The following is a 55783-nucleotide window of genomic DNA, read 5'->3' as shown; positions in this document are numbered from 1 at the left end:
GCCCGCCGCCCAGGAGCCTGACCGGCCCTAATGGGCGGGCATGGGTGATGTCTGCGCAGCTGCCGTGCTCAGCCGGACTGCAGAAGAGGACGCGGCCGTCGCCGTCCGTGACAACCATGGTCCTGACCGCGTTCTGCTTGCTCTTGCCGGAGATGAACTGGTCCCGGTCCTTGCGCCCGGCGGCCGGGCGCCTGACGCGGATCTCGGTTCCGTCGATGATGCCGGTCTTCCCGCTGGTTCCGAGGTGGTCGACGACCTCGGCCAGTGTCCGCAGCCGCGCACCCGGGCTGATGGTGCACCCTCGCTCGGCGAGCAGTGGCCGCACCTCGCCGATGGCACGGGTGATGGTGGAGCGGTCCACACCGAACCAGCAGGCCAGCACGTCATGAGTGACGGCATGGCGCGGATGCACGAGCGTGGCCAGGAGCCGGTCGACGAACACCAGCCGGTGCTTCGCACCTGCGCCCACAGCCGCTTCCGCGGCCTGGACGCGAGCTCGGCCTGGTGCCGTGCGTGCCACAACGGCCCCACCTCGGCAACGGGTTCAGCGATCACGTCAGCCGACAGGCCCGTGATCCTCCGGTCGCTGACGATCACTGCACGAGACGCGTTCCCCACCACACGACCATGATCGACGATCGGGAGCCCGACGCCTCACCGCCTACCGTGCACGAGCTCGATAGGTCGTGTCCGCAAAGTCAGGGCAGCCGGAGCCGTAGGCAGGCGAGGGTGACCGACCAGGGCTTCGTAGTGGCGAGCGCGCGAACGAGAGCTGTCCAGAGACGTGGATCAGCTCGCCGGGCTTGATCGCCTGTGAGTAGCCGAAGTCGCGCCCGGGGCTGCGAACCCGGGCTCGACGACATCGTCCTGGTGTGTTCGCCGGGCGCCTTGGCCGCTCTGGACGGACCGCACGCGGGCTACCTGGAGCCGATCGTCCGCCGCTTCCGCGAACACCGCTGACGTCAGGCGCCGGTGAGGAAACCGTGTCCCCCGTTCGTCGAGCTCAGCGGTTGCGAAGGTCGCCCAGGTACTTCACGAACGTCGTGTGACGGCAGCGAGCGCACTGTCGAGGCAGCGCTCCGGGAGGTTCAGCGGTCATGTGGGCGGCCTCCTGGTCGCGGTCCGGTGGTCAGGTGAGGCCGGCGGTGGCGTTGTCCTCCCAGCCGTCGACCCGCTGGAAGTATCCGTTATTACCAGTGTGTGGTGGCATGCAGCCCATCGAGCAGTCCGGCCGCAGCCGGTACGCCGGTACGAATGGACACCACCCGCTGCTCCCGGGCTCGGGCCGTGACCGGCGCGTCGAGCACTGCTGACGGCAGTGGACCCGGCTGCGGCAGCCCGCGGGCCCCTTGCTCAGGGTGCCCGCCGCATTTATGCCGCACCCTCCTGGCCTGTGAAGCTCACGTCGTCGGTCGTGGTGAGGTGCCTGGTGGCGTCCAGGGTTTCCCGAATGTGCTGGGTGAGGGTGTGCTGGCCGGAGTCGTCGATCCAGCGTTCGAAGGCGACCTTGAACGCGGCGATCCCGATTTCGGCCGCGAGTGCTGCGACGGTCGCCTCCAGACCGCGTTCGCGAAGCGCGTGGGCAAGGGTGGAGACAAGTGAGGCCAGTTTGGCCAGTTCGCGTTCCTGCAGTTCGGGATTGGCGGCGATGACGGCCTGGCGCTGCCGCACCAGTTCGGCGCGTTCTTCGAAGACCGGAGCGGCTTCGGTCAGAGCGTGTGTGATCACCTCCAGCGGCGCCAGAGAGTTGGCGGCGGTGGCCGTGGCGTGCGCGAGGACGTCGGCCAGGGCGTTGGACTGGAAGAGGACTTCCCGTTTGTCGACGAAGTGCCGGTAGAAGGTGCGTTCGGTGACCTCGGCCCGGGCGGCGATCTCCGCCACGGTGGTGGCGTCGAAGCCCTGGCGATTGAAGAGCTCCAGCGCCGCCTTCTCCAGGCGGCCTCGTGCGTCGGGTTTCCATCGGCTCATGCTCCGATCCTACACGCGATGACAGAATCTGACATCAGGGTGATGACAGAGACTGACATGGGTGCTACGTTGATGTCACGAACTGACATCAGCTCTTCGCCCCTGGTGGGGAGCCCGCAGCAGGAAGGCACGCACCATGCGCGTATTCGTCACCGGAGCCTCCGGACACGTCGGCTCCGCCGTCGTTCCCGAACTTCTCGAAGCGGGACACCAGGTCATCGGCCTGGCCCGCTCGGACAAGTCGGCCGCCGCGTTGACGGCTGCCGGAGCCGAGGCGCGCCGAGGCGACCTCGACGATCTCGACGGCCTCGCCGCGGCCGCCGCCGCGGCCGACGGCGTCATCCACCTGGCCTTCAAGCACGACGCCATGTTCGCCGGCGACTTCGCCGGCGCGGTCGCAGCGGATCTGCGCGCCATCGAGGCGCTCGCAGACGCGCTCGCCGGCACCGGCAAGCCTCTGGTGGCCACGTCGGGAACCGTGCTGTTCGCCTTCGCGGGACTGCAGGGCGTCCTCACCGAGGGCGACGTGCTCGACGCGGGACCGCGGATCGAGGCCGAGAACGCGGTGGTTGCACTCGCCGAGCGCGGCATCCGGTCGTCCGTCGTCCGGCTCACTCCGACCGTGCACAGCTCTCTCGACCACAACGGCTTCATCCCGACCTTCATCTCCATCGCCCGCTCCAAGGGCGCCTCGGCTTACGTCGGCGACGGGGCCAACCGCTGGCCCGCCGTGCACACGCTGGATGCGGCACGCCTGTACCGACTGGCGCTGGAATCCGCGCCGGCGGGGTCACGGCTGCACGCCGTCGACGACGAGGGGATCGCCTTCCGCCAGATCGCCGAGGGCATCGGTCGCAGGCTGAACCTGCCTGTGGTCAGCATCGCGCCGACCGAGGCCGAGGCCCACTTCGGCTTCCTGAGCGCCCACGCACAGGCCGACAACCCGTCCTCGAGCACGCTGACCCAGGACCTCCTCGGCTGGAAGCCCGTCCAGCCCGGCCTCATCGACGACCTCGGCCAGGGCCACTACTTCGACGCCCCGGCCACCACCACACCCTGAACCCGCCCCATCTCCATCCCACCCCATCCAGGCCGGGGTGGCTGGTCCCCAGCCACCCCGGCCTGCTCGAAGACCTGGAGAGCGGCGACCACCTCGCCGCACCGACGGCCTGACCACCCTCCCGTGCCTTGACGCAGACCCCACCCCAGAAAGAGCAGAACCATGCCCCGCTCCCGTCCCGCGATCGACAGCGAACTGGCCGCAGCACTCCAGGCCATGCCGATCGGCCCGAACGGCGTCTTCGACCTGACCGACATCCCCGCCACCCGCGAGGCCGTCCGCGCGCTCGCCGAAACCATCGCCGCCACCATCCCCGACGAGCCCACCGTCACCGCCGACGAGATCCAGGTGCCGCGCGCCGAAGGCCCCGACGTCCCCATCGTCCTGCTGCGTCCGCAGAACGCGCCCGGACCACTGCCGGTCCTCGTGTGGTTCCACGGCGGTGGGCAGGTGCTCGGCTTCGCCGCCCAGGACACACCCTGGCTCAAGCCGCTGTCCGCGGCACTCGGCTGCGCCATTGTCTCCGTCGACTACCGGCTGGCCCCGGAAACCCCCGCGCCCGGCGCCGCCGAGGACGGATACACCGCCTACCGGTGGATCAGCGACAACGCCACCGACCTCGGCCTCGACCCCACCCGGATCGGTCTGGCCGGCCAGAGCGGAGGCGGAGGCATCGCCGCCGCCACCGCCCTTCTGATCCGCGACCGCGGCGCAGCAACCCCCCTGTTCCAGCTGCTGCAGTACCCGATGCTCGACGACCGCAACACCACCGACTCCAGCCACGAGATCACCGACATCGGCATCTGGGACCGCTCGACCAACATCCTGGCCTGGCAGGCGATCCTCGGCGACCGCGCCGGCACCGAGGACGTCAGCCCCTACGCCGCCGCCTCCCGGGCGACCGACCTCACCGGCCTGCCCCCGACCTTCATCGGCGTCGGCGAACTCGACCTCTTCCGCGACGAGAACCTCGACCACGCCGCGCGCCTGCGCGCCCACGGCGTCGACGTCGAGCTGCACCTCTACCCCGGCGCCTACCACGCCTTCGACCTGTTCGCCCCGCAGTCCCACCTCGCGGCGAGCTTCCACCACACCCTGAACGACTACCTCGTCCGGCACTTCACGAAGAACCCGGCAGCAACCGCGACTACCGCGTAACCCGCAGGTCTGACGCGTGCCGCCGACCGTAATCATCACCGGCGCCTGCGCGCCGATCGGTTCCAGTACTACCCTGCGCACGACACCGAGTCCACGGCCCACTTCCACTGCGGCCGGGTGGTGTCGTTTCCAGGGACGAGTCATCTGCTCCGCCGCCACGATGCGTTCCACTGCCGCCGTCACCAGTTGTTCACGCTCGGCTTCCGTGAATACGTCCGGCAGGGTGAGCTGCTCGACGAACAGCCAGTTCAGCGTCAGCATGAGCAACTTGACGGCCGTGGCCACGCGATCACCTGTGCCCACGTCGTCGCCACGGCGCTCGGCCTGGACGGCCGTAAGCCTCCCGTCGGCGCGCGCCTGTCCGTGGACCTGCCGCTGCAGTCCGCGGAGGGGGATCCGGCGACGCCAGCGCGCGAGCGCGCCGCGACCGTCACGGCCCGCATCGTGCAGTGGGGCCCGTCGCAGGCTCCTGACGGCAACGGCCCGGACAGCGCGGTGCTGCGGCTGGAGCGACAGGTGCCCGGGACCGGGCCGGTACGGTGCGTCGACCTCGAACCGGAGGAACTACGCGGGTACACCGCCGAGATCATCGGGTTTCCGACCGGCCGCAGACAGGGCGTCTGGCGCGAGGGTGTGCTGCGCGGGCCGCAGGCCGACGGCCAGGTACAGATCGACCGGGTCGGAGCCGGCTACCGCGTGCCCCCGGGCTTCAGTGGCAGTCCGGTGTGGTCCCGGGACCTCGGCGCCGTGGTCGGAATGACCGTCAGGGCCGAACGCGGCGAACCGGCGGCCGGGTTCATGATTCCAACCCGCCGGCTGATCGCTTCCTGGCGGCCGTTGGAAGCCCTGGCTCGCCCGGCCTCGCCGTTCCGCGGCCTCAAACCGTTCGAGGAGGTCCACGCCGCCGCGTTCTTCGGCCGGGACGCCGGCAGTGACCGCCTCGCGCGGATCGTTGGCCGGCAGCGGTGGACCACGCTGGTGGGCTCGTCGGGCTGCGGCAAGTCCTTCCTCGCGATGGCGGGAGCAGCACCACGGCGCCGTGCTCAGCAGGACACCGTGGCGGTCCTCCGCCCCGCCCACTACTCCACTGCCCTGGGGAGCATGGCCTCCGTCGTACTGGACCTGCTGGAGCCCGGCTGCCCGGAGGCGGAGCGGTTCGCACGGATCGCCGCGGTGGCGGAAGAGATCGGCAGCCACGGCCTGCGGGAGGTCGCCACACACGTCCTGCGGGTCCAGCGCCACCCGTGCGGGTCCAGCGCCACCCGGCTGCTGATCACCGTCGACCAGTTCGAGGAACTCCTCGACGAGGAGTCGTTCGCCCCTGGTGACATCGACGCCCTGGCCGACGCCTTCGGTCCGAAGACACCACCGACCGTCAGTGTGCTGGCCGTCCTGCGCGCGGACTTCCTCGGCCCCGTCCTGGCTCATCCCCGCCTCGGCCTGCTCGCCAAGAAGCGGATCGAGGTCCTGGAGCCGATGCGGCACGAACAGTTGCGGGACGTCATCAGCAAGTCCGTCGACGACCTGCCAGCCGTCGTCCACGAGGACACGCTCGTCCACCGCATCCCGGCCGATGTCGGCGACGCGCCAGGAATCCTGCCCCTGCTCAGCTTCACCCTCGCCCAGATACGGGAAGACCAGCGCGGCGGAAAGCTCACGCACGACGCCTACAACGCGCTCGGGGGCGTGCGAGGTGCCCTGGGCAGACACGCCAACGCGGTCCGGGAACAGTACGTCGACGAAGCGAACGCGGACGATGACACGAAGAGGGACCAGGACGAGGGGGGTAACGAGGACGGGGAGCGTGAGGTCGAGCGGCGCCGGCAGGTCAAAGACGCGGAGAAACTGCTGACACGGCTCGTCCGCACTCCCGTCGGGACGGAAACCCCCCTCAGGCGTCTCGTCACCCGGGAGGAGCTCACCGAGGGGGAATGGCAGATCGCCCAACGCCTGGCCAGTGCCCGGCTGCTGGTCATCAGTCGGGCGCGGAGCCGGGAGAACACCGGACCGGCGGAACCCGATCCCGCCAGCCGGCCGCCCACTGCCCAGGAGACCACCGAGCTTGCCCACGAGGCGCTCATCACCAGCTGGGACAGGCTCGGTTCGCGCGTCAAGGAGGACTGCGTCTTCCTCGACTGGCGCGAGAACCTCGAGTTCGACATGCACCGCTGGGAGAGGGCCGGACGGACCAAGGAGCTCCTGCCGACCCCTGTCGCCCTGGACGCCGCCGGGCGGTGGCTGCCCGCCCGCAGTGGTGAACTGGGCAAAGCGCAGCGGGAGTACATCGATCTGGGACGCGCGCACCGCCGGTACCTCACACGGCGGCGCCGCATGCTGTATGCCCTCTTCGGGGCCCTGCTGCTGGCCGTCAGCATCGCCACTGGTGTCGCGATCGACCGGGGCGGACGGTCATCCACCACATCGCCGGCATCTTCCTCTGGTCCGCCTGCTGACATAGGGAAGCTGTGTGGTGTCAGCTGACGTAGATCGGTACGCCCATTGTCAGACGCTGCTGGCAGCATTCCTGCCATGAACGCCATCTTTACCACCCCACCGCGACCGTTCGACATAACCGCGCTCTTCCCTCAGCTGGCTCCTCTGGCGCGGACGGCGACCCGGCTGCACCCGCGGCCCGGGTCGCCGACCGTGCACGACAGCTCCGTCGGCGGGCCGCTCCTGTGGCCCGCCGACGAGCCGTGGCCGTACTGCGACGAGCCGCACGACAGCCGCGCGGCGCCGGTGGTCCACTCCCCGGACGACGTCCGGCTCCTCCGCCACGACCGCGCCGCAGCGGCCGAGCGGCGACGCCTCGCCCCCGAGGCACCCCAGTGGACTCCCGGGGAACGGGCGACGTGGGAGCGGCTCGCGGACCGCCCGTGGTTCGACGGCCCGATCCCCCTCCTCCCCGTCGCCCAGCTCTACGCTCGCGACGTCTCCTTCCCGCGTCCGCCCGACGCAGACCTCCTCCAGGTCCTCTGGTGCCCCTTCGATCACGAGATGGGCCACCCCCGGACAGCCCTCTTCTGGCGCTCCTCCGCCACCGTCACCGACGTTCTCGACGCACCGCCCGAGCCGCCCATCGTCCAGCGGGACTGCTACCTCCCGGAGCCATGCCTGTTCTCACCGGAGCAGGTCACCGAATTCCCGCACCCCGGGGAGCTGAGCAAGGAGCTCCGGGACCAGCTGGACGACATGAGCCGCTGGGAGACGATCGACCCCGCGCGGTACAACACGTACGCGGACGACCCGGGCGAGCTCTACCTGAACAACCTCTCCACCGCCCCCGGCTGGAAGACCGGCGGCTGGAGCAGCTGGCCCCGCACCGACCCCAAGCCCCGCCCCTGCCCCGAGTGCGGCACCGAGCAGGTCCCGCTCCTCACCATCGCCTCCTCGGAATGGGACGGCGGCAGCGGAACCTGGATCGCCGAGGAGGAACCGACGAACCCGGCCCCGCCTCCCCTGGGCGCCCAGGACGGCAACTACACCTTGATCGACATCATCGGCGGCTACGACCTCCAGCTCCACGTCTGCCCGGCATCCCCGGACCATCCGCACATCGAACTGCTCCCGTGAGCCCTGCGGAAGTCCTCCGCACCGACGCATACGCCACTATCGGTACCGCGATCGAGTCTCCAGCCAGCAGCCTTGGCCAACCACCAGCCAGCCGCGTCACCAACCTGTCCGGACAGCACAGCTAGTCCAGTCCTGCTCGGCGGCCCAGTCGGTGAAGCTGTGCCAGCCGACTTCGGGATAGTCGCGGCGCAGTCCGGCGACGTCGACGTCGAGGCCCGAGGTGGAGAAGTAGTCGAACATGGCTGCCAGGTCGGCGGACCGGGTCCGCACATGGGCCAGAGGTACCTCCTGGTGGAGGATCGGACGGCCGGTGGCCGTCGCGAGGATCCGCGCCGTCTCGGCGGGGGTGCGCTCATCGGAGGCGATGTCGATGCGACGGCCGGCGAACTCGTCGCGGCGCTGGCGGACCAGCGCGGCGAACGCGCCCTGGCGCAGCCCTTCCAGGGTCCATCCGCTGGTGTAGTTGTCCATGAAAGCAGCCGGGGCGATCACCGTCCAGGGCACTCCGGACTCGCTCAGGTGCCGCTCGACCAGGTGCTTGCTCTCATAGTGCGGGACACCGGTGCCGCGGTCGGCGTGGGCGGCGGAGGTGAACACGACGTGTCCGAGACCGGCGGCTGCCGCTGCGTCGACGAGGGCCTCGCCCTGCCGGGTCTCGGTGGCGTTGTCGGTGCCGAACGGGGTGGTGACCGCGAAGAGCGAGTCCGCCCCGGCGAGGGCCGCGCCGAGGAACGTGCGGTCGTCGAAGTCGGCCCGGCGGACGTCGGCTCCGAGGCCGCGCAGGGCGTCGCCGGCGGGCGAATCGGGACGGCGGGTGAGCGCGCGCACCTGGTGTCCGGCAGCGAGCAGGGCGCGGGCGGTGGCCCCGCCATGGGCTCCGGTGGCTCCGGTGACGGCGACGTTGAGCATGGGTCCCCCCGGTGGGTAGAATCGCTGCGTTACACATTGACTGCGCCACGCAGCAGATTGGCCATAGACCGCTGCGCCGCGCAGCGATAAGGGGTGTGATCCGGGTGCCAGAGTCGCGGCGTGCACGGCTGTACGAGGAGTTGTCGATGGAGTCCCGCCGCTACATGGCGGCGTACGTGCTGTTCAATCAGGCCCTCGCCGACCATCTCGGGCTGCACCCGACCGATGTGCAGTGCCTGAGCTTGCTGACCGCCCAGCCGGGACCCCTCACCGTCCGGCAGATCGCGGACATGACGGGCCTGACCACCGGTTCGGCCACACGGCTGGTGGACCGTCTCGAACGACAGGAGTACGTGATCCGCACCCCGGATCGGCAGGACCGCCGGCGGGTGCTGGTCGCTCCGGTGCCGGAGCGCGTCGCCCGGGTCACCGCGGTGTGGGACGACCTCGGCCGGGCCTGGCAGACGCTGCTCGACGGTCACACCGAGGACGAGCTCGAGGTGATCACCCGTCACATGCGGCAGGCTCACGACCTCAGCCACACGCAGATGCGCCACCTGCGTGCCAAGCCCAAGCCGGACTGACCACGGGCGCCGCGGCCGGCGGCGATCGACGGGGATCCGCTGGGCGCCGGTGGGCATCGGCACCCAGCGGCACGGCGAGCGGAGCCCCCTCCCCCGGGAATCGGCCGAGGCGGCGGACCTGTCACGGGCGGGCGCCGGATTACCGGTGTGGCCGTCGTCTTCGGCAAGATGTGCGTATGACCGAGATCCGCACACCCCGCCTCCTCCTCCGCAGCTGGCGCGACGACGACCTCCTGCCGATGGCGGACATCAACGCGGACCCCCGGGTCATGCGCTGGGTCGACGACGGCTCGGTGCGCGACCTCGACCGCACGGCCGAGGACATCGAGCGGTGGGAGGAGGAGTGGGACGAGGAGGGCTTCGGGCTCTTCGCCGTCGAGCTGCTGGCCTCGGGCGAGCTGATCGGCTTCACGGGACTGTCCGTGCCCGAGTTCCTGCCGGAGGTGATGCCCGCCGTGGCGATCAGCTGGCGGATCGGGTCACCGTTCTGGGGCCAGGGATACGCCTCCGAAGCCGCCCACGCCACGCTGGAGTTCGCGCTCCAGGACCGCGGCCTGGACCGCGTCATCGGCATCCACCGGATGGGCGACGACGCCTCGGAGAACGTCATCCGCAAGCTCGGCATGGTGCCCGAGCGGGAGACGGTGCACCCGGTGCACGGGTACTCGCTGCAGGTACACGCCATCGATCTCACCGAGTTCCAGGCCTGAACCGGCCGAGCCGGTGTGCCCCGTCCGGCGGTGCGGGGCTGACGCCGGGCGAGGCGGGCGCGGTCATGTCGAGCGGGAGACGTTCCCGGTGCTCAGTCGAAGAGGTCCAGGGCGTCCGCCCAGGAGCCGCCGCCGTCGCCGTGGGAGCGGGCCCGCATCGGGCGCGGCTCCGGGTAGGCCGCCACCGCGGCCTTCGCGCGGACGGCATCCGGTCCGCCGCACGCCTCGACCGCGAAGGCGCCGAACACCCCGGCGAAGGCGGCCGGGTCGCGGAACTCCACGCCGAACGCCCGGCCGTCCCGCAGCGGCACCCACACCACCCGGTCGGAGCGTATCCACTCCGGCACCGGCTGGTCGTCCGCGGTGGAGCGCCCCTCCAGCCACAGGCGCGCCACGTGCAGCAGGTTCACCTCCTCCATCGGCAACCGCTTGCGCCGTACGCGCAGTTCACGCGTCGTCAGTGTGACCCGGTGGTCCTTCTTCGGGTACCAGGCGACACCGACCCCGAACGGCGCCCACAGCAGGATTCCGATCAGCGGCCAGACCAGGGCGTCGCCCCACGTCCGGACCACCCCGCCGTCCAGCAGGTACAGGACCCCGAAGACCAGGACCCACTTCGCCGTCATCCGCCAGAACCCGGTGCCCTGCCGGTACAGGACCCGCTGCTTCGTCGTCATGCCCCGCACGTTATCCGCCTCCCCGCAGCCCCTTCGCTCCCACCGCGGGTGGGTGGCACTGAGTCGAACCGGCCGGCCCGTCCCGCCTGTCCGCCCGCGGGGATCCGCCAAGGGGCCCTTGTCGAAGTGCATCCGTCCGGGTGAGCCTGCTCGGAGCGTGGTGGGGCAGGCGGTCCCGATGGGATTTCTGAGGACGAGCGAACGTTTCATGGAGCAGTGGACGACGAGCATGTGGCGTCACGTCCTGCCGGCCAGGCGGGAGCAGGGCGAAGCGTTGACCACGCTGCTGCGGCAGTGCGACGCCAACACGCTGATCGTCGGCCGGCGGCGCGTCGTCGCGCCCAACGCCTTCGTCATCGAACTGCTCCCGAGGATCCACGGGCTGATCGCGGCCAGCCCGCTGCCCGTGGCGTCCGCCCTCGCAGGCCAGGTGCGGCGCCACGCCGCCGAACAGGGGTACACCTTCGCCGGCCCTGTCGCCATCGTCCTGCGCCCCGCGCCGGACGACACGGGCGCCCGGTTCCGCGTCCACAGCCGCATCGCTCCGGCCACGGCACGCTGAGGCACGGCAGGCGCTCACGGAGTGCCGACGGCTGACTCATGGACCCGCAGGCCTTCCGCCGAGCATGTCCTTGCCCGCCGCCGGACGGCGACGGGAGGACATCGACGGCCCCTGCGTTCAGTCGGCCGCGTACGCGACGCCCCGTGCCGCGTCCTGGCGACGGGCCACGGCCACGCCGACGAGGCCGACGGCCAGCAGGACGGCGACGGTGCCGAGGGTGAACGTTTCGAACATGGCGCGCGAGACGCCCCAGACGTCGTGGAAGACGTAGTCGATGCCGACGAGTTGCTCCAGGACTCCGGGGAAGAGCGCCGCCCACGACCCGATGAGGATCCACGCGTAGACGAGTGCCGCGCACAGCAGGAAGCCGCGCGTGCCGAAGGGAACGCGGTAGGGCCGCGGGACGTCCGCCCGGCGGATCCGCAACGCGACCAGCGCGGGAATGACCACCAGGTACGACAGCAGCAGGGTGGTGACCGCGACGGTGAGCACCACGGCGAAGACGGCGCCGGCGTCGCCGTCCGCCACCCGCATGGCGACCAGCATGAAGACCGTGGCCACCGCGCCGGAGAGGAGGTTGGTGCGTACCGGCGTCCCGAGCCGGGGGTGGAAGGCGCCGAGTCCCCGGCTGAAGAAGCCCCCGTCGGCCGCGGCCATGGCCTGCATGCGGTCGCTGACGATCATCCAGGCGCTGCCCTGGGTGAGCAGGGCGAAGACGAACATGACGGCGGTGATCTTCAGTAGGGCGCCGGCCGCGCCGCCGTAGACGCCGAAGACGAGGCGGGCGCCTTCCATGAAGCCGCCGATGCCGGTGACCTGGTGGGCGGGGACGACGGCCAGGAGGGCGAGGACCGGCAGCAGATAGCAGCCGGCGGCGACGGCCGCGGAGCGTCCGAGCGCGGCGGGCACGTCGCGCTGGGGGTCGTGCATCTCCTCGCCGGCGGCGTTGGGGGCCTCGAAGCCGACATAGGCGAACAGCAGGATCGGCACGAGGGCGAGGAAGCCTGCGGTCGTCGGGGCGAAGCTGGTGCCGGTCAGGCCGTCGAAGCCGTGCCGTACCCCGTAGAAGACGGCGGTGAGGGTGAACACGGCGAGGGCCAGCACCTTCATCACGGCGCCCGCGGTGGTGATCCATTTGCCGCGGCGCAGGGACACGACGGCCGTGAGGATGGCGGTCCAGACGAACAGCAGCTTGAAGGTGTAGTCGGCCACCGTGCCCGAACCCAGGGGGAAGACGAAGCCGTCCCAGGTCTGTGCGGCGAGGAAGACCAGGGAGCCGCCCAGCCAGATGGGGTTGGTCACCCAGTACATGAGGGTCGTGAGTGCGGCGGTGGAGCGGCCGAAGGCGAGCTTCACCCACACGTACGGGCCGCCCTCCTGGGGGAACGCGGCGCCGGTCTCGGCGAAGAGCAGGGCGTAGGGGACGAGGAAGAGCAGGGCGATGACCGCCGTCCAGGTGGCGGCCTCGCCTCCGCCGGTGGCGATCTGGCCGACGGTGTCGAAGGAGATGACCGCCGCGATGGCCATGGCGGTGATGTCGTAACGCTTGAGGCTGCGCTGGAGCGGTGAGGTCGCCGCTCGGGTCGGTGGCGACGTGAGGTTGGAGGACACGGGCAGTTCCTAGGGGAAGGGGATGACTGCGGGTGGCGTGTGCGGGCGCCGGGGACGGCGTGGGGTCCGTGTCGGTTGCTGCCGGGTGGGAGGCCGGCGGTGTGCCGGCCTCCGCGGCGGGTGTCAGGCGGCCCGGATCTCACCGGTGGGTTCGGTGCGTTCCAGGACGCCGCGGAGAGCGGAGGCCACCTCCTTGGCCTCGGCCTCCGTCATGATGAGCGGCGGGGACAGCACCAGGCTGTGGGCGGAGTCGCGGACGATGACGCCGGTCTCACGGCGGATGACGTCGTGGGGCATCCGGTCGGGGTTCAGGGGCAGGGGTGCGCGGGTGGCGCGGTCCTGGACGAGTTCGACGGCGAGCATCATGCCGACGGAGCGGATCTCGCCGACGATCGGCAGGTCGCCGAGCTGGGCCTGCAGTTCGCCGTGGAGGAAGGCGCCCAGGCTCGTCGCGCGGTCGAGGAGGCCCTCCTTCTCGATGAGGTCGAGGTTCGCGGTGGCCACCGCGGTGGCGACGGGGTGGCCGTTGTAGGTGTAGCCCATGGGGAAGCCGTGCTCGCGCAGCAGGACCTCGGCGACGTGGTCGCCCACCAGGAGCGCGCCGAGGGGGACGTAGCCGGAGGTGATGCCCTTGGCGGTGACGATGATGTCGGGGGTGACGCCGAAGTGCTGGGCGGCGAACCACTTTCCGACACGGCCGTAGGCGGTGACGACCTCGTCGAGGACGAGCAGGATGCCGTGCCGGTCGAGGACCTCGCGCACCCGGGGCCAGTAGTCGTCCGGCGGGACGAGCATGCCGCCGACGCCCATGATGGGTTCGCCGATCATCGCGGCGATGTTCTCGGCGCCGATGTCCGCGATGCGCTCCTCCAGTTCGCGGATGAGGAAGTCGGTGACCTGGGCGGGGCTCAGCGGCCGGTCGCCGTACAGCTCTTGGCGGTAGGGCCAGGGCGGGGTGAGGTGGGAGACGTGCGGCATCATCGGGGCGAAGCCCTCGTGGTAGAGGGGGAAGCCGGTGGCCGAGCCGCCGCCGTAGCCGATGCCGTGGTAGGCCTTGCTGCGGGCGAGGATCCACGTGCGGCTGCTCTCGCCGCGCCGGTGGTGGTAGTAGCGGGCCATCTTGATGGCCGCCTCGTTGCCCTCGGAGCCGCCCGAGGTGAAGTAGACGTGGTTGAGGGGGTCGGGGGCGAGGGTGGCGAGGCGCGCGGCGAGTTCGATGGCGCGCTCGTTGGAGAACTCCCAGAAGCTGGTGAAGTACTCCAGTTTCCTCATCTGCTCGTGGGCGACGTCGGCGAGTTCCGTGCGGCCGTGGCCGACCTGGGCGAGCCAGAGGCCGCCGGTGGCGTCGAGGTAGCCGCGGCCCTCGCTGTCGGTGAGGCGGCAGCCGGAGCCGGAGGTCATGACGACGCGTTCGGCGGCGTCGCCCGGCAGGTAGGGGTGGATGATGTGCGCCCGGTCCAGCCGGGTGAGGTCTGCGGCGTCGAGGGTCATGAGCGCTGCGTCCTTTGTTCGGTGCCGGTGATGCGTGGTGGGGGCGGAGGCCGTGTCGTCGCCTGCGTGGTCAGCCGTGGCTGATCCAGGTCGTCTTCAGGCCGGTGTACTTGTCGAAGGAGTGCAGGGAGAGGTCGCGGCCGTGGCCGGACTGCTTGAATCCGCCGAAGGGGGTGAAGGGGCTGAGGGCGTCGACGGTGTTGACGGACACGGTGCCCGCGTGCAGGGCGTCGGCCACGCGGTGGGCCCGGCCGAGGTCGCGGGTCCACACGGACGCGGCCAGTCCGTAGGCGGAGTCGTTGGCGAGACGGACCGCCTCGGTCTCGTCGCGGAAGGGCAGCACGGCCAGTACGGGGCCGAACAGTTCCTCCCGGACGAGCGGGGCGTCGGGGCCGAGGCCGGTGACGACGGTGGGGTCGAGGTAGGCGCCGTCGCGGTCGGGCCGCGTGCCGCCGCACACGAGCGTGCCGTCCGACGACCGCAGGGCCTGGAGGATGCGTTCCACCTGGGCCTCGTCGACGAGCGGTCCCAGCCGGGTGGCGGGGTCGAGCGGGTCGCCGGGCAGCCAGGCGCGGGCGTGTTCGGCGACCCGGGCCGTGAACTCCTCGGCGACGGACGCCTCGACGAGCAGCCTGGTGTTGGCCGAGCACACCTGTCCGGCGTTGTAGACGAAGCCCCAGGCGGCGCGTTCCGCGGCGGCCTCCAGGTCGGCGTCGGCGAAGACCAGGTTGGGGCTCTTGCCGCCGGCCTCGGGCCAGACCTGCTTCATGTTCGACTCGGCCGCGTAGGCGAGGAAGCGGCGGGCCACGGCGGTGGACCCGGTGAAGACCAGGGTGTCCACGTCCGGGTGCAGGCCGAGGGCACGCCCGGTCGTCTCCCCGGGGCCGGGGACGACGTTGAGCACGCCGTCCGGCAGTCCCGCCTCGGCGGCCAGTTCGGCCAGCAGCAGCGCGGACAGCGGGGACTGCTCGGCCGGCTTCAGCACGACGCTGTTGCCCACGGCCAGGGCGGGGGCCAGCTTCCAGCTCGCGATGTCCAGGGGGAAGTTCCAGGGCACCACGGCGCCGACGACGCCGAGCGGTGCGCGCCGCACCAGGGCGAGATGGCCGGGCGGTGCGGGGGCGACCTCGTCGTAGAGCTTGTCGGCCGCCTCGGCGTACCAGGCGAAGACGCCGGCGGCGCCGGGCACGTCGGTGCCGTGGGACTCCGCGATGGGCTTGCCCATGTCGAGGGTGTCGCACAGGGCGAGTTCCTCGCCGTGCTCCTCGATGAGGCGGGCGAGGGCGAGCAGTACCCGCTTGCGCTCCGCGGGGGCGGTGCGCGACCAGCGGCCGTCCTCGAAGGAGGTGCGGGCCGCGGTCACGGCCCGGTCGACGTCGGCGGCCGAGCCGGCCGCCACGTGGGCGGTGGTCTTGCCGGTGGCGGGGTTCACGGTCGGGATCCACCGGTCGCCGGCGGGGTCGGCCCACGTCCCGTCGATGAACAGGCGCGTCCGTGGCGTGAGGTCGGCGGCGCGCTGGCGCCAGTGGGCGTACGTCTGCATGGTGTGGCCTTCGGTTGCGTCGTGGGCGTGGGCGAGCCGGTGACGTGGGCGAGCCGGTGCCCGTTCGGATCAGGTGCGGCGGGGGCCGTCTCGGAGCCCGCCGGCCGGGAACGGAGGCGCGACACGGGCGGGGCACTCCGCAGGGGAGGCCGCGCCGACTTCTTTGAGTCGAGATTCAAACAATGGGTGAACCAGCCGTCAATACTCCCGGCAAGGGCTTCTTGCCAAAGCTGATCCAGATCGCAGAGAATCACTCACCATGGGGAAAGCGGGCAGACCACGCAATCAGACGGCACGCAGGCAGGCCCTTGTCTCCGCCGCCGGGCAGGCCATCGCGGAACGCGGTCTGGAGGGCCTGCGCATCAAGGACATCGCGGACGCGGCGGGCGTCTCCCAGGGCTCGGTCCTGTACTACTACCCCGAGCTGGACGACCTCGTGCTGGAGGTGCACCGAGGAGCGGTCGAGGGCTACCTCGCCTCCCGGCAGCAGGCCTACGACCAGGCGCCGGCCGACAGTCCCGTGGCGCGGCTGCGCGCCCTGCTGGACAGCGGCCTGCCCGACGCGACGGACGACCCGGTCCACGGGCTGCTGTACGAACTGCACCGGCGCGCCGGCCGCAGCCCCGGCCACGCCGAGCTGATGACCTCGCTCTTCGCGCGGGAGGTCGCTCTCTACACGACGGCGCTCGAAGTCGGCGCCGCGACCGGTGCGTTCACCCTCACCGGGTCCGCGCACGACCAGGCGCACGGGCTCGTGGCCCTGGAAGACGGGTACGGCCTCCACATCGTCAGCCACAACGCGGCCCTGCACCCGGACAGAGCCCGTGAGCTGATCCTCGCCCATGCGCGGACGGTGACGGGCTGCGCCGATCTCTAGTGCCGCAACAGGCGACGCGCGTCCCGTCGCGACGCCCGGCACGCTCCCCCGGAGGGGGTGCCCCCACTCGCCGCACCGGCCGGAAGCCCGAACACGTCCGGTACGAGGGCTTCCGGCCGGGGGGACCCCCGGAGCACGCATCGGACGCCGCTCCTCACCGGGCGAACGTCGCCTGCCGCGGCACCAGCGACCGGCGGACACCGCAACGCACGTCCTCTGCCCGGGAACCGGCAGCCGGCCGGCTGCCGTCGGCCCGGCTCAGGCCGGACGGCGGGCCGCGATCTCCCGCAGCACCTCCATCACCGCCAGGGCGCGGGCGGTCTGGATCATGCCCTCCACCGTGGCGATCGTGACGTCGAGCGGGCTGCCGTCCCTGAGCTGCAGTTCCGCGATCTCGCCGCCGCCGTAGGTCTGACTCGTCGCCGGCCGCTGGTTGAGCACGGAGTAGCCCAGTCCCCTGGCCACCAGGGAGCGCACGGTCTCGTAACTCGTGGTCCGGTAGCGGACGTCGGGCGCGGTGCCGGTGGCGGCCACCAGCGAGCGGAAGTAGTCACGGCTGTGGGGCAGATCCAGCAGGACGAGCGGTTCCCCGGAGAGTTCCGCCAGCTCCACGCTGCCGCGACCGGCCAGGGGGTGACCGGCCGGGACGATGACGTAGGCCGGGGCGCGGGCGATCGTCTCGCTGGTCAGGGCCGGCTCGGCCGCCAGACCGAGGTCGTAGGTGAGGGCGAAGTCGACGCGCCCCTCCGCGAGGGCGCGCGCCAGCTGGTCCGCCTCCCCCTCCAGCACCTCGATCTCGATGCCGGGACAGCGGCTGGTGCATTCGCTGAACAGCGGCGGCAGGTAGTAGGGGGCCAGCGTGACGAAGCAGCCGACGGCCACCGGCCCGGAGAGGTCCTCGCCGTCCCCGCGCGCCTCCCGTTCCACCTCGCGGGCGCGGGCCAGCAGGTCCCGCGCCTGCTGCCGCAGCCTCTCCCCGGCAGGGGTGAGGGTCAGTCCCCGGCCCCGTCGGCGGATGAACAGCTGGGCCCGCAGGTCCCGTTCCAGGTTGTAGACGGCCGTGGACACGGCGGACTGCGCGATGTGCAGCTCCGCCGCGGCCTCGGTCATGGAGCCGCGTTCGGCGGCGACGAGGAAGTAGCGGAGCTGTACGAGGGTGAAACCCACTGGTGACGTCATGTGCGCCCCTTGCGCCCGGTGTTCCGTGTCGGTGCCGACCCTATGCGGCGCCGTCCGGCGGCCCGGTCAGGGAGAGCGGCGAGCCGCGGGGGCCGCCGTGCCGGAGACGTCCCCGGCGTGGAGCAGGGCGGATCCGGCGGTCTCCCGCAGGGACAGGGCGGCGACGAGGCCGCCGGCGGCGAACACCATCAGGTACGGGCCGGGCACCAGGGTGCTGCCGGTCGCGGAGATGAGCACGGTCATCAGATACGGCACGGTGCCGGCGAACAGGGCGGCGGTGACGTTGTAGGCGACGGACAGACCGCTCTGCCGCGTGCGGGTGGGGAAGGTCTCCGCCGCCCACACCGCGTACGTGCCGAGGATCGCCGCCAGGATCACGCCGAGCAGCAGACCGGCGATCCAGGTCCCGGTGAGCCCGGTCCGCATCAGGAGGAAGGCCGGGGTGGCGACGACGAGCAGGGTGGCCGTCGCCGCGACGAACACGGGTTTGCGTCCCACCCGGTCGGACAGCATGCCGAACAGCGGCACGAGCACGAGCCCGAGCAGTGAGATCACCGTGGACAGTGAGGCCGCGTTCCCGGCCGAGTGCCCCAGATGGTCGGTCTCGTAGGTGACCAGGTAGGTGAGCACCGCGTAGAAGGGGACGTGCATGGCCGCCATCAGGCCCGCGGCCTGGAGCAGCTGCCGCTTGTGGGAGCGCAGCAGTTCCCGCACGGGGCTGCGCGGGACGCTGCCGCTCGCTTCGAGCGTCCGGTACTCCGGGGTGTCCTCGATCCTGGCGCGGATGACGAGGCCGATGACGCCGAGCGGGGCGGAGACGAGGAACGGGACGCGCCAGCCCCAGGAGAGGAGTTGCTCCTCGCCGAGTCCGGTGGACAGCAGCAGGAAGACGAACGACCCGGCCAGGAAGCCGAGCAGGGAGCCGACCTCCAGCCAGCTCACCCCCAGTCCGCGACGGCGCCTGGGCGCGCTCTCGGCGAGGAAGCTCGCCGCGCTGCCGAACTCGCCGCCCGCGGCGAAGCCCTGGACCAGGCGCAGGACGACCAGAAGCACCGGGGCGGCGATCCCGATCGACGCGTAGCCGGGCAGCAGCCCGATCGCCAGGGTCGCGCCGGACATCATGAAGATGACCAGGGAGAGAGTGCGTTTGCGGCCGATCCTGTCGCCCAGCGGCCCGAACACGAGGGCGCCGATCGGCCGGATGCCGAACGACACGGCGAACACTCCGAACACGGCGAGCACTCCGGTCGTGCCGTCCCCGGCGGGGAAGAAGACGGAGGCGATGGTCCCGGCGAGATAGGCGTAGGCGGCCCAGTCGAACCAGTGCACGAACACGCCGACGGCTCCCGCGACGACGCTTCTGCGCAGGGCGACGCCGTCGGCGGCCACCGTCGTGTCGGTCGTGGTGGCACCGCTGTCACAGGTGCGCATGCGCGCCTCCTCGGGGGGATGGGTGGAGAAGCAGGTCACTGGGCCGCCGGCGCCGGGCCCTCGGCGCGCGGGTCCGCCGGCCGGAGAAGCGGGGCCGGTGCGGTCGCGGCGGCCGTCCGCGTCACGCCTCCCCTCCCCCGGCCCGCATCCCGCGGTCGACGCCGGTCCAGGCCAGTGCGACCGCGCCGTCGAGCAGGGCCCGCTGCGCGGTGCCGCCCACGCAGTACGCGGCGAACTCGTGCTGGTGGTTGGTGGCCGGCAGGGATCCGATGCCGATGTAGGGGTGGATGGCCGGCACCACCTGCGAGACGTTGCCCATGTCGGTGGAGGCCCGGTTCATCCGCGCGGCCTGACCGGGCGGCGCGAACTCCCGGCCCAGGGCGAGGGCGTTCGCCCGGTAGTGCCCGAGGGCGGCCTCGTCCGTGCGGAACTCCGCGTACGGCTTGCTCTCCGGCACGACCTCCAGCTCGCAGCCGGTCGCGAGGGCTCCGGCCTCGAAGGCACGCATCACCCGGGGCTCCAGCTCCGCCAGTTCGGCGAGCGTCTCGGCCCGCACGTACCACCGGCCGGTCGACCGCTCCGGGACGGCGTTCGGGGCGTCCCCGGCGTGGGTCACCACGCCGTGCACGCGGGCCGAAGCCGGCAGGTGCTGGCGCAGCAGGCCGATGGCGACCTGGGCGACGGTGAACGCGTCCGCGGCGTTCACCCCGGCCTCCGGATAGGCCGCGGCGTGCGCCGACCTGCCGGCGTAGGAGATCCTGGAGTGGCTGACGGCGAACGGGCGGGCCTCGGCGACGTCGACCGGCGCGGGGTGCACCATCATCGCGAGGTCCGCTCCGGCGAAGGCGCCCCGGTCGAGCATCTCGATCTTGCCGCCGCCGCCTTCCTCGGCCGGTGTGCCGTAGACCTCGACGGTCAGGCCGGCGTCGTCGGCGACGGCGGCGAGGCCGAGCGCCGCCCCCACCGCGCTCGCCGCGATGAGGTTGTGCCCGCACGCGTGGCCCAGGCCGGGCAGCGCGTCGTACTCGGCGCACAACGCGATCCGGACGGGCCCACTGCCGAACCTGGCGAGGAAGGCCGTCTCCAGCCCCAGGTAGGACGAGGTGACGTCGAATCCGGCGCGGTCCAGCAGCTCGGGTACGCGGGCGGCGGCCCGATGTTCCTCCCACGCCGTCTCCGGATCGGCGTGCAGCCGCTCGGAGAGGCCGATCAGTTCGCCGGCATGACGGTCGACCGCTTTCCGGGCCGCCTCCTTCAGCGCGCCCGTCATCGGTCCCCCGGGACGCCGTACGAGGGGGCGGAGGCGGGGTCGAGTCCGCGCCGCACATAGTCGTCCCGCTGCGGCAGCCATACGTCGAGGAGCTCGCCGAGCCGGTCCAGGGGGTCCTCCGCCCAGTCCACCCGTAGGTCGGTCACCCGCCAGCCGACGTCCGCCACGACCGACAGACCCGCGGAGTACACCGGTCCTTCCTCGCCGCCGGCCGCGAGGGCCGCCTTCATGGCGGCGAGCAGCCGTTCTTCGAGCTCCCCGCCGGCCGCGGCGTAGGCGTCGAGGAGGACGCCGGGAATGTGCTCGCCGGACAGCATGTTGCCGGCCGCCACCGCGCCCTCCGCGGTGGCCGAGGCGTGCGTGCCCAGCGTTCGCGAACCGCTGTGGGCGAACCCGGGCCCGGAGCGGCCCAGCACGGTCAGCTGACGGTACGCGATGGTCTTCGCGTTGCGCTCGGCCCCGGTGACGTCGGCCAGCGCGCGGGCCGCGTCGCCGTGGGCCGCCAGCGCGTCCAGCAGACTCGTGCCGAGGGTGGGATCGGTGACGTTCTGCGAGGCCGCCGCGCCGACCCCGGGCCGCAGATGAACGACGCGGGCGGCGACGGCCGGGCTCGACGAACTGGCCGCGACGCCGAACCGCTCCCCGTCGCGGACCACCAGCGAGAAGGTCATGCCCGCTCCTCTCCCGGAATCACGGCGACGGCGTCGATCTCGCACAGCCACTCGGGCCGGGCCAGGGCGGAGACGACCAGGCCGGTGGAGATCGGGTGAACGCCCTTGGTCCAGCGGCCCACGGTGCGGTAGACCGCCTCCCGGTAGCGCGGGTCGACCAGGTAGATCGTCAGCTTGACGAGGTGCTCCATGCGGCTGCCCGCTTCTTCGAGCAGCATCTTGATGTTGGCCATGGCCTGCTCGGCCTGTGCCTCGGCGTCGCCGATGCCGACGGATTCGCTGGTGTCGAGGTCCTGGCCGATCTGGCCCCGGACGTACACCGTGTCGCCGGCGACGACGGCCTGGCAGAGGTCGTTGTCGAGGTTCTGCTCGGGGTAGGTGTCGCGCGTGTTGAACGGACGGATCCTGGTGTGCCCGCCCGCGACGATCGGGGCGTTGACCGGGCGGCCCTTGTTCGTGGAGGTCATGCTTCGCTCCTCAGCTCTTGTGGGTCGCCGGCGCGGCGCCGGCACGGTCGGTGACGCCGGCACGGTCGGTGACGCCGTACGCGAGGTAGTTCCGCCGGGTCGCTATGTGGTCGGCGATGTGCCTGGCGTCGTGCCAGACGCCCCAGATGAAGCTCGACCCCCGGCGGGACAGCCAGGGCAGGCCCAGGAAGTAGACGCCGGGCTCCCGGGACACCCCTCGCCGATGGTCCGGCCGGCCGCTGTCGTCGAACGCGTCGACCTGGAGCCAGCCGTAGTCGGTGGCGAAGCCCGTCGCCCAGACGATCGAGGTGACGCCGGCCTCGGCCAGGTCGAGTTCCGTCCGCGGGTCGGTCACGCACCGCGGGTCCGGCCCGATGACGTGGGCCTCCGGCTCCTCGGGCAGCACGAGACCGTTGCGCTCGACGTACTCGTCGGCCGCCCGCAGGAGCGCCAGGTAATTGGCGTCGCCGAGCGCGATGTTCGTGGCGAGGTCCGGTGCGAAACGCAGCACGCCCTCGTCGTAGGAGGCGGTCATGCCCACGAGTTCGATGCCGGTGGCGGCCAGGGCGCGGAAGTCCACCGTGTGCCCGCCCCGGGCGCCGCTGACCGCGATGGTGACGTGTTCGGCGCCTCGGGGAGGCGTCTGCGCGTCCCAGAGTCCGAGCACCCCGAGCCACCAGCAGAAGTCGCGTCCGCGGTACTCGCGGGGAGGGCGGTCGTGCGGACCGACGGAAAGGAGGACCCGGCGGCCGGACCGGCGCAGTTCGTCGGCGATCTGGACCCCCGAGGAGCCGGCCCCGACCACGAGGACCGCGCCCTCGGGAAGCTGCTGGGGGTTGCGGTACCCGCTGGAGTGGATCTGCACGTCGACGGCGCCGTCCGGGACGATGGGCGGGATCACGGGCCGCTGGAACGGACCGGTCGCGGCCACGACGAACTGTGCGTGGACGGAGCCCTCCGACGTCTCGACCCGGAAGCCGGGCCGGCCTGCGCGCCTGCGCACCGAGGTCACCTCGACACCGCACCGGATCGGGGCGCCGATCTTCTCGGCGTACGTCACGAAGTAGTCGGCGACCTGTTCCTTCGAAGCGAAGTCGTCGGGGGCGAGATCGGAGAACTCCAGCCCTGGGAACCGGTCGTGCCACGCGGGGCCGTTCGCGACCAGGGAGTCCCACCGCTCCGAACGCCACCGCTCGGCGATGCGGTGCCGCTCCAGCACGATGTGCGGCACACCGTGAGCCCCCAGGTGCTCGCTCATCGCCACACCTGCCTGACCCGCGCCGACGACGACTACGTCAGTCTCTTCACTCGGCATTTCAGCCTCTCCGCTCGGGCGGTAGTCCGTCCCGGTGTCACGTCGACCTTCGCTGCGCTACCGCACGGAACATGCTCGGACGCACCGGGAAAGCTGTCCAACAGATGTTTTCGTTGCGGGCGATCTGATTTATCGATCCGCCAGCGCGCGCTCAGCCCGGACCACACCGAAGGCCGTGCGCGCCCCGAGCCCTGCGGACAAACGGATGGCCGGGGCGTGCGCGACGGGGCAGGATGCTCCGCATGACCTTGCGCACACCCGAGTTGCACACCGACCGCCTGCGACTGCGGCCGTTCACCGACGCCGACGCGGCGCCGCTCTACGCGCTGCACAGCGACGCCCACGTGCTGCGTTACTGGGACTCACCGCCGTGGACCGAACCGGCCCGCGCCCAGCGCTTCCTGACGACCTGTCGGACGATCGAGGAGGAAGGCACGGGAGCGCGCATGGCCGTCGACCGCCTCTCCGACGGCGCGTTCATCGGCTGGTGCGGACTGACCAGCTGGAACCCGGACTTCCGCAGCGCGTCCCTGGGCTACGTCTTCGACGCCTCCGCGTGGGGCCAGGGCTACGCCACGGAAACCGCGCGCGCCGTCCTGCGGTGGGGGTTCGACACCCTGGACCTGAACCGCGTCCAGGCCGAGACCGACACCCGCAACGTGGCGTCCGCCCGGGTCCTGGAGAAGCTCGGCTTCGTCCGCGAAGGCACCCTCCGCGAGGACTGCGTCGTCGGCGGCGACGTCTCCGACTCCTGGGTGTTCGGCCTCCTCCGCCGCGAGTGGCGGCCGACGGCCGGCCGGTAGGGCCGGAACCGAGGCCGGTCAGCCGGCGCTGATCCGAGCGGCCACCGAGAAGCCCGTTCCACAGTCCGGGCAGGTCGCACCGCCGAAGACGTGGGTCAACACGTGGGCGACCTCTCCCTGGCCGTCGGCGAGCGCGAGGTCGTGGAGGCGGCGGCCGAGGCCGGTCAGGCTCGCGGGGTCGGCGGGGAGGAGGGGCCTCGTCTCCACGTCGTCCGAGAGCGCGTAATCACCGCTGGTCGAGAAGAACCCGCGCTCGCCGAGGACGATGAACAGGCCCGCCGCGCAGCCGGGGCAGGAGATCTCGTACTCCTCGTTCGTGATCCCCCAGGCCAGCTCCTCGCCCCAGCCGACGACGCCCTCGAAGCTCAGCACGTCCTCCAGGAGGCAGACGTACTCGCCGCGGTCGTCGGCCGTGCGGAGGTGCTGTCGCGCCAGTGCGAGCAAGGCCGCCACGTCGGCCGAGTGTCGCGCCCGGACGTCCCCGGCCCCGTGCGGCTGGTCGGCGCCCGCCATGATCGCGCCCGCCAGGTTCAGCGCCTGGATCGCCTGGTCCCGGTCGCCCGAGCCGGCTACGCCGACCAGCCAGGGCAGCGCGGCGAAGCTGGCCGAGTACACGCTGCCCTGATGGCACAGGGCCGACCAGAGGTCGTTCCAGCGCGCAGAAGTCGGATCCGACGCGATCCGCTCCAGCAGAGCGGGTATGTCCTCGGCGGAGCCGTACGCGTGGGTGAGTCGTGACCAGTCCGTCATGCGGGAATCCAACCAGATCCTCTGAAACGGACGGCAAGCGCCCTCGCGGCCATCAGGTCCGAGTGAGTACCCGCCTGTTCTCCTCTGAGTACACGCACTCACGTGGAAGCGACGGCGTGATCGGAAACTTGGGGCATGAGAAACCCCGCCTCGGCCGATGCGGCCGCCCGCTCCCCGCGCCGCCTGCCGACCACGCTCGCGATGGCCGCTCTCACCACCCTGGCGCTCACCGCCTGCGGTACGGAGAAGCCGGCCGCGGACGGAGCGCACAGCCTGCGCGCCGACACCGCCGGGGCCCGGTCCAGCGCACCCTTCACGCAGATGCTGGACGAGGTCGCGCGGTCGTGCCCCGCGAGCGCCGCGCCTGAGGCGCCGCCGACCGGTCCGGCCCAGACGCTGCCGCCCGGTTCGACGGAGACACCGCCGAGCGACGCGTTCGAGCCGGTGGCCCCCACGGCGGGGCCGGAAGTGGAGCTGAACGCGCGCGACTGGTGTGCGGGGGCCCGCCACGAAGAGCGCATCACCCAGGCGCTGTGGGATCTGGCGGATCCCACCCCCGGCGAGGTCCGGACGGTCCTGAACGGCCTCGGCTACACCGACGAGCACATTCACGGACTTGAGCAGTCCGGTGCGGCCACACGGTTCTCCCTCGACCTGCGCGACCGGGGCGGGCGGCTCTGCGTGGACGGCTCGGCGGCCGGCGACCAGACCGTCGTCGACATGTGCGTGGCCCCCGCGACCGGCCCGTTCACGCGCGAAGGCCGGTAGCCACCAGTGCCCCGTTATCTTCTTCGCGGTCCTGCAAGAGGGCCGCTGACCTCCGGGCTCGGCATGACTGTTGCCCCCTGTCGAACAGGTGGCCCGGGGGTGGTGTCACCGGGCCCGAGAGGTGCCGTCACAGACGCTGATCAGAGGTCCGGCCACCGCCCGGCCCGGCGCAATGCCGGGCCACTCGCGGGCGGCAGGTCCGCATAACGTGGATGCGCGCGAACGGCCCCCGACCTCGGGGCCGGCACGCATCGACACATGTGGGGGCACGGTGATCGACACCGATCGGGTGGGCGTCTTCCTGGGCCTGGACGTCGGCAAGCAGACCCATCACGGCCACGGACTGACCCTGGCCGGGAAGACCGTCTTCGACAAGCCGCTGCCGAACAGCGAACCGAAGCTGCGGGCCGTCTTCGACAAGCTCAAGGCCAAGTTCGGCACCGTCCTGGTGGCCGTGGACCAGCCCGCCTCCATCGGCGCTCTCCCGCTGACCGTCGCCCGGGACGCCGGCTGCCAGGTCGCCTACCTGCCCGGACTGGCGATGCGCAGGATCGCCGACCTCCACCCCGGCGAGGCCAAGACCGACGCGAAGGACGCCACCGTCATCGCGGACGCCGCCCGCACCATGCCCCACACCCTGCGCACCCTCGCCCTGACCGACGAGGTCACCGCCGAACTGACCATGCTGGTCGGCTTCGACCAGGACCTCGCCGGCGAGGCCAACCGCACCTCCAACCGCATCCGCGGCCTGCTCACCCCGTTCCACCCCGGCCTGGAACGCGTCCTGGGCCCACGCCTGGACCACCAGACCTCACCTGGCTCCTCGAGCGTTACGGATCCCCGCAGGCCCTGCGCAAGGCGGGCCGCCGCAGGCTCATCGAGGTCGTCCGGCCCCGGGCACCGCGCATGGCCGAACGGCTGGTCGACGACATCTTCGCCGCCCTCGACGAGCAGACCGTCACCGTCCCGGGCACCGGCACCCTCGACATGATCGTCCCTTCGCCGGCGAAGTCGCTGGCCGCCGTCCACGAACAACGCCGGGCCCTGGAAACCCGGATCGAGGCACTGCTGGAGGCCCGCCCTCTTTCCCAGGTCCTGACCTCGATGCCCGGCATCGGCGTCAGGACCGCCGCAGTCCTCCTGACCACCGTCGGCGACGCCAGCAGCTTTCCCACCGCCGCCCACCTGGCCTCCTACGCCGGCCTCGCCCCGGCAACCCGCCAGTCGGGAACCTCGATCCACGGCGAACACGCCCCCAGAGGCGGCAACCGGCAACTGAAACGGGCGATGTTCCTCTCCGCATTCGCAGCCCTGCACGATCCCGCCTCCCGCAGCTACTACGACCGATGCCGAGCCCGAGGCAAAACCCACACCCAGGCCCCCCTCCGCCTCGCCCGCCACCGCATCAGCGTCCTGTTCGCCATGCTCCGCGACGGAGCCTTCTACGAACCCAGGACCCCACGGCTCGCTTGACGAAAGACATAGAGGCACCCCCCCGGCCGGAGGCTGGAGGAGTGCCGGCCGGAAGCCCTCGTACTGGACGCACTCGGGCTTTCGGCCGGTGCGGCGAGTGGGGCCCCCTCCGGGGGAGCATGCCGGACGCCGCGACGGGGCGAACGTCGCCTGCCGCGGCACTAGGCGGCGAATCGGCGACGCGGAACGCATCCGACGCTCCGGGGGCGCATCAGCCGCGTACTTGCGACCGCCGCCAGGACGACGAATTCGACACAACGACACAGCAGGAAGTAAGTATGGAATTCAAGACCATCGGCACCATCGGTGCGGGAGCACCAGCACGAGCCGTGGCCGCCCACGCGGCACGCGCCGGGCACCCGGTGCTGGTCAGTAACAGCCGCGGCCCCAGCACACTCGGCGACGCCGTCGCCGCCATCGGACCCGGCGCCTCGGCGACCACGTTCGAAGAGGCGGTGGCCGACCTGGTCCTGCTCACCGTCCCGTTCGGCGCGGTCCCCGCGGTCGGGCGGCGGCTCGGGGACTGAACGGGCCGAGTGGTGGTCGACATGACCAACCAGTTCGCCCGGTCCACCCCCTGCCGTGGCTTCGCCGACGTCTCGCCGCTGACCGGCAGCGAGTGGGTCGCCCAGCAGCTGCCCGGCGACACGCTGACCAAGGCCTTCAACGCCATGTTCGCCACCTATGCGGCTCCCGATCCCCGGCACCAGGACGGCAACCAGGTCGTCTTCCTCGCCGGTGACGACGAGAGCGCCAAGGCCCCCTTCACACAGCTGCTGACCGAATTCGGGTTCGCGCCGATCGACCTTGGCGCGCTGCGCGAAGGCGGGGCGCTCAGGCAGCTCGGCGGGCCGCTGAGCGACAAGCACTTCCTGTTCCAGGGCTGAGGCCCGACCGACACCTCAAGCAGACGAAGAATCAAAGGACAAGGACAAGGACAAGGACAAGGACGATGGCAACAGATACTCAGACCTCGCGAACCGTGGCCGAGAAGTTCCTGGAGCGCCTCGGCAAGCAGGACCCCGACGGCATCCAGGAACTGTTCGCCGAGGAGATCGACTGGCACGTCCCCGGCAGTGACGCGCTGCCCTGGACCGGGCGCCGTACCCGCCGGGAGGAGGTCGCGCCGTACTTCAGCACGATGTGGCCGCACTTCGCGCCCGGCAGGAGCAAGGTCGTGCTGGAGCGCTTCATCGTCGACGGTGCCGACGTGGTGCTGCTGGCGGTCTTCACACACACCGCCGTGGCCAGCGGCAAGGAGTTCACCACACCGGCGGCCATGCACCTGGCGGTCGAGGGCGGCCGGATCGTTCGCATGCACCTGTACGAGGACACGCTGACCGTCGCCGAGGCGTTCAACGCCGGATGAGCGAGGGCACTCAGGGGTCCCGCGGCCCGGGGCGGTCCGGCCGGGCATGTATGTAGAAGGTCAGCGGAGACACAGCCGAAGCCGAAACGGAGAGCAGAACTCATCCCCGGCGATCGCTGCCGTTCAGCACGTTGGGTCAGCTTGACTCTGTCGGGGATCTTGGAGTTCCTCGGTGCGGCAGCATGATCAACGGGCATGCTCGGGGAGTTCCGCCGACCGATGCGGCTGTCGAGGTGCCCGTTGTCGCTCCGCCCCCGTTCTGGTGAGCAAGTCCCTTCTCTGACTGCGCAGATCGCGCGGGCGAGCAACCCGGCCGGTACGACGGCGATATGGGTACGCGACCGCCTCGATGGGCTGTGGTGCGACGAGGACTTCGCGGACCGGTGCCCGCGGGACGGGCGGCCGGGGCTTTCGCCTGCTCAACTGGCCACCGTATGTGTGCTGCAGTTCCTGCTCGGTCTGTCGGACCGGCAGGCCGCCGAGGCGGTCCGCTGCCGCATCGACTTCAAGGACGCCATGGCGATGGAGCTGGGCGATCCCGGTTTCCACCACAGCGCGCTGGCCGGCTTCCGCGACCGTCTCGCCGAAGGCGACCGCGCCGACCGCCTCCTCGATCTCGCGCTGGCCCGCCTCAAGGAGGCCGGCCTGGTGCGCGAGCGCACCACGCAGCGCACCGACTCCACCCACGTCCTGGCCGCGGTGCGTGACCTGACCCGTCTGGAGCTGGTCAGCGAGGCGGTCCGTGCCGCGCTCGAAGAAGTCGCCGACGCCTTCCCGCATCTGCTCGACGGGCTGGTCGACGAGGACTGGGGACTCCGCTACGGCCGACCGGTCCGCCTGGGCAAGAACCCCACCAAGCCCAAGACCAGGATCCTCACCACCGGGAACGACGCGGCCCGGCTCCTGGAGCACCTCCACCGGCACGGAGCAGGCCGCGCGTCCGGTCCCCGTGTCCAGGCCCTGCGGCAGATCATGGTGCAGAACTACCACCATGACGCCGCAGGGCACCTGCGCCGGCGCACCGCCGATAAGGAAGGTGGGGCCGGGCTGCCGCCCTCGTCCCGGGCGATCGTCTCGCCCTACGACACTTCGGCCCGCTACGCACGGCACGGGCACATCATCAGCTGGAAGGGGTTCTCCGCTCATCCCACCGAAACCTGTGCGCCCGACGGTCCCCATGTGATCACGGACGTGGTCACCACCGCGGCCACCACCCACGACAGCCAGGTCCTGCCCGGCATCCACATCCGCCTGGCGCGTCGCGAGCTGCTGCCCGCCGGGCATCTGGTCGATGCCGGCTACACCTTCCTGCCCCACCTGGGACAAGCCGCCCGTGAGCACCAGGTCACCGTCTCCGGACCGCTCCGGGGCAATCCCACCCACCAGCACCGCCGAAACGAGGGCTTCGCCCGGGACGACTTCCACATCGACTACGACCGCCGGCAGGTCACCTGCCCGAAGGGGCAGGTCAGTGCGGGCCGGCACGGCCCCTACCCGACCTCCTCGCCCACCGCGGCCCCGTTGATCGTGGCTCGGTTCACCAAGGGTCAGTGCCGCCCCTGCCCGGCCCGCGCCCAGTGCACCAGCACCGCCGGCAGCGCCCGCACCGTGGGCTTTCCCCCACGAGAACTCCACGACCTGCAACTTCGCGTCCGCGCCGAGCAACAGACGCCCGAGTGGAAGACCCGCTATGCGGTCCGCTCCGGAGGGGAGGGCACGGTCAACGAGTTCGCTCACGGACACAGCATGCGGCGCTGCCGCTACCGGGGACAGGGAAGGCGCACATCCAGCACGTCCTGACGGCCATCGCCGTCAACATCGAGCGCCTCAACGGACTGTCACCGGCCGAGGAACCTTCCACACCCCGCCGACCCACGGCCTTCCAGAACTACCTCGATCAGCACGAGATCCCCCGGCCGAAGACCTGGCGAACCCTGGGGACCTGACCTCGGCAGACCCAAGATCCCCGACAGAGTCAAGCTCAGTGGAAGCGCCGTACGGCCTTGGCCTGCCCGATAGCAGAGTGTCAGTGGGTTTCGCGATGGCCCTGCGTCGCGGTGCTGACCCGCCGCTCGCCTGCTTCGGCGATCCTCTGGTGCTGCGCATCGCAGCAGCTCACCTGGAGCTGTCGGTAGTTGAAGGTGGTGAAGCGGAGTTCGATGAGGCCCGCGCGGGCCTCATCGTCGAGACGGATCCCGCAGGGCGGCGAGCAGCAGGCCGCCGCCTACTCGGCCTGGATGAACGCGCTGTACCCGGAGACCGTCCCTACCGCCTACCGCGCGGCCTGCGGAGTCGCCGACGCGCCCAACCGGCGTTTCGACACCGTCGTCATGGGCCTCGGCACCTACCGCCCCACCCTCGACAACGGCGTCACCAGCCCGTACGCACACCTGCGCCAGTACGCGGTGTCCAGCGCCCTCGAGCCGGACATCGACCCAGCGTCACCGTCATGCCGGACGACCCGCTCGCCCTCGTCCGCGACCTCAAGGGCGAGGTGGGCACGCAGTCGTACCGGATGCCGCCACCGGCCGGCTCGATCGCGGGCGACGTCCACGGCGACCTCCACCACCAGCTCGGGGCGGACGAGGGTGGCGTCCAGGGCGGCGCGGCTGCCCCACCCGGCGGTGAACGTGCGCCCCGTCCAGGGGTGGTCGCCTCCGGCTGGCGTCAGCAGTCCGGCGAGCGCGGCCTCCGTGGCGCGGGCGAGCGAGGTCGTCCGACCGGTGTAGCGCAGCGCGCCTTTGTCGTCATAGCGGCCGAGCAGCAGGGTGCCCGGTACGGTGGCGGGGGCGGTGACCACGCCGATGACGGCGTCGGCGGTGGCCCGGACCTACTGGCGAAGAGGCAGTATTCGGTTCATGCACGATTCGCGCAGCGGCACGCGACAGATGGTGGGCAATGCCCGCCGTGTCGCCGATGCGGGAGCTACTGGCGGGCCTTCGTGGGCCGTTGTCCAGGGTGCCGGTCATCCGGCCTCTGGTGCGTCGTAGGAGAACCTGTATCCGGCGAAGTCGGCGAGATGGACGTAGCCGATGCGCTGGTAGAGGGCGTTGCTCGTGGGGTTGTCCGGGTCGGTGAACAGGACGACGTCCGTCGCCCCTGCGGCCTGTGCGGCCCTGCTCGCCTCGACCGTCACAGCTCCGGCGTAGCCGCGGCCGCGGAGGTGTGCCGGGGTATAGACGGGATCCACCCGGACCATGCCGCCGACGACCGAGGTCGAGGCCGCCATCGAGACGGGGACGCCCTCCGGGGTGTCCCAGAACATGAAGTGCCGGTCACCGAAACGCGAGTCTTCCCAGGAGCCGGCATCGATCAAGTCGATGGAGCGCTGCTCCCCGACGTCGACGCAGAACTCACGGCACCAGCGAACGATGTGGTCACGGTCCTTACGGCCCGTGAGCCGGCCCTGGCCCTCCGGGCGCGGCTGTGGCGGGGTGAGCGTGCCGAGACGGTAGAGATGCGTCCGCCAGAAGAGGGACGGCGCCGCGCCCGTGTGCCGCTGCCAGGCATCGGCGAATGCGGTGGCGGTGTCATGGTCCGCGATGACGTTGGCGGGTGAGTGGCCGAGGACGGCCAGATGGGCGGCGAGGGCGTCGGTCTGCTCGACAGAGAGGGGGGTGAGGCCCAGACGTCCGCGCGAAGTGAGATAGAAGACCGCGTGGACCTCACCTCCTGACTCCAGCCGGCCGAAGACGGCGGCTTCGTCGTCAGACCCGGCCGTCCTGTGTGTCCGCAGCCTCTCGATGTCCGTCAGCGGCGTGTTATGCAGGGCAGCGCGCGAGCACAGGAAGTGCCCAGCTCGGGCGAGGAAGGCGTCGACGTCCTGGGTGAGGTGCCAGTCATCCGGATGCATGCTTCATGTTCCCGGACGCCCTCGACTCGGGGCTGCTCCTTCACCTCCTTTCAGCCACCCCCCGTCCTATCGTTTGGCGCGGGCGAGTCGCGGCCAGGTAGTCGGACCACTTCTCGCCGGCCTGGCTGCGGAGCGTTCCGCGGTTCTCGGCTGGATGCCGATCGAGTCGGAGAGCACGCCGGGTGGCATGCCCCTGCTTCTTTACCTCGCCGCGATCTTCATCTGGTCGGCGAGGTGACCTGAAAGAAACGTCCTAGAACGGGGTGAACTCGTCGTACTCGCGCTGTGCGACATCGCGCTCGCGGCGCCGCGTCACGGCGGGGAGAGGTGCCTCCAGGCGGTGGTCCTCGCCACGCCGGCCCAGCATCTCCGCGCCTGCGGCCATGGGCGGCTCCCGGTCGAAGACGACCGCGTTGTCCTCGGCGCCGATGGCCACGCCGTCGCTGGCTCGGGCACCCGCCTTGACCAATGCGTCCTCGACGCCGAGGCGGTTGAGGCGGTCGGCGAGGTGGCCGACGGCCTCAACGTTGTTGAAGTCGGTCTGGCGGATCCAGCGCTCGGGCTTCTCGCCGCGCACGCGGTAGATGCCGTCCTCCTCCGCGGTCACCGTGAAGCCGGCGTCGTCGACGACCTTGGGGCGGATGACGGTATGGGTCGCCTCCTCCTTCGGCTTGGCGGCCCGCGCCTCGGTGACGATCCCGGCGAGGGCGTACGAGAGTTCGTTGAGGCCTTTGCGCGCGAGGGCCGAGACCCCGAAGACGCGGTAGCCGCGTGCGTCCAGGTCAGGACGGATCATGTCGGCGAGGTCCTGGCCGTCCGGGATGTCGACCTTGTTGAGGGCGACGGTGCGCGGGTGGTCCTCCAGGCCGCCGTACAGCCGCAGTTCCTCCTCGATCATGTCGAGGTCCGAAACGGGGTCACGGTCCGGCTCCAGCGTCGCGGTGTCCAGGACGTGCACGAGGACGGAGCAGCGCTCGACGTGACGCAGGAACTCCAGGCCGAGGCCCTTGCCCTGGCTGGCGCCGGGAATGAGCCCGGGGACGTCGGCGATGGTGTAGACGGTCGAACCGGCGGTGACGACGCCGAGGTTGGGCACGAGGGTGGTGAACGGGTGGTCCGCGATCTTCGGCTTGGCCGCGGAGAGCACCGAGATCAGCGAGGACTTGCCCGCGCTCGGGTGGCCCACGAGAGCCACGTCGGCGACGGTCTTGAGGTCCAGGACGATGCCCCGGCTCTCCCCCGGCTCACCGAGCAGCGCGAAGCCAGGCGCCTTGCGGCGGGCGGAGGCGAGCGCCGCGTTGCCGAGGCCGCCGCGGCCGCCCTTGCACGCGACAAAGGTGGTGCCCTGGCCGACCAGGTCGGCGAGGACGCTCCCGGCCTTGTCGAGGACGATGGTGCCGTCCGGAACGGGGAGGACGAGGTCCTGGCCGTCCTTGCTGGACCGGTTGTCACCGGCGCCGGGCTGGCCGTTCGTGGCCTTGCGGTGGGGGTGGTAGTGGATCCACCACGTTCCCCGCCTCCGGGAGATCGCCGCGGCAGAAACACGGACGAAGTCGTCCTCGCGCACGATGTTGAACTCCTGGCAGTCCGGACATCACCGGATTCGGCTTCTCCGCCGGCGATCCCGAACAGCCACCGGTGGAAGGCGTCCATGGTGCTGCGTGCCGCGATACGAGAGATCCCTTCATACCCGAGAGCCCTGGTAAGAAGCTGTTCCTCCTGTTCGTCTGCATTTCACTACGTTGGCCCCGGCCAGCCAGAGCGTCGTTGCCGTCCACCCGATTTTCGACGAATCAAGACCCTGGTCGAGGCTTGATCGCTGAGGTCGCTCCGCCGAAGCCGGAGGCGACGGCGTAAGCGACGCGGCGTCGTCATCATCGGCTCTGGCCCCGCCGGATTCACCGCTGCCCTCTGCACACCCCGCGCCCCGTGCCATCAGTTTTTAGAAGCCGTTGTCCTTCCGAGAGTGGCGGGTGCGTTTCCGCGGTCAGGTGTAGGTGCGGTGTTTCGGCGGCAGGGACGAGGTGTCGTGTCGTCTCTTCGGTGGAGGTGCCGGGATGCCGTCGGTGATGGGGTTGCTGGAGGAGCGTGAACGCGCCGCTCGGCAGCGGGTGGAGGTTCTCCAGGCCGAGCTGCGGGAGGCGGAGGCGGTGTGGGAGCGGTTCGTGATCGCCCGTGAGACGGTGGGCGAGGTTCTGACGGAGCCTCGCGGTGGCGAGGACCTGGCGCCGGTAGCGGTGGTCGGCGAACGGCCGGTCCAGGTCAGGGCGGCGGTACCCGGTTCGGTGGTGCCGCACTGGCAGGCGGGACTCGCTCCGACGGTTCTGGCGCCGGCCTACCGGCGGATCACGGACGTCCTGGCCGGTGGGAACGGGACGCGCGGGGAGGCGAGGGACTGCCGGCAACGCGCGGCGGCCCTCGGGCTGGAGCCGGTCCCGGCGAAGGTGGAAGGGGTGCGCTCGAAAGCCGAGCGCCTGGCCGCCCGGGGCTGGCTGGCGGAGGGACACCCGGGCCTGTTCAACGTGCCCGTCGGGCGAGGCGGCGGCTCATGACCGTGCTCATCGACCACCGGATCACCGCCTCCGAGGTGTCGGCGCGGCCTTCGTAGTCGCGGGCCAGTCGGCGTGAGTGCATCAGCCAGGCGAACGTGCGCTCCACCAGCCACCTCTTCGGCAGCACGGCGAAGCCGCCGGTGTCGTCGCTGTGTTTGGCCACGGTCAGCGCGATCCGCCAGGCGTCGCGGGCGAGGTCGACCAGGCGCCCGGTATAGCCGCCGTCGGCCCACACGCGCGTGACGCGCCAGTGCCGCTCACGCAGCCGGACCAGCAGAGCCTGTCCCGCGTCCCGGTCGGTGACCGAGGCCGCGGTCACCACCACTACCAACAACGGTCCCAGGGTGTCCACCACGATGTGCCGCTTGCGGCCGTTGACCTTCTTTCCACCGTCGAAGCCCCTGGTCGCGGCCGGCACCGGCGCGGCTCCCCTCACCGACTGCGCGTCGATGACCCCTGCGGTCGGCTCCGGATCACGGCCCGCAGCCTCGCGGACCCGCTCGCGGAGCCGGTCGTGGAACTCGGCGGCCAGGCCCTTGTCCCGCCAGCGCCGGAAGAACGCGTAGACGCGGTCCCAGGCAGGGAAGTCCGCCGGCATCGCCCGCCAGCTGATGCCACCCGCAGCCAGATACCGCACCGCGTCGACCATCTGTCGGTGGCAATAGCTCTCCGGTTGCCCGCCGCGGCCCTCCAACCAGCCGGGGACCGGCATCGCGTCGCGTACGACCGCCCACTCCGCGTCGCTCATGTCGGACGGACACCTCGGGCGCCTGTACGGCCGGTCCCCGGCGTTCCCGAACCGGTGAGCGAGACAGTCACACCAAAGGGACGCCGAGTTGGACGCCATCGGCGTCGGCACGGAAGACTGCAGCACCAGGGGCCTCCTGTTGCTCGGTTGGATTCGACACCCACGAGCTGTACGGGAGGCCCCGCTCTCATGCCCGGCCCGACAGAGACCACCCGACCGAGTCAGGGACCTCGAACTCACGCCCACCAAGATCGATACTGCAACGGCTTCTGAAGTCAGGCTGGTGATCCTGGTCCGAAGGAGAACCACGAGCAGTGGCAGCACCACGTAAACACCCGGGCGAGCTCCGTGAGCGTGGCGTCCGCGAGGTCCGCACGACGGGTCGGCCGATCGCGCATGTCGCCAAGGACCTGGGCATCCACAAGGAGGCCTTGCGCGGCTGGGTTCGCCGGGCCGAGGCGGACGCGACGCCGGCGAGCGTGACGACCGGCTGACCACCGCCGGGCTCGAGGAGTTGAAGCAACTCCGCAAAGAAGGAGCGGAGCTGAGGCAGCGGATATGGCGTATGCCCGCACGTGGTCGGGCTGGGCGTATGCGGTGTTTGTCCTGGACGGCTTCTCACGGATGGTCGTCGGCTGGCAGGTCGCGAACCGTATGCGCTCTGAACTTCCGCTGGATGTCCTGGAGACGGCGCCGGGAGGCGGAGGATCAAGAAGGACTCCGGTCTCGTTCATCACAGCGACCGCGGGTCGCGATGCGTGTTCATTTCGGTGCACCGGCCGACTCGCCGGGAGCGGCGCCTTTGCGTCGGTCGGCTCCGTCGCGGACAGCTATGACATCTATATAGGAGCGTCAACGCGATGGCCGAGTCCTGAACGGCACCTTCAAGACCGGGCTGACCGAGATGCAGGGGCCGTGGCGAGACGTCGGCCAGGTCGAGCGGGCGATCTTCCAGCGGGTCACCCGGTACAACGAGGAACGACTCCGTTCCGCCCTCGGCTACGTACCGCCCGCCGAGTACGAACGCGACTGGTGGCGACAACAGGAAGCCGCCCCGCAGTCCGCCTGAGACAAGATCACCGGACTCTACGGGACTCGGGGCAGCTCAGACTGCGGAGCAAGATCCGTTGATGGCGTGCCACCACCGTGACGGAACCACCTGCAACCCGCCGCCCGGGAGACGCCAACCGCAGCTGCCGACTCCTCGGCGAGCATCCCCTTCGCGATCTCCCGCCAGAACTGACGTTCCACCTCCCGCCGAAGCGCCGGCGCACCCGGGGACCTCATCGGCGACCATCCAGTCGACGACGCCACCCACCCTGCCTGCCTGCCCGTCAACACCTCCGAGGACGAGGTGTTGCAACGACCGATTGAATCCGCCGTCGGATCCGGGCGGGAGAAGTGTGATCGCCGTGAGGTGTGTGACCCGCCCCAGGTCGAACGCCGAGCTAGGGCTTGCGCCCGATGGCTCCGTAGGAGTCGACGTGCTGGGCCGGGGCTCCGGGTTCCGGGCGCCATTGGGTGCACGAGACGACGCCGGGGGCGATGAGGTCGAGGCCTTCGAAGAAGGAGGCGATTCCCTCGGGGGTGCGGAGGCGGTACTGGACCGGGGTGCGATCGTTGTGCTCCTGCTGGGCGGAGCGGAGTTCCTCGTTGGTGTCGGTGCCGTCGCAGACCAGCAGGTGGCTGCCGGACGGGAGGGGGGCGAGCAGGCGGCGGACCAGGTCGCGGGCCTCGTCGTCGTCCATGACGTGGCCGAGGATGCCGCTGAGGATGAGTGCGACCGGCTGCTCGAAGTCGAGGGTCTGGCGGGCGGCCTTCATGATGGTCTCGGGTTCGTGCAGGTCCGCGTGGAGGTAGTCGGTGGCGCCCTCGGGGGCGCCGACCAGGAGGGCCCGGGCGTGGGCCAGAACCAGCGGATCGTTGTCGACGTAGACGATGCGGCACTCCGGCGCCACCCGCTGGGCGAGTTCGTGGGTGTTGTTCTCGGTGGGCAGACCGGTGCCGACGTCCACGAACTGCCGTATCCCCGCCTCCGCCGCGAGGTAGGTGACACCACGGCCCAGGAACGCCCGGAAGGCGCGGGCGTTCTCGGCGATCTGGGGGAAGGCCGCCTGGAACTGTTCGGCGGCCTCCTGATCGGCCACGTAGTTGTCCTTGCCGCCCAGCCAGTAGTTCCACATCCGCGCCGAGTGCGGTACCGAGGTGTCGATCTCCGGCGTCGGCCGGACCGGCCCTGAGGAGGGCATCATCATGTCGCTTGACTCCTGTCCCACGAGACACGCGGATTGAATCCGCATGATACGCACGGGAGTTGTCCTTCGTCACAGACGGGACCAGGAATCCGTCCGGCTCCGCCTGTACGTCGACCGGGGCTGCGGCTTCGACAGATACCGCCGCCTGCTGTGGGAGCGCCGTTCACCTCCGGCCGCGAGCCAGGGGCCCTGCTGTCGTGCGCCGGCCCTCGCGCCGGCACCGGATCAGGGACCCTGGTCGACCGGACCGGTCCCGTCGCCGACGAGCGGGCGCGACGCTGCCGGGCCCCGGATTCCCGACGGCCCCCTCGCAAGGTGCGGGACCCGGCTCGCTGCCGCCGTGACGTCCGGCCCGCACGTCACGACGGCCGTGGCTCACCGCAGGACGAATGTGGCGTCGGCCCGGTCGGTCGCCGTGCCGGGAACCTGGCCCCGCAGCAGGTACTCGTAGGGGCGGAGGAAGTGGCCCGGGAAGTTGTACGACTCGTACGACACCCCCGTGGCGCCGGCGGGGCCCGCCCGGGCCACCCAGGACGCGTCACCGCGGAACAGCGCCGTGCCGTCGTTCTCCCGCCCACGCCTCGAGGTTCCTGTGGCGCGGGAAGCAGCCGGGGAAGTCGGCCGACTCGAGAGAGCGAGAGAGACGGTGCCGCTGCCCGCGAGTCCGGTGACGACCCGGAACTGCGAGTCGGCCATGGGAGGGTCTACGGTGCTCGTCGCAGGGCCCCGGGGTGCCGGACCTTCCCGGGCACGGTACGAGCCCCGCCCCGGCCTGCAGTCGCACGAGGACGACGGGACGGTCCGAAGCGAGGAGGGAGGGTCGTCTCCGTCCGGGGGCGACGGGCGTCCCTCCCTCCTCGACGGAGGGACCTGGCTCTACGGCTGGTAGTAGTCGGGTCGTGAGGCATCACGACGGTGCCGGCCGGGCTGGGCCTCCTGCTGCGGACGGCCGCCCTGCTGGTACGGCTGCCCGTACTGCTGCGGGGAGGCAAAGCTCGCGTACCTGGGCTGCTCTTCAGGGTGGCGGCGGGCGGACTCGGCCCGGTCCGGGACGGAGGCCGGTCCACCGGAGCCGCCGGAGACCTTGCCGGGCCACCAGTTCCACTTGCCCAGCGCCGTCATCAGCGCCGGCAGCACATAGATCCGGATGATCACGGCGTCCAGCAGGATGGCCGCCGCGAGACCCACGCCCAGCTGCTTGAACTCGACCATGCTCAGCGTGCCGAAGATCGCGAACACTCCGACCATGACGATCGCGGCGCTGGTCACGACGCCCGCGGAGCGGGTGATGCCCTCACGGACGGCGACCTTGGTCGTAGCGCCCTCGAGCGCGGCCTCGCGGATCCGGCTGACCACGAAGACGTGGTAGTCCATCGACAGCCCGAACAGGACCACGAACAGGAACAGCGGCAGCCAGGAGACGACGGCGCCCGAGCTGGTGAAGTCTAGGATCCCTTCCGCCCAGGTGTTCTGGAAGACGGCGACCAGCACACCGAACGCGGCGGCGGCGGAGAGCAGGTTCAGCAGGATCGCGGAGAGCGCCACGGCCGGCGACCGGAAGATCATCACCATGGTGACGAAGGTCAGCAGCAGGACGAAGCCCACCACCCAGGGCATGCGCTCCTCGAGGTGGCCCGTGAAGTCCACGCCCTGTGCCACCTTGCCGCCCACCGCGCTCTCGGTGTCGGGCACGTCGGCCATGGCCTGCGGCACCCAGTCGCGCAGCAGGTCCAGGGAGTCGCGGGCGCCCTCGCTCTTCGGCGCGTACGGCGTGCCCACGTCCACGGTGTGGACCCGGTGGTTCGCGGACTCCTTGATCGTCGGAGTGGAGTCGTGTGCGAACCGCCCGTCCTTCGCGGTGCGCTCCAGCAGGCCCTCGAGCGCGGACCTCACCTCGCCGGCCTGGTCGGCGGGCGCCCGGACGGCGACCTGGTGCACGGTGCCCTTGCTGGGGAAGTGCTCGGTGAGCCGGTCCATCGCCTGCACCACGGGGATGTCCCGGGACAGGTCGTCGGAGCCCGGCTGCTTGAGTTTCATGTCGAGGGCCGGCACGGCCAGCAGCAGCAGCGCGCCCACGGACACCACCAGCGTGACGACCGGCCTGGACAGCGCCGGACGCAGCAGCGCGGGCCACACCCTCGACTCGCCGGAGCGCATGGTGAGCCGCCACAGGAACGGCACCCTGGGCTTGTCGACCCAGCGTCCCAGCTTGGCGAGGAGGGCGGGCAGCACGGTCAGCGACGCCAGTACGGCGACCGCGACGACGATGATCGAGCCGGTGGCCAGGGAGGCGAAGGTCGCCTCGTCGGCGAGGTAGAGGCCGGCCATCGCCACGACGACGGTGGTGCCGGACACCACGACGGTGTGCCCGGAGGTCTCCGCGGCGACCTCGATCGCGTCGACGTGGGACTTCCCGGCGCGGCGCTCCTCGCGCTCCCGCTTGAGGTAGAAGAGCGAGTAGTCCACGCCGACGGCCATGCCCATGAGCAGGATGACGTTGCCGACCGCGCTGGTCTCGGGCAGCACGTGGGAGGCGAACGTGGACAGTCCGATGGCGGCGCCGACGCACGAGAGGGCCAGCACCACGGGCACGCCGGCCGCGATGATCGCGCCGAAGACGACGAGCAGGATGAGCAGGGTCAGCGGCAGGCTGATCAACTCGGCCTTCCTGAAGTCCTCGCCGAGCGTCTCCGACAGTCCCTTGGCCGTGGAGCCGGTGCCCACCTCGTCGACCCGCAGGCCGTCGTGGTCGTCCTGGACCGACGCGCTGACGTCGAGCAGCGGCTGGACCCGCTGGTCGGCGTTCTCCGTGTCGCCCTTCATGGTGACGGGGACCAGCAGCGCCTTGCCGTCGGGCGAGGGGAACGGGTCGCCGACGCTCTCCACCTCGTCGAGCGCCTTCATCCGCTCGACGACGTCCGCCGCCGCCTCCCGGCCGGCCGCCGGGTCCAGCCTCCCGCCGTCCTCGGCGGTGATCAGTACGTTCTCCTCGGCCTTCTCGGGGAAGTCACCGGAATGCACGATCTTGCCGGCCCGGCCCGACTCGCGGACCCCCGACTCCTCGTCGCTGATCGCGTTCGTCCCGGCCGCTCCACCCAAGAAGAGGCACGCGGCGACGAACACGGCCCACATGCCGATGGCGGACCACGGGTGCGTGGCACTCCATCGCGCAATCCGAACCGTTGCCGGTTTCTTTCGCACCTTGCTTCCTTCCGTTGCTGCAGGTCCGGCCCTGGAAACCGGCCGGAACTCGACGGGGAAAACGCTAGGTACGCGGGCAGCGGGCGGATACGAGGTAAACCGTCGTGGTGACCGTTGCTTTCCGCAGGTCCCACCCTGCGGAAAACCGCAGGGTGGGACCTGCGGGAAACCGTACTACCCCTGAGGATTATCGAATGGCAGACGTACATCCCTCGGCAATTGATTAGTTGCCGCGACGTGACGACAGCCGAGGGGGAGAAAACGGAGAGGACGGTCCTCACCCAGCAGCATGTTCCTGAAGTCGGCGTTCGTGACGCCGGACCACAGCCGGACGACGTGCGTCAGGACTCCAGATACCGCAGCACGGCCAGGATCCGGCGGTTGTAGCCGGTGGTGTGCGCGAGTTCCAGCTTGTCGAAGATCATGTTGAGGTTCTTCTCCACCGTGCTCATGGAGATGTGCAGTTTCTCCGAGATGGCCGCGTTGGTGTGCCCCTGGGCCAGCGTCTCCAGGACGCTGCGCTCGCGGGGCGTCAGCCGGGCCAGCGGATCGCTGTGCGTCGTGCGGATCACCAGCTGCCGTACGACCTCCGGGTCGATGGCGGCGCCACCCGCCCGGATCCGCTCCAGCGCGTCGAGGAACTCCTCCACCTGGGCGACCCGGTCCTTCAGCAGATAGCCGACCCGCTCCGCGTTCGACGTCAGCAGCCGCGCCGCGTAGTTGCGCTCCATGTGCTGGGACAGGACCAGGACCCCGACGCCGGGCCATCGCCTGCGGATCTCCAGCGCCGCCCGCAGTCCCTCGTCCGTGTGGGTGGGCGGCATCCGGATGTCCACGACGACCATGTCCGGCTGCCGGGCCTCGATCTCCCGCAACAGGGCGACGGCGTCACCCACCGCGGCGAGGACCTCGTGGCCCTCCTCGGTGAGCAGCCGGACCAACCCCTCCCGCAGCAGGGTCGAGTCCTCGGCCAGCATTACGCGCACGGCAGCTCCGCGGTGATCGTGGTGGGTCCCCCGTAGGGGCTGTGGACGTGCAGTCGGCCGTCCAGGGCACCGACCCGGCTGCGCAGGCCGGTCAGCCCGCTGTCCTCCGGCTTCGCGCCGCCGACGCCGTTGTCCTCGACCCGGACGACGAGGACCGGCCCGTACGTGCGGATGCTCACCTGGATCTCCGTGGCGGCCGAGTGCTTGGCCGCGTTGGTCACCGTCTCCGAGACGACGAAGTACGCGGCGGTCTCGACGGACGCGGGCAGCGGCCCGGCGAGCGCGAAGTCGGTCCGGACGGGGATGCCGCACCGTTCCGACACCCCGGCCAGCGCCTCCTGGAGCCCCAGATTGTCCAGCGCCGTCGGATACACCCGCCAGGCCACTTCCCGCAGCTCGGTGAGGACCTCCTGCGACTCCTTGTGGGCCTGCTCCAGCAGACTGCGGGCCTGCTCGGGTGTGCGGCCACCGCGCCGGGCCCGCCCGAGGAGCATGGCCAGCGCCACCAGACGCTGCTGCACCCCGTCGTGCAGGTCCCGCTCGATGCGCCGGCGCTCGGTGTCGACCGCCTGGAGCACCGCCGCCCGGCTGGCGGCCAGTTCGTCGATGCGCTGCTGCATCAGCTCGCGCTCGGAGGGACCGAAGCATTCGCGGGCCAGCCGCGCGTCGAGCGCCCCCAGCGAGAGCAGGCCCTGCACGTCCAGGAAGAGCAGCACCCCGCCGAGCAGGACCTGGGTGGCCAGTTCCCCCCAGTCGAGGGTGCCCCGGACCAGGCTCGCGACGAGCAGGCCCGCGAGGACCGCGCCGAAGGCGAGCAGGCCCAGCACGACGCCGGTGATCAGACCGGAGTAGGTGCGGGCGGCGAGGTAGCGCAGGATGTGCTGGTCGGGCACGGGCCCGTCGGGGAAGCGGTCCCCGAAGAAGACCGAGCGGCGCCGCCGTTCGAGCGCCGTCAGCCGTCGGGCCCCGGCGGTCAGGACGGCGAACGCCCGCCGCCGGGTGCGCGGCCACAGCAACAGCGGACCGAGCGGGGCTCCGGCGACGACGAAGTACAGCAGTCCCAGCAGCGCGGTCAGACAGCCGAGGAGGACTCCGGCGGCCCGCAGCGGCAGCGCCGGGGCCGACGTCGCCGCGGGCTCGCTTCCCGGCAGCGCGGTTCCTGGCGCCGTCGGGAGGGGCTGGGTGGTCATGTCCGCCGAATCCCCCTGCACGCTCGCCGAGCGTAGTCGGGCGGCGCAGCCCGGGCAAGATCGTTCGGCCTCGGCGGGGACGGGTCCGGTCACGAGGTGCGGCGGTGCTGGACTGTGCCGCGGGAGCGCAGCCGGACCACGACGTAGAAGACGAGCGCGGCGGCGACCAGGACCAGGACGGCCTTGCTCAGCACACCGATGTAGCCCTCGACGGTGTCCCACTGGTCGCCCAACCAGTAGCCGGACATGACCAGTACGGTGTTCCACACCAGGCCGCCCAGGGCGGTGAGCGTCAGGAAGGCCGGCAGCGGCATGCGCTCCAGGCCCGCCGGCACAGAGATGAGGCTGCGGAAGAGCGGCACCATGCGGCCGAGGAACACGGCCTTGGTGCCGTGCCTGGCGAACCACTCCTCCGTCCGCTCCAAGTCGGACGCCTTGACCAGCGGCAGCCTGGCCCAGATCGCGTGCATGCGCTCGCGGCCGAACAGCGCGCCGATCCAGTAGAGGGCGGCGGCGCCCACCACGGAGCCGACGGTGGTCCAGAACAGGGCGGCGAAGAGACTGATGACGCCCTGTCCCGCGGCGAAGCCGGTCAGCGGCAGGATGATCTCGCTGGGCAGCGGCGGGAAGAGGTTCTCCAGGGCGACGGCGAGGCCGGCGCCGGGCGCGCCCATGGCGTCCACCAGGTCGGCCGCCCGTCCCGCGATGCCGTCCGCGGGCTCCTGTGGCAGCGCAAGGGTGATGTGGTCCATCTCGAGGTCTCCAGATACGAGGCGCACGCCGCGGGCTGGTGCCGCGATCCGGTGACCACGCTAGAAATCCCAGCTCGGTGCCGGTATGCGGGTAGCCGTCGAACTTGTGCGGTTTCCCCCACCCCGGGCCCTGCGATTTTCCGCAGGGCCCGGGGTGCCCCGGGCGCGGGATCGGCAGCACGGTGCCGGCGGAACGGCATGCGCTGGACGCCCCGTTTCCGGCCTGGCCGTCCTCGCCCCCTGTGTCCCTCGAGTCCCTTGCGGGCGGAAGGCCTTGACTCACCGCCCGTCCGCCGGGGACGCGCCGGCGGCGGGACCGGCGTCAGGCGCATCCCCCGGTAGAAGGAGCCTTCAGTCCCGCCGGGGCCAGCGGGCCGGCCAAGTGGTGGAAGAGCTGCTCCAGAACCTCCGGCCCCAGACGCTCCCGGGCCCGGGTGAACGACGCCTTGTGCGGGATGCTCGCGCTCAACTCCGGTATGCCGCCGACCACATGCTCGGCAACGTCGTCGTAGGAGTCCTGATGGAAGAGCGCCAGCGCGAGCGTGAAGTAGACCATGAACACAGCCGGCAGCGCGCCCGGCCTACGGTCCCGTTTACGGCACTCCGCCAGGACCTCGCCCACCAGCTCGGGGGTCACCCACTGCGTGATCACTCCCAGCCGCACTCGCTCCGATAATCCAGTCCACGGATGCACACCGGGAACAACGGCCGAACGGCCAACCGGTCACCACGAACTCGATGAACCTTCAAACAACGGCATTGACCCGGCTCTTCAAAATGGAACCAGGTCGAACACCGGCTGTTCTCCCGGATCACCCACAGCCTGCGCGGGCAGCCGCTGACCAGCTACGAAGTGGTGCCGCAGACCATCTCGGCCACCCGCACCAGCACCGGACTGACCGTCAGTGCCGCACTGGACGAGAACGGCTGCCCCACCGGCCGCGTGCTCACCAAGGCCGAACGCGAGGCCATCATGGAGCGGGTCGAGCGCGACGAGTTCCACGGCGGGTGGAACTACACCATCGTCCCCTGCGACCCTCAGCAAGCGTTACCGGCCGAGCCGGAGCAGGCGAAAGCGCCGCCGATCCCGGCCGAGGCCACCTTCCTGCTCACGCATCCCGCCCTGACCGGCCTGTCCCGCGAGCGGTTCGACCACCTCGTGGAGGATCTTGAACCCTTCCGCCGGGTCCTGACCGAGGCCGAGCGTGAGCAGAGGAAGGGCATCAACCGACACGGCTACAACCCCGGTTTCGGCTTCCTCGACCACCGCCACCGCGTCCCGGCCGCCGTCCTGAGCCGCCGCAACACCGTCACCCTCACCCTGGCGGCCCGACTACGTGGCCGCGACCGCAACACTTTGAGCCACCACGCCCACCGCACCATCCCGCTGCTGGCCTTCGCTGCAGCCCCCGACCTCGACGCGGCCCTCGCCGGGCCAAGACGGACCCACCCGCCCCGCACACTCGAAGCCCTCCGGATCGCAATCACCGACTACGAAAGCAACATCAAGTCAGGCAGTAGTTAATCGACGGCTCCTCACCAGTTGGTCTCCCCGGCGAAACACTTCGCAGCCTTGCGCAGTATGTCCCGCTCGGTCGCCGGCTTCCGCTCGCTTGCCTCGAACTCGACCACCCGGGCCTCCAGCTGCCGGATCCGCTCGTCCGGTTCCGAGAACGGCGTCGCCGGCCCGGTGACCGGTGCGGTGCCAGGGCCGACGCCGCAGCGGTCCCGGTCACGCAGCACCCCGTTCCGCAGGGTGTCCTGGTTGATGCCCAGGTCGGCGGCGATGCTCTTGTACGTCGCCCCGGGTGTGGACTCGTACAGGGTCACGGCATCGGCCTTGAACTCGTCCGAGTAGTCCTTCATCGCCATCGGCGGTCTTCTCGCTTCCTCCGGATCAAGCAGATCCAGTATCAGCGTGTCCACCACTCAGGGGGAGGCCCCATCGCCGTCACGGCCCTCACCCTGGAGAGACAACGCTGAAGAAGCTCATTGCTCCCCGCACCCGCGGGGATGGTCCCGCGGCGGATCCGGCGCTGTGGTCTCCCTGAAACTGCTCGTTGATTCCAAGGCCCATGCCGTACTCGGCGACAAAGAAGGGAATCACCTATTGATCGAACACTGGGGAACAGAAGTTACCTTGTGAGTTTTGCACACTGAAATTCATGATATTCGCACGGTCCATCCCCTGGACGGCGTGGGAATCTCGGTTCCACACCTTTCGACGAGGAGGGGCAGATGGACAAACGGTACGAGGTGTACTGTCTCGCCGATCGTGTCTTTTACGAGACGCCGGACCGTTTGCCCAAGTCCAGCGGCGGCAAGGGCGCCGCCGGCCCCTTCGAGGCAGCACGGCGGCCGGTCCCCGAGGGATGGAGATCGTCGGTCTCCGGGGACTGGCTCCACATGGCGCCGGTCGACGAGCAGGGCGGGCCGAGGCAGAGGCGGCACCCGGCCCAAGGCTGGAAGATTCATGTCTCGGCCTGTCTCGACAACGCCAGCAGGGCCGCCGCCGCGGTGTGGGACTACTGCATACCGCGTGGCATTCCTTTCAAGTTCGTGCCCAGCGCTCAGCTGCTGTACCTGCGTAACTCCAAGTACGCAGGCCGCAGCTCCAGCGGCAAATTCGCCACCCTCTATCCGGCCGACGAGACCGAACTGCGCCGAATACTGGAGGAGCTGGGGAAACTGCTGGACGGGGAGCCGGGGCCGTACATCCTCAGCGACCTGCGCTGGAACAAGGGCCCCCTGTACGTGCGCTACGGCGCGTTCGCCCCACGTAACTGCGTCGACGACAAGGGCGACATCGTCCCCGCCATCGAGAACCCGGACGGCCGGCTCGTCCCCGACCGACGGGGCCCTGCCTTCCGGCCCCCCGAGTGGGTGGCGCTCCCGGAGTTCCTGCGCCCGCACCTCGACGCGCGCAACGCCACCTCGACCGACGCTCTGCCGTACCGCGTCGAACGGGCACTGCACTTCTCCAATGGCGGCGGTGTCTACGAGGCCACCGATACACGCACCAGTGCGAAGGTCGTCCTGAAGGAGGCCCGGCCGTACGCGGGTCTCGTCGGGGACGGGGCGGACGCCGTGGCCCGTCTGGAACGGGAGAGGGCAGCCCTTGAGCGGCTCGGGGGGCTGGGCGTCGCGCCCGAGGTGCGGGACTGGTTCACGCTCGACGACCACCGCTTCCTCGCCATGGACTTTCTCGACGGCCGCCCCCTGCACTCCCTCATCGCACGCCGTCATCCCCTGTTCCGGCCGGAGCCCGATCCGCACGCCCTCGCCGAGTACACCCACTGGGTGCTCGATGTGCACCGTGCCATCGAAAACGCCGTCTCCGCCGTGCACGGACGCGGACTGGTCGTGGGCGATCTGCACCCCTTCAACATCATGCTCGCCCCGGACGAACGGACCGTGCGGCTGCTGGATTTCGAGGCCGCCACGCCCGTCGAGGAGCATCGCGGCCAGACTCTGGCCCATCCCGGTTTCGCCGCACCGGCCGACCACAAGGGCTACGAGATCGACCACTACGCTCTGGCCTGTCTGCGCATCGCGCTCCTGTTGCCGATGACGACCCTGTTCACCATCGACCGGGCCAAGGCCGTCCATCTTGCCGATATCGCGGCCGGGCAGTTCCCGGACCTGCCGCGATCGTTCATCGACGGGGCGGTGCGGGTCATCTCGGGCGACGGAAAAGCCCGCGCGGTGGCGTATCTGCCCGTCGATCCGTCGGAGCGGCCGGAAGGTCCCGCCTCCATGGTGCGAGCGATCCTCCGCTCCGCTACACCCGAGCGGGACGACCGGCTCTTCCCCGGCGACATCGCCCAGTTCACGGACGGTGGCGGCCTCGGCATGGCGTACGGCGCCGCCGGGGTCCTCTACGCCCTCGACGAGACAGGCCACGGACGCTGGGAGAAGGGTGAGGAATGGCTCCTGGACCACACCGACCCGCCGCCCGACGGGACATCGCTCGGCTTCTACGACGGGCTCGCGGGAGTGGCGTACCTCCTCGACCGGCTCGGACACACCGGCCGTGCCCTCGACCTCATGGACCATGTCCTCGACGAGAAATGGCAGACGCTCGGATCCGACCTGCACGGCGGACTCGCGGGCCTCGGACTCGCCCTCGACCACCTCGCCCGTACGACGGGCGAGCCGGGACTGCACGACCACGCTCTGACGGCAGCCCGCATCCTCACGGAGAGGAACCACGCAGCGGGCAAGCGCGCGGGCCTGCTCCGGGGGGCGACAGGACCCGCGCTGTTCTTCCTGCGGCTGTACGAGTCCACCGGCGATCCGGCACTCCTCGACCACGCGGCGTTGGCGCTCCGCGCCGACCTGGCCCGCTGTGTACAGGACCGCACCGGCGCCCTCGCCGTGGACGAAGGGTTCCGCACCATGCCGTACCTGGCGACGGGGAGCGTCGGCATCGGCACGGTCCTCGACGACTACCTCACCCATCGACCGGACGACGAGGAGTTCGCGCAGGCCAGAAGGAACATCCTGCCGGCGGCCCGGTCGCGTTACTACGCCGAGCCCGGCCTGTTCGAGGGGCGTGCCGGGATGATCCTGCACCTCGCCCGCACGGGGGCGCCGCGCGCCGACGTGGACGCGCACATCGACGCGCTCGGCTGGTATGCCGTGCCGTACGAGGGCGGCCTCGCCTTCCCCGGCGACCAGATGATGCGGCTCTCCATGGACCTCGCCACCGGCACCGCCGGCTGTCTGCTCGCCCTCGGCGCGGCACGCGCCGAGCACCCGGCCACGCTCCCCTTCCTGCCGCCGCTGCCCGCCGGGGCACCCGGCGGCACACGGACCGGCCCGACCAGGGTCGTGACACAGCAATCCCCGTCACCACGGAAAGGATGACGATCGACATGCCACTCCTCGATCTCCAGACACTCGAAGTCCCTTCTGAAGAGGAGGCCGCAGAGGGCAACCACAGCGCCGCCAGCAAGCACTGCGATGGCGGTGGTGCCAGCTTCCTGAGCCTCCTCCTCTGCTGACCTGACCCACGCCTCTCTTGAGGCCGGCCCCCCGCCGGTCCCGGACAGCGCCCCGCGCCGACCGGGGCCGGCGGGATGCCGGGCCGGGCCGGCCGGCCGGCCGGCCGATGCCAGTCGAGCCAGGAGGACCCCCATGTCTCAACCGCCCTCCACGGCAGGCCGGTTCTTGCGGGAGACCGTGCGGCACAGCGCGGCGCCCGCGGCTGCCGTGCTGGTGGTCAGCGTCCTGCTGGCCGTCACCGAGCTCGCGCTGCCCGCCGTGCTCGGACGGACCCTCGATCTGCTGCTGACCGGACGGCACGGCGAGGCGGGGACGTGGCTGGCCACGTGTGCCGGCCTCACCGTCGCCGCTGTGGCGCTGGGCGCGCTCGACGGTGTGACGGCCGCCGTGGGCGGCGCACAGGCCACGGCCCGGATACGCAGAAGAGTCCTGGGACACCTTCTCGACTCCGGACCGCGCGCGGGTGAACGGTTCGCGCACGGCGACCTCGTGGCGCGGCTCGTCGGGAACGCCGCCCAGGCCGGGACCGTGCCGGTAGCGCTCGCCGCCTTGCTGGCCGCCGCCGTCACTCCGCTCGGCGGGATCGCGGCACTGGCTCTCACCGACGTCCGGACGGCCCTCGTCGTGCTCGCCGGAATGCCCGTCCTGGCCCTGTTCCTCAAAGTGTTCGCCCGTACCTTCGGCGACAGCGGCACCCGCTACCTGCGGGCCCAGGGCGAGATCGCGGGACGTCTGACCGAGGCCCTGCGCGGCATCCGTACCATCGCCGCCGCCGGCAATCATGAGCGGGACGCAGCCCGCGTCCTCGCACCCCTGGCCGAGATGTCCCGGCAAGGACACCGGCTCTGGCGGGTCCTGGGCCGCTCCAGCGCCCAGAGCGCCGTGCTCCTCCCGCTGCTGCAGATCGCCGTACTGGCTGTCGCCGGACTGCGGGTCGCAGCCGGGGAGTTGAGCGTCGGAGGCATGCTGACCGCGTGGCGGTACGCCGTCCTGGCCACCGGCACCGGAGCACTCGTCGGCCACGTGAGCGCCCTGGTGCGCGGCCGCAACGCGGCGACGCGGCTCGGCGAAGTCCTCGACGTGCCCGTCACGGCGTACGGACCGATCACGCGGCTTCCGCCAGGGAAGGGCACTGTGGAGTTCGTCGGCGTCACCTCGCGCCGCGCGGACCGGGAGGTACTGAGCGGAATCGATCTGCGGCTTCCGGGCGGTACCGCGGTCGCCGTCGTCGGGCGCTCCGGCAGCGGCAAGTCGGCCCTGGCCACCCTCGCGGGAAGACTCACCGACCCCGACACGGGAACGGTGCTCCTCGACGGCGTCCCGCTCACCTCACTCACCCGCGAGGCGCTGCGCCGCGAGACGGGGTACGCGTTCGAGCGCCCCGCGCTGCTGGGCGGCACGGTCGGCGGCACGATCGCGTTCGGCACCCACGACCCCGGCGAGGCAGCCGTCGTCGACGCGGCCCGCGCCGCCTGCGCCGACGGATTCGTGCGCCGGCTGCCCGACGGCTACGACACGGCCTGCGCCGACGCGCCGCTGTCCGGCGGAGAGGCGCAACGCCTCGGCCTGGCACGGGCCTTCGCCCACGCCGGACGATTGCTCGTGCTCGACGACGCCACCTCCAGCCTCGACGCCGTCACCGAACTGAAGGTGTCCCGCGCACTCCTGCTCGGCGCCGGCACACGCACCTGCCTGATCGTCGCCCACCGCGCCTCCACCGCGGCACGCGCGGACCTGGTGGTGTGGCTGGAGGACGGTGCGGTCCGCGCGGTGGCGCCGCACGCGCACCTGTGGCGCCTCGCGCCCTACCGGGCGGTCTTCGCGGAGGAGGCCGTGGATGCCGCCTGAGACGGTCCGGGCCGTCCTGCCCCACCTGCGCCGCACACCACGGGCCGTGCTATGGCTGCTCGCCTGGTCGGTGCCGGAGATGGCCCAGAGCTTCTTCCTCGGATACGCGCTCGCCCGCGCACTCGACGACGGATTCCTGGCCGGTCGGCCCGGGACCGGCATGGGATGGCTGGCGGCGGCCGGGATCTCGGCGGTGCTCGGAGGCGTCGGGACGGACCGGGTGCACGTGGCGCTGGCCGCGATCGCCGAGCCGATGCGCGACGACCTCGTACGGCGGGTCGTGCACCGCGCGCTGCGGGACGCGGACGGGGCGGCGGTGTCCCGGCTGACGCATCAGACGGAGATCGCCCGCGACACCTTCGCGAACCTGCTGCTGGTGTCCCGCACGTTCGTGCTCTCGGCGGGTGCGGCGCTGGCCGGCCTGCTGGCGCTGGCACCCGTCCTGCTGCTGATCGTCATCCCTCCACTGGCCGCCGGCCTCCTGCTGTTCGTGGCGACGCTGCGGCCGCTGGCCCGGCGCCAGGAGGAGTTCCTGGCCGCCGACGAGGCCATCGCGGCGGACCTGGGCGCCGTGGTGGCGGGGCTGCGGGACATCGAGGCGTCCGGGGCCCAGCCATGGGTGGCGGCGGGCGCCGACGCCCGTATCGACGGGGAGCTGCGGACGGCCCGCGCACTGGCCCGCTGGGGCACGCTGCGCGATCTGGCCGTCGGTGTCGCCGGTCACCTGCCCGTCGTTCTCCTGCTGGGTACCGCCCCCTGGCTGCTCGGCCGGGGCGTCACACCGGGCGCCCTCGTCGCGGCCCTCGCCTACCTCACCCAGTCCCTGCTCCCCGCCCTCGAGAATCTCATCCTGTCCCTCGGCACCGCCTCAGCCCGCCTCGCGGTCGTCCTGCGCCGCCTGACGCCCGAGGGTGCGAGCGGGGCCGCCCCGCGGCCCGTACCCGCGAAGGACACGCGGCTGCGGGCCGCTCGCCGACACACCGGACAGGGCGACGGGACGCGAACGGCCGTCGGCTGCGGGTCGGCCGGGCAACCGGACCCGCTGAACCCCGGCCCGCAGCGCCCGGAGACCGCAGTTCCCCCTGAGCGGCAACCGCCCGATGCCGCGGCGGACCACCCCGCGGTTTCTCTGCACGGCCTCACCTTCGCCTACGGCCCCCACGCCGAACCCGTACTGCGCGGTCTGGACCTCATTCTTCCCCTGGGCGGGCATCTCGCCGTGGCCGGGCCCAGCGGGATCGGGAAGTCCACCCTGGCCGCGCTGATCGCGGGAATGCTGGCACCGGACCAGGGCGAGGTGCGGCTGTGGGGCCGGGACGTGCGCGGGCTGGGGCCGCGGGAACGGGCGGCCCTGCGGGTGCTGGTGCCACAGGAGGCGTACGTGTTCTCGGGGACCGTGCGCGAGAACGTCTCGTACCTGTGTCCCGAACCGCTCCCCGACGCCGCCCTCCTGGCCTCGTGCGCCGCCGTGGGGGCCGAAGGGCTCGTCGGCCGCCTGGGAGGACCGGAGGGACGGGTGGATCCACGTTCACTGTCCGCCGGGGAACGGCAACTGCTGGCACTGGCGCGGGCACATCTCGTGCCGGCACCCCTCGTGCTGCTCGACGAGGCGACCTGCCACCTCGACCCCGCGGCCGAAGCCCGCGCGGAGCAGGCCTTCACCGCCCGCCCCGGCGGTTCACTGATCGTCGTCGCACACCGCATCAGCGCGGCTCGCCGCGCCGACCGCATCCTGGTCATGGACGGCACGCACACCGACTGCGGTACCCACGAGGAACTGCTCGCGCGCTCCCCGCTCTACCGCGACCTCGCGGGGAGCTGGGCCGACCGCTCACACCCAGCCCTCCTCCAAGGAGATGCGTACGGCGTCGACCCGGTTACGGGCACCGGTCTTACGGGTGATGGCCGCCATGTAGTTGCGCACGGTCCCGGTGGACAGGTGGAGGCTGTCGGCGATCTCCGTGATCGTGGCACCTTCCACAGCGAGTGACAGCACATTCAGTTCACGTTGCGTCAGCGGCATTCGCGCGGCCTTGAGGAAGGCGAAGCCGAGCGAGTCGTCGGCGAACCGCTCACCGTCGGCGACCAGCCGGACGGCGGTCAGCAACTGCTCCACGGTGCCGTCCTTGTTGAAGTAACCGAAGGCGTGCGCCTGAACCGCGTGCCGCAGCGGCCCCGGCTTGTTCGCGGTGGCGAGCACCAGCAATCGGCAAGGACCGGGACCGGACGGATGCCGGCGGTCCTCTGCCGGACCGATCCCGCTCCCGTCTCCTCGCCCCATCCTGGGGGCTGGAGACGGCCCTGCACGCTGAAGCTCTCCAAGAGGAGGCATGTTGTACGGATCAGAGCAGTTCAGGTCCGCTACGCACACGTCCGGAGACAAGGAGCGCGCTCGAGCCGACGCCGTGCGCCACCGCGTATGGAAAACCTCCAGGTCAGATTCCCGGGCCAGCCGGTCCGCGAGAGCCGACCGCAGCAGACGTTCGTCGTGCACCAGAAGTACCCGGATCACGCCCCGTCCTTCAACAGTTCCCCTGAACCATCCCCTCGCCCCATGTGCTGCCCGGGTCGTCGAGCGGTTACTCGCCGCTGCACAACGGCCAGGGTTCGGCAAGACCGAGAATCACCCGTACGGATGATGGGACGTACGGTTCATTGACGAGGTGGTCGCTGGCCGGTGTGGTCTGAACATGGCGGCCGTGAGCGAGATCCGCGCCATCCATGCCGAACACCATGGCGCCTGCGGTGCCCCGCGCGTCCGTGCCGAGCTGCGGGCGAGGGGACGGAGGATCAACCGCAAGCGCGTCACCCGGCTGATGCGGATCAACCACATCGTCGGCCGGCACCTGCGGAAGAAGAAACGGACGACGACCGCGGACAGGACCGCGCCGCCCGCGCCGGACCTGGTGATACGCGACTTCACCGTGGACACGCTGAACACCAGGTGGTGCGGCGACATCACGTACACAGCCGTCGGCGCGAAGTGGCTCTACCTCGCCACAGTGATCGACATCTGCTCGAGGAGGGTGGTGGGCTGGTCGATCGCCGACCACCTGCGCACCTCGCTGGTCACCGACGCGATCGAGATGACCGTGGCCGCCCGCGGCAACCGGGTCCGCGGCGTCGTTTTCCACACCGACAGGGGCGCTCAAGGTGAATTCAACTGGTCGTCGCAACACCCTGATCTCGGAGGTGTGCGACGTGGCCACGGCGCACTGGAGTTTGAAGACCAGCGATGTTCCGGAGGGGCGGCGTCGGCAGTGGCGCGCCGACCGTGCTTTGCGGCCGGCGATGCGTTCGCCGGGGCGGCCTGATCCGTCTCGCGTCGTGCAGCGCCAGTTCTGGCGACTGATCGCCACGGGGGTCACGACGGTGGAGGCGTCGCTGGCAGTTGGCGTGTCGTGGCCGGTGGGTGCGAGGTGGTTTCGTCACGCTGGCGGCATGCCGCCGATCTCGTTGGCCGAGCCCTCGGGCCGCTACCTCACGGTCGAGGAGCGTGAGGAGATTGCGATCCTCAGGGCGATGAGCAAGGGCGTGCGCGAGATCGCCCGCGCCCTGGGGCGTGACCCCGGGACAATCTCTCGCGAACTGCGCCGCAACGCCGCCACGCGCGGCGGCAAGCAGGAGTACCGAGCGACGGTCGCCCAGTGGAAGGCCCAGCAGGCGGCCAAGCGCCCGAAGTGCGCGAAGCTTCTGGGCAACGACCGGTTGCGCCAATACGTTCAGGAGCGGCTCTCCGGGAACGTTCACCGGCCTGACGGGACGGTCGTCGCGGGACCGCAGACGCCTCCGTGGAAGGGGCTGAACAAGCCGCACCAGCAAGACAGGCGGTGGGCGACAGCATGGAGCCCGGAACAGATCTCGCACCGGTTGAAGGCCGACTTCCCCGAGGATGAGTCCATGCGCATCAGCCACGAGGCGATCTACCAGTCGCTGTTCATCGAGGGCCGTGGTGCGCTCAAGCGTGAGCTGGTCACCTGCCTGCGCACCGGGCGGGCGCTTCGAGAGCCTCGGTCGAGGTCACGGAACAAGCCGCAGGGGCACGTCACCGCGGATGTGGTCCTCAGTCAACGTCCTGCAGAGGCCGCAGACCGCGCGGTCCCGGGGCATTGGGAAGGCGATCTGATCATCGGGACGGGCCGGCCTGCGATCGGCACGCTCGTCGAGCGCAGCAGCCGATCCACCCTCCTGGTGCATCTGCCGAGGATGGAGGGCTGGGGCGAGGTGCCGCCTGTGAAGAACGGCCCGGCGTTGGGCGGTTACGGCGCCGTCGCGATGAACACTGCCCTGATGGTGTCCATGACGAAGCTGCCCGAGCAGCTCCGCAAAACACTGAACTGGGACCGCGGGAAAGAACTCTCCGGGCATGCCCAGTTCGCGCTCGAGACCGGGACGAAGGTGTTCTTCGCCGATCCGCACTCGCCCTGGCAGCGACCCACGAACGAGAACACGAACGGGCTGCTGCGTCAGTACTTCCCGAAGGGCACCGACCTGTCCCGGTGGTCCGCCGAGGACCTCGAAGCCGTCGCCCTGGCGATCAATAACCGACCCCGCAAGATCCTCGGTTGGAAGACCCCCGCCGAGGTCTTCGAGGAGCAGCTACGCTCACTACAGCAGCCCGGTGTTGCAACGACCGGTTGAACTCGCCCAATACAGCGCGGCCACCTTCGCCGAGGTGTGCCGTCGGCACGGCATCCGGCGCAGCACGGGCCGGGCCGGCTCGAGCCATGACAACGCCCTCGCCGAGTCGTTCTTCCAGGGCCTCAAGCGCGAGTTGCTCCACGGGAGGCGCTGGACCTCGAAGGCACAGACGCGGCTCGAGCTGTTCCACTGGCTGTCGTACTGCAACCGGCGCCGTCGGCATTCCGCGCTCGGCTACCTCACACCAGCCGAGTTCGAACAGCAACTGATCACGTCACGTACGCTGTCGCGCGCCGCGTGAAACCCGGTGTCCCCTCCCAGGAATCAACCTCACAGTCGCCGCTCCCTCCCCCTCCGCGCCACGCAGCGCCCTCCGCACCGTGGCCAAGACCGTAACCGCCCCATCGGACATCAGCCGGCCAGAGTGCCGAACCAGTGACGTTTTCTCAGTGAAATGACCACGTGGTGGCTGAGGCGCCAGATTGTGGGCGGGTCGGTCGTGGGAACCTCGGCCGTAGACAGGCGTGAAGC

Annotated in this window: 48 protein-coding genes and 8 pseudogenes (1 of these 56 cut by a window edge); 27 read left to right on the top strand and 29 right to left on the bottom strand. The window is 71.0% G+C overall.

All coding sequences use genetic code 11. The annotated features are described in order from the left end of the window. Window positions 1-469, bottom strand: partial view of a transposase family protein gene (locus ACIRFH_RS28790; protein ID WP_403526867.1) — the 5' portion only. It extends 314 nt beyond the left edge of the window; the window shows 469 of its 783 coding nt (coding positions 1-469); the start codon lies at window positions 467-469; its stop codon lies beyond the left edge, outside the window. A gap of 344 nt (window positions 470-813) precedes the next feature. On the opposite strand from ACIRFH_RS28790, the gene ACIRFH_RS28785 reads away from it, so the two are divergent. Next, window positions 814-960, top strand: coding sequence for a hypothetical protein (locus ACIRFH_RS28785; RefSeq protein WP_403526866.1), 147 nt, complete (start codon window positions 814-816; stop codon window positions 958-960). 411 nt (window positions 961-1371) lie between these two features. Here the strand turns inward: ACIRFH_RS28785 and ACIRFH_RS28780 are convergent, their stop codons facing one another. Next, entirely contained in the window at window positions 1372-1968 is a 597-nt protein-coding gene (locus tag ACIRFH_RS28780) for a TetR family transcriptional regulator (RefSeq protein WP_403526863.1), read from the bottom strand. A gap of 136 nt (window positions 1969-2104) precedes the next feature. On the opposite strand from ACIRFH_RS28780, the gene ACIRFH_RS28775 reads away from it, so the two are divergent. After that, window positions 2105-3028 (top strand): SDR family oxidoreductase, encoded by a 924-nt coding sequence (locus ACIRFH_RS28775; RefSeq protein WP_403526860.1) that lies wholly within the window; start codon window positions 2105-2107, stop codon window positions 3026-3028. Window positions 3029-3190: 162 nt separating this feature from the next. Then, window positions 3191-4186 (top strand): alpha/beta hydrolase fold domain-containing protein, encoded by a 996-nt coding sequence (locus ACIRFH_RS28770; protein WP_403526857.1) that lies wholly within the window; start codon window positions 3191-3193, stop codon window positions 4184-4186. A gap of 147 nt (window positions 4187-4333) precedes the next feature. On the opposite strand, the pseudogene ACIRFH_RS28765 reads toward ACIRFH_RS28770, so the two are convergent. After that, window positions 4334-4468: pseudogene (locus ACIRFH_RS28765) on the bottom strand (TetR/AcrR family transcriptional regulator); the annotation flags it as partial. On the opposite strand from ACIRFH_RS28765, the gene ACIRFH_RS28760 reads away from it, so the two are divergent. Together ACIRFH_RS28760 and ACIRFH_RS28755 are read left to right on the top strand one after the other, a co-directional pair. Further along, on the top strand, window positions 4415-6667 hold the full coding sequence (locus tag ACIRFH_RS28760) for a serine protease (protein WP_403526927.1): 2253 nt from the start codon (window positions 4415-4417) through the stop codon (window positions 6665-6667). The pseudogene ACIRFH_RS28765 and the gene ACIRFH_RS28760 overlap by 54 nt on opposite strands. 48 nt (window positions 6668-6715) lie before the next feature. Continuing rightward, window positions 6716-7759 (top strand): hypothetical protein, encoded by a 1044-nt coding sequence (locus ACIRFH_RS28755; RefSeq protein WP_403526854.1) that lies wholly within the window; start codon window positions 6716-6718, stop codon window positions 7757-7759. Between the two features lie 96 nt (window positions 7760-7855). Here the strand turns inward: ACIRFH_RS28755 and ACIRFH_RS28750 are convergent, their stop codons facing one another. Next, entirely contained in the window at window positions 7856-8668 is an 813-nt protein-coding gene (locus ACIRFH_RS28750) for an NmrA/HSCARG family protein (RefSeq protein WP_403526852.1), read from the bottom strand. A 146-nt stretch (window positions 8669-8814) separates the two neighbouring features. Between ACIRFH_RS28750 and ACIRFH_RS28745 the strand changes: the two genes are divergently transcribed. Then, window positions 8815-9252, top strand: a complete 438-nt coding sequence (locus ACIRFH_RS28745; RefSeq protein ID WP_403526849.1) for a MarR family winged helix-turn-helix transcriptional regulator — start codon at window positions 8815-8817, stop codon at window positions 9250-9252. 176 nt (window positions 9253-9428) lie between these two features. Further along, complete coding sequence (locus ACIRFH_RS28740; RefSeq protein ID WP_403526846.1) at window positions 9429-9962, top strand: GNAT family N-acetyltransferase; 534 nt, start codon at window positions 9429-9431, stop codon at window positions 9960-9962. Between the two features lie 92 nt (window positions 9963-10054). Here ACIRFH_RS28740 and ACIRFH_RS28735 read toward each other — a convergent pair whose 3' ends face one another. Next, a complete protein-coding gene (locus tag ACIRFH_RS28735; protein WP_403526843.1) occupies window positions 10055-10639 on the bottom strand; it encodes a hypothetical protein in 585 nt (194 codons plus the stop codon). Window positions 10640-10817: 178 nt separating this feature from the next. On the opposite strand from ACIRFH_RS28735, the gene ACIRFH_RS28730 reads away from it, so the two are divergent. After that, a complete protein-coding gene (locus ACIRFH_RS28730) occupies window positions 10818-11201 on the top strand; it encodes an FhaA domain-containing protein (RefSeq protein ID WP_403526840.1) in 384 nt (127 codons plus the stop codon). Between the two features lie 117 nt (window positions 11202-11318). On the opposite strand, the gene ACIRFH_RS28725 is transcribed toward ACIRFH_RS28730, so the two are convergent. The 3 genes from ACIRFH_RS28725 to ACIRFH_RS28715 form a co-directional block, all read right to left on the bottom strand. Continuing rightward, the gene (locus ACIRFH_RS28725) at window positions 11319-12812 is read right to left on the bottom strand and encodes an APC family permease (protein WP_403526836.1); all 1494 of its coding nucleotides are present in this window, start codon (window positions 12810-12812) and stop codon (window positions 11319-11321) included. Window positions 12813-12935: 123 nt separating this feature from the next. Continuing rightward, window positions 12936-14303 (bottom strand): aspartate aminotransferase family protein, encoded by a 1368-nt coding sequence (locus ACIRFH_RS28720; RefSeq protein ID WP_403526833.1) that lies wholly within the window; start codon window positions 14301-14303, stop codon window positions 12936-12938. Between the two features lie 70 nt (window positions 14304-14373). Beyond that, window positions 14374-15846, bottom strand: a complete 1473-nt coding sequence (locus ACIRFH_RS28715) for an aldehyde dehydrogenase (RefSeq protein ID WP_403526831.1) — start codon at window positions 15844-15846, stop codon at window positions 14374-14376. A gap of 259 nt (window positions 15847-16105) precedes the next feature. Here ACIRFH_RS28715 and ACIRFH_RS28710 point away from each other — a divergent pair, with 259 nt between their 5' ends. After that, window positions 16106-16723, top strand: a complete 618-nt coding sequence (locus ACIRFH_RS28710) for a TetR/AcrR family transcriptional regulator (RefSeq protein WP_403526828.1) — start codon at window positions 16106-16108, stop codon at window positions 16721-16723. 258 nt (window positions 16724-16981) lie between these two features. Here ACIRFH_RS28710 and ACIRFH_RS28705 read toward each other — a convergent pair whose 3' ends face one another. The 6 genes from ACIRFH_RS28705 to ACIRFH_RS28680 all read right to left on the bottom strand — a co-directional run bounded on the left by ACIRFH_RS28705 (window position 16982) and on the right by ACIRFH_RS28680 (window position 23056). Further along, window positions 16982-17902 carry a LysR family transcriptional regulator gene (locus ACIRFH_RS28705; protein ID WP_403526825.1) on the bottom strand — a complete coding sequence of 307 codons (921 nt, stop codon included), beginning with the start codon at window positions 17900-17902 and terminating at the stop codon, window positions 16982-16984. Window positions 17903-17968: 66 nt separating this feature from the next. Then, a complete protein-coding gene (locus tag ACIRFH_RS28700; RefSeq protein ID WP_403526822.1) occupies window positions 17969-19333 on the bottom strand; it encodes an MFS transporter in 1365 nt (454 codons plus the stop codon). A gap of 121 nt (window positions 19334-19454) precedes the next feature. Continuing rightward, entirely contained in the window at window positions 19455-20603 is a 1149-nt protein-coding gene (locus ACIRFH_RS28695) for a M20 family metallopeptidase (RefSeq protein WP_403526819.1), read from the bottom strand. Next, entirely contained in the window at window positions 20600-21274 is a 675-nt protein-coding gene (locus tag ACIRFH_RS28690) for a DUF1028 domain-containing protein (protein ID WP_403526816.1), read from the bottom strand. Before ACIRFH_RS28690 ends, ACIRFH_RS28695 begins: the two co-directional genes overlap by 4 nt. Continuing rightward, a complete protein-coding gene (locus ACIRFH_RS28685; protein ID WP_403526813.1) occupies window positions 21271-21741 on the bottom strand; it encodes a RidA family protein in 471 nt (156 codons plus the stop codon). Before ACIRFH_RS28685 ends, ACIRFH_RS28690 begins: the two co-directional genes overlap by 4 nt. Window positions 21742-21751: 10 nt before the next feature. Next, window positions 21752-23056 (bottom strand): flavin-containing monooxygenase, encoded by a 1305-nt coding sequence (locus ACIRFH_RS28680; protein WP_403526811.1) that lies wholly within the window; start codon window positions 23054-23056, stop codon window positions 21752-21754. Between the two features lie 242 nt (window positions 23057-23298). Between ACIRFH_RS28680 and ACIRFH_RS28675 the strand changes: the two genes are divergently transcribed. Continuing rightward, window positions 23299-23859: a GNAT family N-acetyltransferase gene (locus tag ACIRFH_RS28675; protein ID WP_403526809.1), complete on the top strand. Its 561-nt coding sequence runs from the start codon at window positions 23299-23301 to the stop codon at window positions 23857-23859. Between the two features lie 18 nt (window positions 23860-23877). Here the strand turns inward: ACIRFH_RS28675 and ACIRFH_RS28670 are convergent, their stop codons facing one another. Next, window positions 23878-24609, bottom strand: a complete 732-nt coding sequence (locus ACIRFH_RS28670; RefSeq protein WP_403526808.1) for a hypothetical protein — start codon at window positions 24607-24609, stop codon at window positions 23878-23880. 135 nt (window positions 24610-24744) lie between these two features. Between ACIRFH_RS28670 and ACIRFH_RS28665 the strand changes: the two genes are divergently transcribed. The 6 genes and pseudogenes from ACIRFH_RS28665 to ACIRFH_RS28640 all read left to right on the top strand — a co-directional run bounded on the left by ACIRFH_RS28665 (window position 24745) and on the right by ACIRFH_RS28640 (window position 30019). Beyond that, window positions 24745-25377, top strand: a complete 633-nt coding sequence (locus ACIRFH_RS28665; RefSeq protein WP_403526805.1) for a hypothetical protein — start codon at window positions 24745-24747, stop codon at window positions 25375-25377. A 271-nt stretch (window positions 25378-25648) separates the two neighbouring features. Continuing rightward, window positions 25649-26850 (top strand): annotated as a pseudogene (locus ACIRFH_RS28660) (IS110 family transposase). A 278-nt stretch (window positions 26851-27128) separates the two neighbouring features. After that, window positions 27129-27377 (top strand): NAD(P)-binding domain-containing protein, encoded by a 249-nt coding sequence (locus ACIRFH_RS28655; protein ID WP_403526803.1) that lies wholly within the window; start codon window positions 27129-27131, stop codon window positions 27375-27377. A gap of 21 nt (window positions 27378-27398) precedes the next feature. Further along, complete coding sequence (locus tag ACIRFH_RS28650) at window positions 27399-27737, top strand: NADPH-dependent F420 reductase (RefSeq protein ID WP_403526800.1); 339 nt, start codon at window positions 27399-27401, stop codon at window positions 27735-27737. Between the two features lie 65 nt (window positions 27738-27802). Continuing rightward, complete coding sequence (locus ACIRFH_RS28645) at window positions 27803-28219, top strand: nuclear transport factor 2 family protein (RefSeq protein ID WP_403526797.1); 417 nt, start codon at window positions 27803-27805, stop codon at window positions 28217-28219. A 438-nt stretch (window positions 28220-28657) separates the two neighbouring features. Beyond that, window positions 28658-30019, top strand: coding sequence for a transposase (locus ACIRFH_RS28640; protein WP_403526794.1), 1362 nt, complete (start codon window positions 28658-28660; stop codon window positions 30017-30019). Between the two features lie 544 nt (window positions 30020-30563). On the opposite strand, the gene ACIRFH_RS28635 is transcribed toward ACIRFH_RS28640, so the two are convergent. The 3 genes and pseudogenes from ACIRFH_RS28635 to obgE form a co-directional block, all read right to left on the bottom strand. After that, a complete protein-coding gene (locus ACIRFH_RS28635; RefSeq protein WP_403526791.1) occupies window positions 30564-31019 on the bottom strand; it encodes a hypothetical protein in 456 nt (151 codons plus the stop codon). Window positions 31020-31184: 165 nt separating this feature from the next. Next, the gene (locus tag ACIRFH_RS28630; RefSeq protein WP_403526788.1) at window positions 31185-32072 is read right to left on the bottom strand and encodes a GNAT family N-acetyltransferase; all 888 of its coding nucleotides are present in this window, start codon (window positions 32070-32072) and stop codon (window positions 31185-31187) included. Between the two features lie 253 nt (window positions 32073-32325). Continuing rightward, window positions 32326-33570 (bottom strand): annotated as a pseudogene (gene obgE / locus ACIRFH_RS28625) (GTPase ObgE); the annotation flags it as partial. A gap of 559 nt (window positions 33571-34129) precedes the next feature. Between obgE and ACIRFH_RS28620 the strand changes: the two are divergent. Further along, window positions 34130-34624 carry a hypothetical protein gene (locus tag ACIRFH_RS28620; RefSeq protein WP_403526785.1) on the top strand — a complete coding sequence of 165 codons (495 nt, stop codon included), beginning with the start codon at window positions 34130-34132 and terminating at the stop codon, window positions 34622-34624. Here the strand turns inward: ACIRFH_RS28620 and ACIRFH_RS28615 are convergent. Beyond that, window positions 34590-35372: an IS5 family transposase gene (locus ACIRFH_RS28615; RefSeq protein ID WP_403526782.1), complete on the bottom strand. Its 783-nt coding sequence runs from the start codon at window positions 35370-35372 to the stop codon at window positions 34590-34592. The two genes, ACIRFH_RS28620 and ACIRFH_RS28615, sit on opposite strands and share 35 nt — an antisense overlap. Window positions 35373-35686: 314 nt before the next feature. Here ACIRFH_RS28615 and ACIRFH_RS28610 point away from each other — a divergent pair, with 314 nt between their 5' ends. Beyond that, entirely contained in the window at window positions 35687-35866 is a 180-nt protein-coding gene (locus tag ACIRFH_RS28610) for a transposase (RefSeq protein WP_403526779.1), read from the top strand. Window positions 35867-36243: 377 nt separating this feature from the next. Continuing rightward, window positions 36244-36441: an integrase core domain-containing protein gene (locus ACIRFH_RS28605; RefSeq protein ID WP_403526924.1), complete on the top strand. Its 198-nt coding sequence runs from the start codon at window positions 36244-36246 to the stop codon at window positions 36439-36441. 62 nt (window positions 36442-36503) lie between these two features. Here ACIRFH_RS28605 and ACIRFH_RS28600 read toward each other — a convergent pair. The 8 genes and pseudogenes from ACIRFH_RS28600 to ACIRFH_RS28565 form a co-directional block, all read right to left on the bottom strand. Then, window positions 36504-36659, bottom strand: a pseudogene (locus tag ACIRFH_RS28600) (IS30 family transposase); the annotation flags it as partial. Between the two features lie 161 nt (window positions 36660-36820). Continuing rightward, window positions 36821-37627 carry an SAM-dependent methyltransferase gene (locus ACIRFH_RS28595; protein WP_403526776.1) on the bottom strand — a complete coding sequence of 269 codons (807 nt, stop codon included), beginning with the start codon at window positions 37625-37627 and terminating at the stop codon, window positions 36821-36823. Window positions 37628-38002: 375 nt separating this feature from the next. Further along, complete coding sequence (locus ACIRFH_RS28590) at window positions 38003-38323, bottom strand: AbfB domain-containing protein (RefSeq protein ID WP_403526773.1); 321 nt, start codon at window positions 38321-38323, stop codon at window positions 38003-38005. Window positions 38324-38503: 180 nt separating this feature from the next. Beyond that, window positions 38504-40759 carry an MMPL family transporter gene (locus tag ACIRFH_RS28585; RefSeq protein ID WP_403526770.1) on the bottom strand — a complete coding sequence of 752 codons (2256 nt, stop codon included), beginning with the start codon at window positions 40757-40759 and terminating at the stop codon, window positions 38504-38506. A 410-nt stretch (window positions 40760-41169) separates the two neighbouring features. Then, the gene (locus ACIRFH_RS28580; protein WP_403526921.1) at window positions 41170-41805 is read right to left on the bottom strand and encodes a response regulator; all 636 of its coding nucleotides are present in this window, start codon (window positions 41803-41805) and stop codon (window positions 41170-41172) included. Next, window positions 41805-43004, bottom strand: a complete 1200-nt coding sequence (locus ACIRFH_RS28575) for a sensor histidine kinase (RefSeq protein WP_403526767.1) — start codon at window positions 43002-43004, stop codon at window positions 41805-41807. Before ACIRFH_RS28575 ends, ACIRFH_RS28580 begins: the two co-directional genes overlap by 1 nt. Window positions 43005-43093: 89 nt before the next feature. Further along, on the bottom strand, window positions 43094-43756 hold the full coding sequence (locus ACIRFH_RS28570; RefSeq protein ID WP_403526764.1) for a DedA family protein: 663 nt from the start codon (window positions 43754-43756) through the stop codon (window positions 43094-43096). 322 nt (window positions 43757-44078) lie between these two features. Next, window positions 44079-44420 (bottom strand): transposase domain-containing protein, encoded by a 342-nt coding sequence (locus tag ACIRFH_RS28565; protein ID WP_403526761.1) that lies wholly within the window; start codon window positions 44418-44420, stop codon window positions 44079-44081. A gap of 111 nt (window positions 44421-44531) precedes the next feature. On the opposite strand from ACIRFH_RS28565, the pseudogene ACIRFH_RS28560 reads away from it, so the two are divergent. Next, a pseudogene (locus ACIRFH_RS28560) lies at window positions 44532-45281 on the top strand (ISAzo13 family transposase); the annotation flags it as partial. 11 nt (window positions 45282-45292) lie between these two features. Here the strand turns inward: ACIRFH_RS28560 and ACIRFH_RS28555 are convergent. Then, window positions 45293-45628, bottom strand: coding sequence for a transposase (locus ACIRFH_RS28555; protein WP_403526758.1), 336 nt, complete (start codon window positions 45626-45628; stop codon window positions 45293-45295). 366 nt (window positions 45629-45994) lie between these two features. Here ACIRFH_RS28555 and lanKC point away from each other — a divergent pair, with 366 nt between their 5' ends. From lanKC to ACIRFH_RS28535, 4 genes are all read left to right on the top strand, one after another. Continuing rightward, entirely contained in the window at window positions 45995-48625 is a 2631-nt protein-coding gene (gene lanKC, locus ACIRFH_RS28550; protein WP_403526755.1) for a class III lanthionine synthetase LanKC, read from the top strand. Next, the gene (locus tag ACIRFH_RS28545) at window positions 48622-48762 is read left to right on the top strand and encodes a SapB/AmfS family lanthipeptide (protein WP_403526752.1); all 141 of its coding nucleotides are present in this window, start codon (window positions 48622-48624) and stop codon (window positions 48760-48762) included. Before lanKC ends, ACIRFH_RS28545 begins: the two co-directional genes overlap by 4 nt. Before the next feature lie 133 nt (window positions 48763-48895). Then, window positions 48896-50611, top strand: coding sequence for an ABC transporter ATP-binding protein (locus tag ACIRFH_RS28540; protein WP_403526749.1), 1716 nt, complete (start codon window positions 48896-48898; stop codon window positions 50609-50611). Further along, window positions 50601-52601: an ATP-binding cassette domain-containing protein gene (locus ACIRFH_RS28535; RefSeq protein WP_403526746.1), complete on the top strand. Its 2001-nt coding sequence runs from the start codon at window positions 50601-50603 to the stop codon at window positions 52599-52601. Before ACIRFH_RS28540 ends, ACIRFH_RS28535 begins: the two co-directional genes overlap by 11 nt. On the opposite strand, the pseudogene ACIRFH_RS28530 reads toward ACIRFH_RS28535, so the two are convergent. Then, window positions 52527-52892 (bottom strand): annotated as a pseudogene (locus ACIRFH_RS28530) (LuxR C-terminal-related transcriptional regulator); the annotation flags it as partial. The gene ACIRFH_RS28535 and the pseudogene ACIRFH_RS28530 sit on opposite strands and share 75 nt — an antisense overlap. 412 nt (window positions 52893-53304) lie before the next feature. Between ACIRFH_RS28530 and ACIRFH_RS28525 the strand changes: the two are divergent. From ACIRFH_RS28525 to ACIRFH_RS28515, 3 genes and pseudogenes are all read left to right on the top strand, one after another. Then, window positions 53305-53763 (top strand): annotated as a pseudogene (locus ACIRFH_RS28525) (IS3 family transposase); the annotation flags it as partial. 289 nt (window positions 53764-54052) lie between these two features. Continuing rightward, window positions 54053-55252, top strand: a complete 1200-nt coding sequence (locus tag ACIRFH_RS28520) for an IS30 family transposase (protein WP_403526918.1) — start codon at window positions 54053-54055, stop codon at window positions 55250-55252. Window positions 55253-55256: 4 nt separating this feature from the next. After that, window positions 55257-55553 (top strand): annotated as a pseudogene (locus ACIRFH_RS28515) (transposase); the annotation flags it as partial. Window positions 55554-55783 lie beyond the last annotated feature (230 nt).

Origin of the sequence: Streptomyces sp. NPDC093586 (assembly GCF_044764905.1) — a bacterium.
In the GTDB taxonomy this organism is placed as follows: Bacteria; Actinomycetota; Actinomycetes; order Streptomycetales; family Streptomycetaceae; genus Streptomyces.
Note: the sequence above shows the minus strand (reverse complement) of the source record. Positions and strands in the feature narration are given on the sequence as shown.

Excerpts from the sequence above, each read along its gene's own strand:
- ACIRFH_RS28710 (WP_403526828.1), top strand. The coding sequence starts at position 16,106 with ATGGGGAAAGCGGGCAGACCACGCAATCAGACGGCACGCAGGCAGGCC.
- ACIRFH_RS28650 (WP_403526800.1), top strand. The coding sequence starts at position 27,399 with ATGACCAACCAGTTCGCCCGGTCCACCCCCTGCCGTGGCTTCGCCGAC.
- ACIRFH_RS28555 (WP_403526758.1), bottom strand. The coding sequence starts at position 45,628 with ATGGCGATGAAGGACTACTCGGACGAGTTCAAGGCCGATGCCGTGACC.
- ACIRFH_RS28685 (WP_403526813.1), bottom strand. The coding sequence starts at position 21,741 with ATGACCTCCACGAACAAGGGCCGCCCGGTCAACGCCCCGATCGTCGCG.
- ACIRFH_RS28545 (WP_403526752.1), top strand. The coding sequence starts at position 48,622 with ATGACGATCGACATGCCACTCCTCGATCTCCAGACACTCGAAGTCCCT.
- ACIRFH_RS28690 (WP_403526816.1), bottom strand. The coding sequence starts at position 21,274 with ATGACCTTCTCGCTGGTGGTCCGCGACGGGGAGCGGTTCGGCGTCGCG.
- ACIRFH_RS28670 (WP_403526808.1), bottom strand. The coding sequence starts at position 24,609 with ATGACGGACTGGTCACGACTCACCCACGCGTACGGCTCCGCCGAGGAC.
- ACIRFH_RS28745 (WP_403526849.1), top strand. The coding sequence starts at position 8,815 with ATGGAGTCCCGCCGCTACATGGCGGCGTACGTGCTGTTCAATCAGGCC.
- ACIRFH_RS28735 (WP_403526843.1), bottom strand. The coding sequence starts at position 10,639 with ATGACGACGAAGCAGCGGGTCCTGTACCGGCAGGGCACCGGGTTCTGG.
- ACIRFH_RS28715 (WP_403526831.1), bottom strand. The coding sequence starts at position 15,846 with ATGCAGACGTACGCCCACTGGCGCCAGCGCGCCGCCGACCTCACGCCA.
- ACIRFH_RS28540 (WP_403526749.1), top strand. The coding sequence starts at position 48,896 with ATGTCTCAACCGCCCTCCACGGCAGGCCGGTTCTTGCGGGAGACCGTG.
- ACIRFH_RS28620 (WP_403526785.1), top strand. The coding sequence starts at position 34,130 with ATGCCGTCGGTGATGGGGTTGCTGGAGGAGCGTGAACGCGCCGCTCGG.
- ACIRFH_RS28655 (WP_403526803.1), top strand. The coding sequence starts at position 27,129 with ATGGAATTCAAGACCATCGGCACCATCGGTGCGGGAGCACCAGCACGA.
- ACIRFH_RS28535 (WP_403526746.1), top strand. The coding sequence starts at position 50,601 with ATGCCGCCTGAGACGGTCCGGGCCGTCCTGCCCCACCTGCGCCGCACA.
- ACIRFH_RS28695 (WP_403526819.1), bottom strand. The coding sequence starts at position 20,603 with ATGACGGGCGCGCTGAAGGAGGCGGCCCGGAAAGCGGTCGACCGTCAT.
- ACIRFH_RS28580 (WP_403526921.1), bottom strand. The coding sequence starts at position 41,805 with ATGCTGGCCGAGGACTCGACCCTGCTGCGGGAGGGGTTGGTCCGGCTG.
- ACIRFH_RS28700 (WP_403526822.1), bottom strand. The coding sequence starts at position 19,333 with ATGCGCACCTGTGACAGCGGTGCCACCACGACCGACACGACGGTGGCC.
- ACIRFH_RS28780 (WP_403526863.1), bottom strand. The coding sequence starts at position 1,968 with ATGAGCCGATGGAAACCCGACGCACGAGGCCGCCTGGAGAAGGCGGCG.
- ACIRFH_RS28630 (WP_403526788.1), bottom strand. The coding sequence starts at position 32,072 with ATGCATCCGGATGACTGGCACCTCACCCAGGACGTCGACGCCTTCCTC.
- ACIRFH_RS28585 (WP_403526770.1), bottom strand. The coding sequence starts at position 40,759 with ATGTGGGCCGTGTTCGTCGCCGCGTGCCTCTTCTTGGGTGGAGCGGCC.
- ACIRFH_RS28705 (WP_403526825.1), bottom strand. The coding sequence starts at position 17,902 with ATGACGTCACCAGTGGGTTTCACCCTCGTACAGCTCCGCTACTTCCTC.
- ACIRFH_RS28770 (WP_403526857.1), top strand. The coding sequence starts at position 3,191 with ATGCCCCGCTCCCGTCCCGCGATCGACAGCGAACTGGCCGCAGCACTC.
- ACIRFH_RS28775 (WP_403526860.1), top strand. The coding sequence starts at position 2,105 with ATGCGCGTATTCGTCACCGGAGCCTCCGGACACGTCGGCTCCGCCGTC.
- ACIRFH_RS28520 (WP_403526918.1), top strand. The coding sequence starts at position 54,053 with ATGCCGCCGATCTCGTTGGCCGAGCCCTCGGGCCGCTACCTCACGGTC.
- ACIRFH_RS28680 (WP_403526811.1), bottom strand. The coding sequence starts at position 23,056 with ATGCCGAGTGAAGAGACTGACGTAGTCGTCGTCGGCGCGGGTCAGGCA.
- ACIRFH_RS28675 (WP_403526809.1), top strand. The coding sequence starts at position 23,299 with ATGACCTTGCGCACACCCGAGTTGCACACCGACCGCCTGCGACTGCGG.
- ACIRFH_RS28575 (WP_403526767.1), bottom strand. The coding sequence starts at position 43,004 with ATGACCACCCAGCCCCTCCCGACGGCGCCAGGAACCGCGCTGCCGGGA.
- lanKC (WP_403526755.1), top strand. The coding sequence starts at position 45,995 with ATGGACAAACGGTACGAGGTGTACTGTCTCGCCGATCGTGTCTTTTAC.
- ACIRFH_RS28645 (WP_403526797.1), top strand. The coding sequence starts at position 27,803 with ATGGCAACAGATACTCAGACCTCGCGAACCGTGGCCGAGAAGTTCCTG.
- ACIRFH_RS28755 (WP_403526854.1), top strand. The coding sequence starts at position 6,716 with ATGAACGCCATCTTTACCACCCCACCGCGACCGTTCGACATAACCGCG.
- ACIRFH_RS28750 (WP_403526852.1), bottom strand. The coding sequence starts at position 8,668 with ATGCTCAACGTCGCCGTCACCGGAGCCACCGGAGCCCATGGCGGGGCC.
- ACIRFH_RS28570 (WP_403526764.1), bottom strand. The coding sequence starts at position 43,756 with ATGGACCACATCACCCTTGCGCTGCCACAGGAGCCCGCGGACGGCATC.
- ACIRFH_RS28590 (WP_403526773.1), bottom strand. The coding sequence starts at position 38,323 with ATGGCCGACTCGCAGTTCCGGGTCGTCACCGGACTCGCGGGCAGCGGC.
- ACIRFH_RS28740 (WP_403526846.1), top strand. The coding sequence starts at position 9,429 with ATGACCGAGATCCGCACACCCCGCCTCCTCCTCCGCAGCTGGCGCGAC.
- ACIRFH_RS28665 (WP_403526805.1), top strand. The coding sequence starts at position 24,745 with ATGAGAAACCCCGCCTCGGCCGATGCGGCCGCCCGCTCCCCGCGCCGC.
- ACIRFH_RS28730 (WP_403526840.1), top strand. The coding sequence starts at position 10,818 with ATGGGATTTCTGAGGACGAGCGAACGTTTCATGGAGCAGTGGACGACG.
- ACIRFH_RS28615 (WP_403526782.1), bottom strand. The coding sequence starts at position 35,372 with ATGAGCGACGCGGAGTGGGCGGTCGTACGCGACGCGATGCCGGTCCCC.
- ACIRFH_RS28720 (WP_403526833.1), bottom strand. The coding sequence starts at position 14,303 with ATGACCCTCGACGCCGCAGACCTCACCCGGCTGGACCGGGCGCACATC.
- ACIRFH_RS28595 (WP_403526776.1), bottom strand. The coding sequence starts at position 37,627 with ATGATGATGCCCTCCTCAGGGCCGGTCCGGCCGACGCCGGAGATCGAC.